General features: G+C 54.2%; 51 protein-coding genes and 3 pseudogenes (2 of these 54 only partly in view). 37 read left to right on the top strand and 17 right to left on the bottom strand.

Going from position 1 to position 57292, the window contains the following annotated elements:
• The 19 genes and pseudogenes from rfbB to tnpC (ACX3YF_RS29830) form a co-directional block, all read left to right on the top strand.
• Nucleotides 1–991, top strand: the 3' portion of a protein-coding gene (gene rfbB / locus ACX3YF_RS29920) for a dTDP-glucose 4,6-dehydratase (protein WP_458974773.1). 86 nt of this gene lie to the left of the window's left edge; only the last 991 of its 1077 coding nucleotides appear in the window; its start codon lies off the left edge, out of view; it ends in the stop codon at nt 989–991.
• Nucleotides 988–1881 (top strand): dTDP-4-dehydrorhamnose reductase, encoded by an 894-nt coding sequence (gene rfbD, locus ACX3YF_RS29915; protein ID WP_458974772.1) that lies wholly within the window; start codon nt 988–990, stop codon nt 1879–1881. The genes rfbB and rfbD overlap by 4 nt, the downstream gene beginning before the upstream one ends.
• The gene (rfbA, locus tag ACX3YF_RS29910; RefSeq protein ID WP_458974771.1) at nt 1878–2768 is read left to right on the top strand and encodes a glucose-1-phosphate thymidylyltransferase RfbA; all 891 of its coding nucleotides are present in this window, start codon (nt 1878–1880) and stop codon (nt 2766–2768) included. The genes rfbD and rfbA overlap by 4 nt, the downstream gene beginning before the upstream one ends.
• 56 nt (nt 2769–2824) lie before the next feature.
• Nucleotides 2825–3748, top strand: a complete 924-nt coding sequence (locus ACX3YF_RS29905) for a glycosyltransferase (RefSeq protein ID WP_458974770.1) — start codon at nt 2825–2827, stop codon at nt 3746–3748.
• A complete protein-coding gene (locus ACX3YF_RS29900) occupies nt 3745–4707 on the top strand; it encodes a UDP-glucose 4-epimerase family protein (RefSeq protein WP_458974769.1) in 963 nt (320 codons plus the stop codon). The genes ACX3YF_RS29905 and ACX3YF_RS29900 overlap by 4 nt, the downstream gene beginning before the upstream one ends.
• Nucleotides 4704–5726: an MraY family glycosyltransferase gene (locus tag ACX3YF_RS29895; RefSeq protein WP_458974768.1), complete on the top strand. Its 1023-nt coding sequence runs from the start codon at nt 4704–4706 to the stop codon at nt 5724–5726. The genes ACX3YF_RS29900 and ACX3YF_RS29895 overlap by 4 nt, the downstream gene beginning before the upstream one ends.
• Before the next feature lie 317 nt (nt 5727–6043).
• Entirely contained in the window at nt 6044–7102 is a 1059-nt protein-coding gene (locus ACX3YF_RS29890; RefSeq protein WP_458974767.1) for an acyltransferase family protein, read from the top strand.
• 105 nt (nt 7103–7207) lie between these two features.
• Nucleotides 7208–7405 (top strand): hypothetical protein, encoded by a 198-nt coding sequence (locus ACX3YF_RS29885; RefSeq protein WP_458974766.1) that lies wholly within the window; start codon nt 7208–7210, stop codon nt 7403–7405.
• Nucleotides 7405–8223, top strand: a complete 819-nt coding sequence (locus ACX3YF_RS29880) for an ABC transporter permease (RefSeq protein WP_458974765.1) — start codon at nt 7405–7407, stop codon at nt 8221–8223. The genes ACX3YF_RS29885 and ACX3YF_RS29880 overlap by 1 nt, the downstream gene beginning before the upstream one ends.
• Entirely contained in the window at nt 8213–9565 is a 1353-nt protein-coding gene (locus ACX3YF_RS29875) for an ABC transporter ATP-binding protein (RefSeq protein WP_458974764.1), read from the top strand. Before ACX3YF_RS29880 ends, ACX3YF_RS29875 begins: the two co-directional genes overlap by 11 nt.
• On the top strand, nt 9558–12992 hold the full coding sequence (locus ACX3YF_RS29870; protein WP_458974763.1) for a glycosyltransferase: 3435 nt from the start codon (nt 9558–9560) through the stop codon (nt 12990–12992). Before ACX3YF_RS29875 ends, ACX3YF_RS29870 begins: the two co-directional genes overlap by 8 nt.
• 373 nt (nt 12993–13365) lie before the next feature.
• A complete protein-coding gene (tnpB, locus tag ACX3YF_RS29865) occupies nt 13366–13725 on the top strand; it encodes an IS66 family insertion sequence element accessory protein TnpB (protein ID WP_019412232.1) in 360 nt (119 codons plus the stop codon).
• An 18-nt stretch (nt 13726–13743) separates the two neighbouring features.
• Nucleotides 13744–15276 (top strand): IS66 family transposase, encoded by a 1533-nt coding sequence (gene tnpC, locus ACX3YF_RS29860; RefSeq protein ID WP_130211648.1) that lies wholly within the window; start codon nt 13744–13746, stop codon nt 15274–15276.
• A 160-nt stretch (nt 15277–15436) separates the two neighbouring features.
• Nucleotides 15437–15565 carry an IS66 family insertion sequence element accessory protein TnpB gene (gene tnpB, locus ACX3YF_RS29855; protein WP_330219841.1) on the top strand — a complete coding sequence of 43 codons (129 nt, stop codon included), beginning with the start codon at nt 15437–15439 and terminating at the stop codon, nt 15563–15565.
• An 81-nt stretch (nt 15566–15646) separates the two neighbouring features.
• Nucleotides 15647–16006, top strand: coding sequence for an IS66 family insertion sequence element accessory protein TnpB (gene tnpB / locus ACX3YF_RS29850; protein WP_019412232.1), 360 nt, complete (start codon nt 15647–15649; stop codon nt 16004–16006).
• An 18-nt stretch (nt 16007–16024) separates the two neighbouring features.
• A pseudogene (tnpC, locus tag ACX3YF_RS29845) lies at nt 16025–16912 on the top strand (IS66 family transposase); the annotation flags it as partial.
• 87 nt (nt 16913–16999) lie between these two features.
• Complete coding sequence (gene tnpB, locus ACX3YF_RS29840) at nt 17000–17359, top strand: IS66 family insertion sequence element accessory protein TnpB (RefSeq protein WP_019412232.1); 360 nt, start codon at nt 17000–17002, stop codon at nt 17357–17359.
• Between the two features lie 18 nt (nt 17360–17377).
• Nucleotides 17378–18910: an IS66 family transposase gene (tnpC, locus tag ACX3YF_RS29835; RefSeq protein WP_130211648.1), complete on the top strand. Its 1533-nt coding sequence runs from the start codon at nt 17378–17380 to the stop codon at nt 18908–18910.
• 46 nt (nt 18911–18956) lie between these two features.
• Nucleotides 18957–19628, top strand: a pseudogene (gene tnpC / locus ACX3YF_RS29830) (IS66 family transposase); the annotation flags it as partial.
• Between the two features lie 214 nt (nt 19629–19842).
• Here the strand turns inward: tnpC (ACX3YF_RS29830) and ACX3YF_RS29825 are convergent.
• The 8 genes and pseudogenes from ACX3YF_RS29825 to ACX3YF_RS29790 form a co-directional block, all read right to left on the bottom strand.
• Entirely contained in the window at nt 19843–20505 is a 663-nt protein-coding gene (locus ACX3YF_RS29825; protein WP_458974762.1) for a class I SAM-dependent methyltransferase, read from the bottom strand.
• Nucleotides 20495–20911: a GtrA family protein gene (locus ACX3YF_RS29820; protein ID WP_458974761.1), complete on the bottom strand. Its 417-nt coding sequence runs from the start codon at nt 20909–20911 to the stop codon at nt 20495–20497. Before ACX3YF_RS29820 ends, ACX3YF_RS29825 begins: the two co-directional genes overlap by 11 nt.
• Nucleotides 20908–22194 carry an NAD(P)/FAD-dependent oxidoreductase gene (locus tag ACX3YF_RS29815; RefSeq protein WP_458974760.1) on the bottom strand — a complete coding sequence of 429 codons (1287 nt, stop codon included), beginning with the start codon at nt 22192–22194 and terminating at the stop codon, nt 20908–20910. The genes ACX3YF_RS29820 and ACX3YF_RS29815 overlap by 4 nt, the downstream gene beginning before the upstream one ends.
• Before the next feature lie 2 nt (nt 22195–22196).
• Complete coding sequence (locus tag ACX3YF_RS29810; protein WP_458974759.1) at nt 22197–23126, bottom strand: NAD-dependent epimerase/dehydratase family protein; 930 nt, start codon at nt 23124–23126, stop codon at nt 22197–22199.
• Nucleotides 23123–24742: a hypothetical protein gene (locus ACX3YF_RS29805; protein ID WP_458974758.1), complete on the bottom strand. Its 1620-nt coding sequence runs from the start codon at nt 24740–24742 to the stop codon at nt 23123–23125. The genes ACX3YF_RS29810 and ACX3YF_RS29805 overlap by 4 nt, the downstream gene beginning before the upstream one ends.
• 51 nt (nt 24743–24793) lie before the next feature.
• Nucleotides 24794–25534, bottom strand: coding sequence for an SDR family oxidoreductase (locus tag ACX3YF_RS29800; protein WP_458974757.1), 741 nt, complete (start codon nt 25532–25534; stop codon nt 24794–24796).
• A complete protein-coding gene (locus tag ACX3YF_RS29795) occupies nt 25531–26847 on the bottom strand; it encodes an FAD-binding oxidoreductase (RefSeq protein WP_458974756.1) in 1317 nt (438 codons plus the stop codon). The genes ACX3YF_RS29800 and ACX3YF_RS29795 overlap by 4 nt, the downstream gene beginning before the upstream one ends.
• Nucleotides 26844–28264 (bottom strand): annotated as a pseudogene (locus ACX3YF_RS29790) (UbiA family prenyltransferase). Before ACX3YF_RS29790 ends, ACX3YF_RS29795 begins: the two are co-directional and overlap by 4 nt.
• 401 nt (nt 28265–28665) lie before the next feature.
• Between ACX3YF_RS29790 and ACX3YF_RS29785 the strand changes: the two are divergent.
• The 4 genes from ACX3YF_RS29785 to fabF all read left to right on the top strand — a co-directional run bounded on the left by ACX3YF_RS29785 (nt 28666) and on the right by fabF (nt 33413).
• Nucleotides 28666–30660: a polysaccharide biosynthesis protein gene (locus tag ACX3YF_RS29785; protein WP_458974755.1), complete on the top strand. Its 1995-nt coding sequence runs from the start codon at nt 28666–28668 to the stop codon at nt 30658–30660.
• Nucleotides 30661–30771: 111 nt separating this feature from the next.
• Nucleotides 30772–31107 (top strand): ComEA family DNA-binding protein, encoded by a 336-nt coding sequence (locus ACX3YF_RS29780; protein ID WP_198132698.1) that lies wholly within the window; start codon nt 30772–30774, stop codon nt 31105–31107.
• A gap of 204 nt (nt 31108–31311) precedes the next feature.
• Nucleotides 31312–32106: an SDR family NAD(P)-dependent oxidoreductase gene (locus ACX3YF_RS29775; protein WP_204149799.1), complete on the top strand. Its 795-nt coding sequence runs from the start codon at nt 31312–31314 to the stop codon at nt 32104–32106.
• Nucleotides 32107–32138: 32 nt separating this feature from the next.
• Complete coding sequence (gene fabF / locus ACX3YF_RS29770; RefSeq protein ID WP_458974754.1) at nt 32139–33413, top strand: beta-ketoacyl-ACP synthase II; 1275 nt, start codon at nt 32139–32141, stop codon at nt 33411–33413.
• On the opposite strand, the gene ACX3YF_RS29765 is transcribed toward fabF, so the two are convergent.
• The gene (locus tag ACX3YF_RS29765) at nt 33410–33967 is read right to left on the bottom strand and encodes a TetR/AcrR family transcriptional regulator (protein ID WP_458974753.1); all 558 of its coding nucleotides are present in this window, start codon (nt 33965–33967) and stop codon (nt 33410–33412) included. The genes fabF and ACX3YF_RS29765 overlap by 4 nt on opposite strands.
• A gap of 173 nt (nt 33968–34140) precedes the next feature.
• Between ACX3YF_RS29765 and ACX3YF_RS29760 the strand changes: the two genes are divergently transcribed.
• Both ACX3YF_RS29760 and ACX3YF_RS29755 read left to right on the top strand, forming a co-directional pair.
• Nucleotides 34141–34794: a GntR family transcriptional regulator gene (locus ACX3YF_RS29760; RefSeq protein WP_458974752.1), complete on the top strand. Its 654-nt coding sequence runs from the start codon at nt 34141–34143 to the stop codon at nt 34792–34794.
• A gap of 15 nt (nt 34795–34809) precedes the next feature.
• Nucleotides 34810–35661 carry an urea carboxylase-associated family protein gene (locus ACX3YF_RS29755; RefSeq protein ID WP_204149803.1) on the top strand — a complete coding sequence of 284 codons (852 nt, stop codon included), beginning with the start codon at nt 34810–34812 and terminating at the stop codon, nt 35659–35661.
• Nucleotides 35662–35779: 118 nt separating this feature from the next.
• On the opposite strand, the gene ACX3YF_RS29750 is transcribed toward ACX3YF_RS29755, so the two are convergent.
• The 3 genes from ACX3YF_RS29750 to rfbC all read right to left on the bottom strand — a co-directional run bounded on the left by ACX3YF_RS29750 (nt 35780) and on the right by rfbC (nt 38337).
• The gene (locus ACX3YF_RS29750) at nt 35780–35947 is read right to left on the bottom strand and encodes a DUF2897 family protein (RefSeq protein WP_198132692.1); all 168 of its coding nucleotides are present in this window, start codon (nt 35945–35947) and stop codon (nt 35780–35782) included.
• Between the two features lie 125 nt (nt 35948–36072).
• Nucleotides 36073–37437 carry an ethanolamine permease gene (gene eat, locus ACX3YF_RS29745; protein ID WP_448646107.1) on the bottom strand — a complete coding sequence of 455 codons (1365 nt, stop codon included), beginning with the start codon at nt 37435–37437 and terminating at the stop codon, nt 36073–36075.
• A 354-nt stretch (nt 37438–37791) separates the two neighbouring features.
• Complete coding sequence (gene rfbC / locus ACX3YF_RS29740; RefSeq protein ID WP_458974751.1) at nt 37792–38337, bottom strand: dTDP-4-dehydrorhamnose 3,5-epimerase; 546 nt, start codon at nt 38335–38337, stop codon at nt 37792–37794.
• A 272-nt stretch (nt 38338–38609) separates the two neighbouring features.
• On the opposite strand from rfbC, the gene kdpF reads away from it, so the two are divergent.
• From kdpF to ACX3YF_RS29710, 6 genes are all read left to right on the top strand, one after another.
• Complete coding sequence (gene kdpF, locus ACX3YF_RS29735; protein ID WP_007899818.1) at nt 38610–38699, top strand: K(+)-transporting ATPase subunit F; 90 nt, start codon at nt 38610–38612, stop codon at nt 38697–38699.
• An 8-nt stretch (nt 38700–38707) separates the two neighbouring features.
• Nucleotides 38708–40402, top strand: a complete 1695-nt coding sequence (kdpA, locus tag ACX3YF_RS29730; RefSeq protein ID WP_458974750.1) for a potassium-transporting ATPase subunit KdpA — start codon at nt 38708–38710, stop codon at nt 40400–40402.
• A 10-nt stretch (nt 40403–40412) separates the two neighbouring features.
• The gene (gene kdpB, locus ACX3YF_RS29725) at nt 40413–42470 is read left to right on the top strand and encodes a potassium-transporting ATPase subunit KdpB (RefSeq protein WP_204149806.1); all 2058 of its coding nucleotides are present in this window, start codon (nt 40413–40415) and stop codon (nt 42468–42470) included.
• Between the two features lie 145 nt (nt 42471–42615).
• A complete protein-coding gene (kdpC, locus tag ACX3YF_RS29720) occupies nt 42616–43161 on the top strand; it encodes a potassium-transporting ATPase subunit KdpC (protein WP_204149807.1) in 546 nt (181 codons plus the stop codon).
• Nucleotides 43162–43299: 138 nt separating this feature from the next.
• Entirely contained in the window at nt 43300–45951 is a 2652-nt protein-coding gene (locus tag ACX3YF_RS29715) for a DUF4118 domain-containing protein (RefSeq protein ID WP_458974749.1), read from the top strand.
• Nucleotides 45952–46000: 49 nt separating this feature from the next.
• Complete coding sequence (locus ACX3YF_RS29710; RefSeq protein ID WP_204149808.1) at nt 46001–46714, top strand: response regulator; 714 nt, start codon at nt 46001–46003, stop codon at nt 46712–46714.
• A 125-nt stretch (nt 46715–46839) separates the two neighbouring features.
• Here the strand turns inward: ACX3YF_RS29710 and ACX3YF_RS29705 are convergent, their stop codons facing one another.
• The gene (locus tag ACX3YF_RS29705) at nt 46840–47880 is read right to left on the bottom strand and encodes a patatin-like phospholipase family protein (protein ID WP_103405306.1); all 1041 of its coding nucleotides are present in this window, start codon (nt 47878–47880) and stop codon (nt 46840–46842) included.
• A 221-nt stretch (nt 47881–48101) separates the two neighbouring features.
• Here ACX3YF_RS29705 and ACX3YF_RS29700 point away from each other — a divergent pair, with 221 nt between their 5' ends.
• From ACX3YF_RS29700 to ACX3YF_RS29690, 3 genes are all read left to right on the top strand, one after another.
• Nucleotides 48102–48380, top strand: a complete 279-nt coding sequence (locus tag ACX3YF_RS29700; protein ID WP_034150181.1) for a hypothetical protein — start codon at nt 48102–48104, stop codon at nt 48378–48380.
• A 46-nt stretch (nt 48381–48426) separates the two neighbouring features.
• Nucleotides 48427–49194 carry a CHAD domain-containing protein gene (locus ACX3YF_RS29695; protein ID WP_204149809.1) on the top strand — a complete coding sequence of 256 codons (768 nt, stop codon included), beginning with the start codon at nt 48427–48429 and terminating at the stop codon, nt 49192–49194.
• Between the two features lie 118 nt (nt 49195–49312).
• Nucleotides 49313–50110, top strand: coding sequence for an acyl-CoA thioesterase (locus ACX3YF_RS29690; protein WP_458974748.1), 798 nt, complete (start codon nt 49313–49315; stop codon nt 50108–50110).
• Here ACX3YF_RS29690 and ACX3YF_RS29685 read toward each other — a convergent pair whose 3' ends face one another.
• The 3 genes from ACX3YF_RS29685 to ACX3YF_RS29675 form a co-directional block, all read right to left on the bottom strand.
• Nucleotides 50111–50476 (bottom strand): terminase, encoded by a 366-nt coding sequence (locus ACX3YF_RS29685; RefSeq protein WP_047527128.1) that lies wholly within the window; start codon nt 50474–50476, stop codon nt 50111–50113.
• A 230-nt stretch (nt 50477–50706) separates the two neighbouring features.
• Entirely contained in the window at nt 50707–52188 is a 1482-nt protein-coding gene (locus tag ACX3YF_RS29680; RefSeq protein ID WP_204149811.1) for a methyl-accepting chemotaxis protein, read from the bottom strand.
• 137 nt (nt 52189–52325) lie between these two features.
• On the bottom strand, nt 52326–53135 hold the full coding sequence (locus ACX3YF_RS29675) for a TatD family hydrolase (protein ID WP_458974747.1): 810 nt from the start codon (nt 53133–53135) through the stop codon (nt 52326–52328).
• 236 nt (nt 53136–53371) lie between these two features.
• Between ACX3YF_RS29675 and ACX3YF_RS29670 the strand changes: the two genes are divergently transcribed.
• The 3 genes from ACX3YF_RS29670 (at nt 53372) to ACX3YF_RS29660 (ending at nt 55888) form a co-directional block, all read left to right on the top strand.
• Nucleotides 53372–54793, top strand: a complete 1422-nt coding sequence (locus ACX3YF_RS29670) for an MltF family protein (RefSeq protein WP_204149813.1) — start codon at nt 53372–53374, stop codon at nt 54791–54793.
• Nucleotides 54794–54896: 103 nt separating this feature from the next.
• Nucleotides 54897–55331 (top strand): DoxX family protein, encoded by a 435-nt coding sequence (locus ACX3YF_RS29665; protein WP_047527135.1) that lies wholly within the window; start codon nt 54897–54899, stop codon nt 55329–55331.
• A 248-nt stretch (nt 55332–55579) separates the two neighbouring features.
• Entirely contained in the window at nt 55580–55888 is a 309-nt protein-coding gene (locus ACX3YF_RS29660) for a class I SAM-dependent methyltransferase (RefSeq protein ID WP_130210862.1), read from the top strand.
• Nucleotides 55889–55899: 11 nt separating this feature from the next.
• On the opposite strand, the gene ACX3YF_RS29655 is transcribed toward ACX3YF_RS29660, so the two are convergent.
• Nucleotides 55900–57292: the 3' portion of a cryptochrome/photolyase family protein gene (locus ACX3YF_RS29655; RefSeq protein ID WP_204149814.1), read on the bottom strand. Its footprint extends 146 nt past the window's final position; the window shows 1393 of its 1539 coding nt (coding positions 147–1539); its start codon lies beyond the right edge, outside the window; its stop codon occupies nt 55900–55902.

The raw sequence follows: 57292 nt of genomic DNA, 5'->3' as shown, positions 1-57292 counted from the left end.
TAACGTTGATAAGCTGACATATGCCGGTAACCTTGAGTCGTTGGCTGAGGTCAGCCAGAACTCACGTTATGCATTCGAACGGGTGGATATCTGCGATCGTGAACAGGTTGATCGCGTGTTACGTGAGCATCAGCCAGACGCGATCATGCATCTGGCCGCAGAGTCTCACGTTGACCGTTCGATTTCGGGGCCATCCGAATTCATTCAAACCAACATTATCGGCACTTATACCCTGTTGGAGGCGGCGCGCCAGTACTGGGGCGAGCTGGATGAAGTGCGTAAGGCCAATTTCCGATTCCATCATATTTCGACTGACGAAGTTTACGGAGACCTCGAAGGTCCGGAAGACCTCTTCACCGAAACCACACCGTATCAGCCAAGCTCGCCATACTCCGCGAGCAAGGCCAGTTCTGATCACCTGGTTCGCGCCTGGAGCCGTACTTACGGCTTACCGACCCTGGTCACCAACTGCTCGAACAACTACGGTCCGTGCCACTTCCCCGAGAAGTTGATCCCGCTGATCATTCTCAATGCACTGGAAGGCAAGCCACTGCCAGTCTACGGCAAAGGCAATCAGGTCCGCGACTGGCTCTACGTCGAAGACCACGCCCGTGCACTGTACAAAGTCGTAACCGAAGGGGTTGTCGGTGAGACTTACAACATCGGTGGTCATAACGAAAAGCAAAACATCGAAGTGGTGCATACCCTGTGCGCACTGCTCGACGAACTGCGTCCCGATTCTGCTCACCGTCCACATGCCGGCCTAATCACCTTCGTTGAGGATCGCCCGGGGCACGACCAGCGTTACGCAATCGACGCCAGCAAAATCCAGCGTGAACTGGGTTGGGCGCCGGAAGAAACGTTTGAAACCGGCATCCGCAAAACGGTCGAGTGGTACCTCAACAACACTGAATGGGTCGCTCACGTAAAGAGCGGAAGCTACCAGCAGTGGATCGATCAGAACTATGCAGATCGTTCGCACAACGCATGAAAATCCTCCTGTTGGGAAAAAACGGCCAGGTAGGCTGGGAGCTGCAACGCTCTCTCGCGCCGCTGGGCGAGTTAATCGCCCTTGATCGCCATGCGGTCGATGGTTTGTGCGGCGATCTATCGGATCTCGACGCCTTGCGCGCGACGATCCGCCAGATCCAACCCGACATCATCGTCAACGCTGCGGCCTACACCGCCGTCGATAAAGCCGAGTCCGAGACCGAGCTGGCCGATCGCGTGAACGGTCAGGCAAGCCAGGTCATGGCCGAAGAGGTCGCGATTCTGGGGGGCTGGCTGATTCATTATTCGACTGACTACGTCTTCAGCGGTCAGGGATCTGATCCTTGGCAAGAGTCAGATGCCGTCGCCCCGGTGAATCACTACGGCGCCAGTAAGCTGGCCGGCGAACAGGCAATTACAGCGTCGGGATGCAAGCATCTGATCTTCCGCACCAGCTGGGTCTATGGCGCTCGAGGCAACAACTTCGCCAAAACCATGCTGCGTTTGGCCAAGGATCGTGAAACATTGAGTGTTATAGCCGACCAGATCGGAGCTCCGACGGGAGCAGACCTGATTGCCGACGTAACCGCGTTGGCCATTCAGCAAGTTCTGCAACGTCCCCAGCTTTCTGGTTTATATCACTTGGCGGCCAGTGGTGAAGTCTCATGGCACGGTTATGCTGGCCACGTTATCGGTTTCGCCCAAACCAATGGCGAGCAGCTCGCCGTAACGACGATCAATCCGATTGAAACGACCGCTTATCCAACACCTGCGCGCCGGCCTCTGAATTCGCGTTTGAACACTCAGAAGCTGCGTGACAATTTTTCTCTACACTTGCCGGATTGGCAAAGTGGCGTAACCCGAATGCTTAGGGAAGTTCTGAATAAATGACCACGACAAATCGTAAAGGCATCATTCTCGCTGGCGGCTCGGGAACTCGTTTGCATCCGTTGACCCTTGGCGTATCAAAACAGATGCTGCCGATATACGACAAACCGATGATCTTTTATCCATTGTCGGTGCTAATGCTCGCGGGTATGCGTGAAATCCTCATTATCTCCACTCCGGACGATCTGCCATGTTTCCGCAAGCTCTTGGGTGATGGCAGCCGGTACGGTATTCAGTTGACCTATGCAGAACAACCTAGCCCAGATGGCTTGGCACAAGCTTTTATTATTGGCGAAGAGTTCATCGGAAAGGATTCCTGCTGTCTGATCCTGGGCGATAACATCTTCTACGGGCAGCACTTTTCAGACAATTTGCATTCGGCTTGCGCTCAAGAAAATGGCGCAACCGTATTTGGCTATCATGTCTCCGATCCTGAGCGATTTGGAGTCGTTGAATTCGACACGACCGGTCGCGCCTTGAGCATTGAAGAAAAACCGTTGAAACCCAAATCCAACTATGCGGTCACCGGTTTATACTTCTATGACAATCAAGTTGTTGAAATTGCCAAAAATATAAAACCGTCCGAGCGTGGCGAGCTGGAAATCACTGACGTCAATCGCGCGTACCTTGAGAAACACACGCTTAATGTTGAAATGCTCGGCCGCGGGTTTGCCTGGCTGGATACGGGTACCCACGAGTCGCTACTGGAAGCAAGTCATTTCGTGCACACTATTGAGCAGCGTCAGGGCTTGAAAGTGGCATGCTTGGAAGAGATCGCTTACAACAATGGCTGGATCAGTACTGGTCAGCTGAAAGCTCAAGCGAATGCTCTAAAGAAGACAGGTTATGGCCAATACCTGCAAAAGCTTCTGGATTCTAGTGCTCGCTGAATAGCTTGACGCACTGCTGGACTCCTCAGCAATTAATTAGTACAAGCAGGAAAAGCATGCCGGTTAAAACCCCAAAAGTTGCAGTTTTACTGGCTGCTTACAACGGAGTAAGGTGGATAGAGGAACAACTTTCCTCAATCCTGGAACAAAAAAATGTTGATGTTAAAATCTATATCAGCATTGATCCGTCTGCTGATGGTACCGAGGAGTGGTGTGCTAAATACGCAGCTATCTATCCTCAAGTTGTCGTTCTTCCTTGGGCTGGTAAATTTGGCGGTGCGTCGCGAAATTTCTTTCGCTTGATTCGAGATGTCAATTTCGATCCATATGACTTCATTGCTCTGGCCGACCAGGATGATGTCTGGCATCAAGATAAGCTTCAACGCGCCACTGATGCTATCAGTCTGCGTAAGGTTGATGCTTACTCCAGTAATGTCACTGCTTTCTGGCCAGACAAAAAAAGTCATCTTTTGCACAAAGCTCAACCTCAGGTTACCTGGGACTTTCTGTTTGAAGCAGCGGGCCCTGGATGCACATACGTCTTGAATAAAAGCTTTGCATTGAAGTTAAAGGATTCGGTTCGTGCCGACTGGCAGAAACTCCAGGAAGTCCGCCTGCACGACTGGTACTGCTATGCGTTGGCTCGCAGCCATGGTTATCGGTGGTTTATAGACCCGATCCCTTCCATGGACTACCGACAGCACGGTAATAACCAAGTTGGTGCCAACAAAGGCTTGCGCCCTTTAATTACTCGGTTCATGAGTATTCGCGATGGTTGGTGGTTCGGTCAGGTTCGAATGATTGCCCTCTTGGTCGGGCAAGCGGGCAATCCGTTTGTAAAGAGCTGGTTACCCATGGAACCTCATCAGCTCATCAGGCTTTCATTTGATGCATGGAAGTGCCGGCGGCGTACGCGCGATAAGATTTTTTTCTTTTTTGTTTGCTGGGCTATCGCATTGTTGGGGGACAAATCTCAATGAAAGCCCCGAAAGTAGTTGTGACAGGGGCTGGCGGGTTCGTAGGCGAGGCTGTTGTTTTTAGATTGCTGCACGATCGAAAGTTTCTACCCGTTGCAGCAGTGCGTGGCCCTACGCGTTTGAGCGGATTGTGCCCCGTTGTATTACTGGATCTGAGTACTCCAGGCAAGATGCCCTTATTCAATGATGTTCAGGTGCTCGTACACGCAGCCGCCCGTGTCCATATCATGGAGAGAACGGAGCCAAATGAACTCGCGATGTTCCGCAAAATTAACGTGGACGGTACCTTGGCGTTGGCTCGCCACGCCGCTGAGTCAGGAGTCCAGCGGTTCATCTACATCAGCTCAATCAAAGTCAATGGAGAAACTACTGAGGGGGGCAAAGCGTTTGCGGCTGACGACGATCCCAAGCCCTTGGACCCTTATGGCGTGTCCAAGTACGAGGCTGAGGAAGGCTTAAAACGGCTTTGCAAGGAGACTGGTATGGAGCTAGTCATCATTCGCCCACCCCTCGTATATGGCCCGGGAGTGAAAGCGAACTTCCTGAGTATGATGAATTTGCTTTCCAAGGGCTTACCCTTACCGTTCGGGTCGATCCGAAATAAGCGAAGTCTTGTTGCAATAGGCAATCTCGTTGATCTCATCGTCACATGTATCGAGCATCCCGCCGCGGCAGATCAAACCTTCATGGTCAGTGATGGCCAGGATCTTTCAACGACCGAATTGCTGAGATATCTGGCACGTGCGATGGATAAAAAGCCATATCTAGTTCCAGTACCACGGCGATTACTGATATACGTAGCCTGTGTGCTTGGTAAACAAGCTATTGCCCAACGCGTTTGCGGATCTTTGCAAGTGGATATAGAAAAAAATCGAGAAATATTGGGATGGAGTCCTCCTGTAGCGGTTGAAAAAGCCATGCTACAGACCGCACGCTTTTATTTGGATAATCAAAAAAAATGATGTTTTGGCTACTGTTGGTCTCAGTTTTTATTGCGTCTTGGGTGATGACGCTAACTTTGCGTAGATATGCGTTGGTCAAGAGCCTTATGGACGTGCCAAATGAACGCAGCTCGCATTCTATCCCCACGCCTCGGGGAGGGGGCTTGGCTATAGTTTTCGCCTTTTTAGCTGGGCTCCCTGTTCTGACTTCTCTGGGTTTGATGAGCGCTGAGTTAATGTATGCGCTAGTCGGCAGCGGTGTGTTGATTGCTGCAATAGGGTTTGCTGATGACCATGGTCATATCGCCGCTAGGTGGCGCCTGTTGGGACATTTTGCTGCTGCTGCGTGGGCTCTTTTCTGGATTGATGGATTGGCACCCATTACGTTTGGTGGCCAGACGATAGACCTTGGTGTCGTGGGATCCGTGCTGGCACTGGTTTACCTTGTCTGGATGCTAAATCTCTACAATTTCATGGATGGTATAGATGGCCTGGCTAGTGCGGAAGCGATATGTGTTTGCCTTGGAAGTTGCGTCGTTTACGGCTACTCCGGGCATACCGAGTTGATGTGGATAGCATTGGCGCTATCAGCTGCTGTTGCAGGTTTTCTGTGTTGGAATTTTCCTCCTGCGCGCATCTTTATGGGGGACGCAGGAAGCGGGTTTCTCGGGCTGATATTGGGAATCTTAAGTCTTGCCGCGACTTGGGAGTCAGCGGAGCTACTTTGGAGCTGGCTTATCCTCCTCGGCGTTTTTATCGTTGATGCGACTTGGACACTACTTCGCCGACTGATGAATGGTGACAAGATCTACCAAGCCCATCGAAGCCATGCTTACCAATACGCGTCTCGCAAATATGGAAGCCACAAGTTGGTTGTGATGGGAACCATCGGCATCAATGTTTTGTGGTTGCTTCCCATCGCGACCGTGGTTGGCAAAGGCAATGTGCCTGCAATCGGAGGGGCGATCGTGGCGTATTTACCACTGCTAATTATCGCCTTTTCGCTCCGTGCCGGAGTGCGCGAGCAACAAACGCGGTGATTGGCCCTTGCGGCCTAGGGTACTGAACAGGCTGCGTGAAGACATGGATTGAGTGATCTTTCGGTGACGATTGATTGGCTAGGTGAAGTCAATTCCGCAGAGGGACTGGAAGGTCGGCACAGGCGATGAGCGGTTAGGTCATCCCGATTAGGTGGGGCGGCCTGTAACGGATAGAAAATGTTATGATCCGCAGTCGCCGTATGTGCAGAGTGGGCATGACCCCTTGGTAAGGCCTCGAAAGCGACTTTTCGCAACTTTTATTGCTGGCACATGCATTCGAACACGTGCTGATTGAATTATCGATGGAGTGGAAATAAATGCAGCATAAAGACAATAATTTGAATTTGTTACGGCTCGTAGCCGCACTGATGGTTCTTTATGCGCACTCCTTTGCTTTTTACGGTAACACTCCGGCTAGTTTTTTAGGGCTCACTTCGTACGGCGGCCTGGGTATTGACATTTTCTTCGTGATCAGCGGCTATTTGATTGTGAAGAGCTGGGACTTCAATCCTAGTGTTACGAATTATTTGATGAAACGTTCACTGCGTATATTTCCGGCGTTAATTGTCGTTACATTGGTAAGTATGTTTCTGCTTGGCCCTATTTTTACAACACTGTCAGTAAAGGACTACTTCACTCACCCACAATTTTCTTCTTATTTCAAGAATATAATTCTTAGCCCTGTATTCTACTTGCCCGGTGTGCTGGAACACGCGCGAGTCCCTAACGCAGTCAATGGATCGCTATGGAGCCTGCCAGTCGAATTTTTTATGTATTTGGTTGTTATGGTGTTAGGACTTATTTTCAAAGGCGGTCGCATGATTTACGCGGCCGTTACCGCAAGCTTCGTTGCAGCGATAGTGTTCTGGTGCTGGAGGGATGCACCATTGATAGTCATACACGGTACTGATATTCGTAATGTATTTTTGACGGGCGTCTATTTCATGATTGGCGCTTGTTACGCAAAATTTGGCCTAGAGCGGTTCTTCAGTCTTTCCGGAGTTGTCGTTCTTTTAGTCGCTACTATTTTGCTTGCACCTTACGCGAGTGTTTCGAAATTTTTGATGTGGGTTACGTTGCCCTACATTGTCTTGGCTTACGGGTTGTCCAGGAGCTGGCTGGGCATCTTCGTCAATAAAGTAGGTGACTGCTCCTATGGTGTTTATATATATGCGTTTCCGGTGCAGCAATTTGTACTTTTGCAGTTTCCGGATATAGCCTACGGTACATATCTGGTGGTAACGATCGTTCTAACAATCATTTTGGGGTACGGTTCCTGGCATTTAATTGAAAAGCAAATGTTGAAATACAAGCCTAAAGATAAAGATCGATTGGTCGTAAACGAAAAAATAAATTCGGAAGTACGTGGGGTTTGATGCGATATAATATCAAATCCACAGACTGAAAGAGTTGAAAACAGCGGTGCGATATTGGGCCAGGGCGAAGTGCCGCAGAGGGATTTATGGTTCAAAGGATGTTTTATGAATGGTTCAGGATGTGATTGCCTCGGTCAAGGTACGTACATGACATTTGCGCACATTTATTCTTATTCTGTGGCAAGTCCTCTTTTGCTTGTTTTCAAGCAGGGGATGAATCGTTTTATTTTAACCCGTCTTGTCGCTGTTTTAAAATTGTCGGTTATTGCCATTTGGCAGCCCGGTACTGAGGTAACTGCTTGATGCAAAATTTTTCAGCCACTCCGAGAGCATTAGTTGAAAGCCTTTGGCGTCATAGGAGTCTAATAAAGTCATTCATTCAACGAGACGTTCTCGGGCGCTATCGTGGATCATTTATGGGGATTCTTTGGTCATTTCTCAACCCCTTATTTATGCTTGTCGTTTATACATTTGTGTTTAGTGTCGTATTCAAGGCTCGTTGGGCTACTGGCAGCGATTCTAAAACCGAGTTTGCATTGATTCTTTTTGCCGGACTGATGGTGTTTAGTTTGTTTGCAGAGTGTATTAATCGAGCGCCGGGTTTGATTCTAAGTAATCCAAACTATGTAAAAAAAGTTATTTTTCCTCTCGAGGTTCTTCCTTGGGTTAATCTCGGCTCAGCGTTATTTCACGGTGCCATTAGCCTAAGCGTTTGGCTATTGGCGTATGTTGTCTTTTTTGGTACGCCCCATTTAACCGCGCTATATTTACCATTTATTTTGCTGCCGCTGGTCTTGTTTATTATGGGGTTGAGTTGGGCGTTGGCATCGTTGGGGGTGTACCTGCGAGATGTCGCTCAGTTCATCGGAATTATTACCAGTACTCTAATGTTCCTATCGCCAATTTTCTATCCGGTCACAGCGATTCCAGAGCGCTATCGAGGCCTCTTGTACCTGAACCCACTGACTCCAGTCATTGAGCAGACACGTAGCGCCCTCTATTGGGGGGCTACTCCTGACTTCGCCATGTTGACTGGCTATACAGTAATTACTGCAATTTTTGCATGGTTGGGATTCGCATGGTTCCAGAAGACGCGAAAGGGGTTTGGTGATGTCCTCTGAAATATCTATAAAAGTCGAGAATTTGAGTAAGTGTTATCAAATTTATGAACAGCCACGTGATCGTCTCAAACAATTTGTGATGCCCCCGTTACAGCGCGTAACACGACGTTCCGCGAAGCAATACTTCCGAGAGTTCTGGGCGCTCAAAAATGTTTCTTTCGAAGTCAAGCGCGGGGAGACAGTAGGCATCATTGGTCGCAACGGAAGCGGGAAATCAACGCTTTTGCAGATGATCTGCGGCACGCTTCAACCCACGAGTGGCAGTGTTACTACAGTAGGACGCATTGCTGCTCTGCTTGAGCTAGGATCTGGTTTCAATCCTGAGTTTAGTGGGCGTGAAAACGTTTATATGAACGCAGGAATTCTCGGCTTAACGAAAAGCGAAATCGATGCTCGGTACGATGCAATTCTCGAATTTGCAGAAATCGGTGAATTTATCGAACAACCTGTTAAATCTTACTCTAGTGGGATGTACGTTCGTTTGGCCTTTGCGGTGATAGCTAATGTCGATGCTGATATTTTGATCATCGATGAAGCGTTGGCAGTAGGTGATATATTTTTCACTCAAAAGTGCATGCGTTTTTTGGCGGAATTCAAGAAGCGCGGAACCATTCTTTTCGTAACTCATGATACTAATAGCGTCATGAGCCTCTGTGATCGAGCGGTGTGGCTGCAAGCCGGAGACCGAAAGGCGTTTGGTGACTCAAAGACAGTGTGTCAGGCCTACCTGGCTGAATACTATGCGGCTTCAGGGGCGAACAGGCCTAGCTCAGACTCAAAAGTTAAAACCGTACAAGTTGAACAGGACTTCCGTGACGTTCGACAGGATTTCATTAATGCTTCTGTAATTAGAAACGACTTGGAAGTGTTCAGGTTCTCCAATACGGAAGACAAGTTTGGACTGAGTACCGCGCACATTCTGGATGTATATCTCTCTAGTGAGTCCGGGGGGGGCATATCGTGGTTTGTCGGCGGTGAGCTGGTTGTTCTCGTCGTGAAAATACATGCAGATGTTTTATTGGATCAACCAATTGTCGGTTTTTTGGTTAAAGACAAGAATGGGCAGCACCTGTTTGGAGATAACACGTATCTCACTTATATTGACGAATCAGTCAGAGTGGACGGCGGTGCCGATTTGACCGCGAGTTTTAAATTCAGAATGCCGATGATGCCTGCTGGCGATTACACGATTGGCGTCGCTGTTGCAAATGGTACCCAGGAAAACCACGTTATACATAGCTGGGTACACGACGCATTAGCCTTCAAATCACACAGTAGTAGTGTTTCGACGGGCTTAGTCGGAATTCCTATGATTGATATCGAGTTGCAGTCCCATGGATAAAAAGTACAACTTTACCTATGAGCCGGTGAGTGTGTATGCCTGCGCGGTTAACTTAGTGCGAAAGTTTTCCCGCGCTGGCGCGATACACGTAGATTTAGGGTGTGGGTATGCCGCCATAGCTCGAGAAATTGAAGCCGGTGGCGCTAGATACATAGGTTTCGATGCGAATAGCCAAAGTGTTGATACGCTTAAGGGGAATGGTATTGAGGCCTATGAGCTTGATTTGACTGATCAAGCGTCGGTTATTTTACAACTGAAAACACTGTGCGATGGCTATCAGGTCGTCACGATATCAATGCTGGATGTGATTGAACACCTGAGTTATGACTGTCAACTGTTGAGCCGGATTAAAGAGTCTTTCAATAGCGAACAGGAAATCGCTCTTATATTGTCGGTACCTAATTCATCGCATATTGATGTTTCCGTCAAATTGCTAGCCGGTGATTTTGACTATCTTGATACTGGGCTGTTGGATAAAACACATACTGTTGTGTATACAGAAAAGAATCTTGCTGAAGTTACCCAGAGAAATGGCTGGAAGCAAGTAGCCGTCGACGATTATTACCTCGAGTTCAGTGAGCAGTTTTTTGAACATCCCTCAATAGTCCTAAATCGAGATAGTGGGATTGGTCGGGATTTTAGGCGCTTAAAAGGCATTTTAGACCCGAATTGTGATGTCTATCAGTTTGTCCGCGCTTATATACCTGACGATAACATTTCGAAAAAACAGCTCGGTTTCAGCGAAATGAAAGGTGTGTCTGTTTCTTTAGTGTTTCCGGAAGATGTTGATACCGTTGAAACATTAAATTTGGTGAGAAGGTTATTGGATCTTGAGAGCCAAAGCAAAATTGAGCTGATTCTTCCGGAGACAGCATTAGGTATTGTGGAAGGTCCATTCAAAGTCAGCAATTACTGCGCAGGTCAGCTGGAATCTTTCGTCGCTGGATCGTTAGGTACTCGCTACTGGTCATATGTTTCGAATCCAGAAGAAGTCTGCACCTTTGCGCTGAGTAAGTTTATCGAGCAGTTTGACTGCTCCCGTGGTACACCACTTGTCGAGTTGACAGGTACGGGGATTCCTGAAGTAACTGAAAATCAATTTGATTTATTTTCGTCCGTTGCCACAAACACTACGTGGCGCGTTATGGTGCCAAGCGGGTATGCCAGTCAGTTCCATGACGGACACTTTGCAAGTGTCGAAGAACGTAATGCTTTTATTCGGCGAGCATCGCTCGCATGTGGTATTAGCCGCTTTAATGTGGTTTTTTCAACGGAACAATTGTGTGCTGTGCCACCGCTTGAATCACTTATCGCTTTGAAGACGATTTTATCTGATCCTACATTGCAATCCTATGTACTTCGCTCTGATATCATGGTTAATGCTGTTCATGTTCAGATGGAAAAGATCGACAAGCTTCAGGCGGACTTGGATGAAGTTTTAAGTAGCAAGTGGTGGAGGATTACACTGCCATTACGTAGTATCGTTCGTCAAGCTACCAGACTAACAAATGTGGCTCGTGCGATTTTACGTCGAGATAAAGTTTTATTAAAGGGGTATGCGCGTGCTTTATATCTAAGAGTCTCATTCCTGAGAACAATTTGGTCGTTCTATACATATAAAAGAATGAAGTTTATACGGGCTATTCAGGATAAAACGTTTTCGAGTGATAACATTCAGTCTTTGAATGACTTGTCCGGTAATCGTTTTTCTGGAAGTGTGCATGCTAACTCGCACAGCACGCTAGTTGCTTTTCCAGAAATTGATATTTCGGTCGTGTCTTATAATAGTTCACGATGGGTCGAAGGTTTTCTAGAGTCGTTAGCTCGGCAACAATATCCGCTTTCGAAAATTCATTTTAAAGTGGTTGATCATGGCTCGGTAGATAATACTGTGTATTTGTTTCAGCAGTATATTAGCGAGCAAGGTAATCGTTTTGCGAGTGCTGAAGTAATTCAACAAGGCAATTACGGTTTCGGTGCCGGGCACGATCGTGCTATTAGAGCTGGCAAATCTGATTTCTGTTTGATCGCAAATTTGGATCTAGAGTTTTTACCCGATTCGATTCTAAAGGCAATTACAGCTGCTGTGAACGACGCTGGTACTTCCGCGGCGAGTTGGGAATTCCGGCAGCTACCTTATGAGCACCCTAAATATTACGATCCAGTTACGCTTGAAACAAGTTGGTCATCGCATGCCTGCGTCCTGCTCAGGAGAGAGGCCTATGTGCAATGTGGAGGTTATGACCATGCCATTTTCATGTATGGTGAAGATGTAGAGCTTTCTTATAGATTGCGTTCTTTCGGTTATACGCTGAAGTATCTACCAAGAGCCACTGTACTTCACCATACTTATGAACAGGCCGGTGAGGTTAAGCCTCTTCAGTTCGCTGGAAGCGTTCTTGGGAATTCTTATATTCGGTTACGCTACGGTTCTGCTAGCGACCGTTTTATGGCGTTCGCGTTGTATTCGATTCTTTTTGTTTATCGGTCTCAATTTCGTGGTTCAAAAAGGATGCTGCTTAAGAATATCCCGAAATTGTTAAAAAATGCCCCGCACTTTTTAAAGGGGAAAGGCCCTGCTTCTGCAAAATTTCCATTTCGCGGTTTTGACTATGAGCTCATAAGAGAAGGAGCTTTTTGGAGGGCAGAGCCTTTCTCTCCTTCGAGAGTAATGCCCCAAGTGACAGTAATCATGCGGACTTATCAAGGGCGTGGAATGTTTTTGAAGCAGGCCATGCAAAGTGTTTTCAATCAGACTTATCCTAATATTGAGCTTCTAGTCGCAGAAGACGGCGGCAACGCTCAGCAGCATCTGGTTGAATCGGCAACAATGTTGGCTCCATCTACGGTTTCTGTAAGATTTCTAGCGAATGAAAAAATTGGCCGCTCTGGCGTAGGTAACGCTGCTATGGCCATCGCCAATGGGCAGTATTATATGTTTTTGGATGACGACGATTTGTTGTTTTCCGACCATATTGAAACGCTAATGCAATGCCTGGTTTCTGAGCCTTCGTTGGATGCTGCGTACAGCTTGGCTTTTGAAGTTGCAACCGAAGTTAATGAGGATAAAAGTTTTTATGTGGAAAAAGTGTTCTATACGCCTCCGATTTTTCGTCAGGCTTGGGATTATAGTGTCTTGCAACACCATAATTTCATTCCGATTCAGTCTATCATCTTCAAGAAAGAACTTTATCAGCGCTGGGGCGGGTTTGATCTCAATCTAGACCAACTTGAAGATTGGAACCTGTGGCTGCGCTATGGGTATGAAGCAAACTTCCGCTATGTTGATAAAACAACTTCAATATTTAGAACACCTGCAACATCTAATGTTCGTGCCGATCGGCACGCACTATTGCACAGGGCTTACAATTTAGCTGCTCAGAGTGCAAACGCGCGGATTGCCAAAGTGGTGAAGTGCGATAAGTAAGGAGTTCTTGTTTTTTCAGATGCAATGATTGCATCGATAGTATGTATATTTAGCAGAGACTGGATCGATCGTGACAAGAGCGATCGATTCAATTTCTCCGCATTGAGTCTTCTGGTCTATTGATTAGATACCAAAACCTAATAAACGTCTTATACTAAAAAATAATTTTTTGTCGGCATAAATTTTTAAATAATAATTATAAGAAAATTACAAGTGGGTTAATCGTAACTGATCCATAAACCCCACTTATCCAAACAAACAGCACGTGAGGTGGGGGGGTAATTAAATGTAAGCGCTCCATAAACCCCACATTCAAAGCCGTCACCTGATCCCCGATGCTGTGCTCCCGATTCCTTTACGGAGCCAGCACCTCATGATGCGTCCCGACGCAAAAGTCGAAAAAGTCTATCTCTATCCCAAGCCTGTCGACTTCCGAAAATCCATCGATGGCCTCGCCGCTCTGGTCGAACTGGACATCAAAGTCGCGGTGTTTGATCCGGTGCTTTTCGTCTTTCTCAACAAGCCTCGCAACCGAGTGAAGATTTTGTATTGGGAGCGCAACGGCTTTTGCCTTTGGCTAAAGCGCCTGGAATCCGAGCGCTTCAAAACATCGCCGGATTGTTCGGATGAAGCCATCGTGCTGACGGTTCAAGAACTCAACTGGTTATTGGACGGTTTTGATTTGTGGCGCAACCGTCCGCATCAAGTTTTGACGCCTCGATTCGTCGCCTGATTCGGTATAATCCAGGGCATGATTTCCATGCCCAAAGACCTTCCTGACGACCCTGTTTTGCTCAAGCAGCTGCTTGAGCAAATGCTGAGTGAGCGGGAGTCGGATAAGGGCAAGATCGTTCATCTCGAAGAAGAAAACGCACTGCTGCGTCAGCGCCTTTTCGGGCGCAAGTCAGAGCAGACAGCCGATCCTTCGACCCCGCAAATGGCCTTGTTCAACGAAGCTGAAAGCGTCGCCGAGACGGTCGACGAAGCGGTTGAAGAAGAGGCCGTCGCGCCGTCCAGGCGACGGGGCAAACGCAAGCCTCTGCCCGCCGATCTTCCGCGTATCGAAGTCATTCACGAACTGCCCGAGCACGAGCTGACCTGCGCCTGCGGTTGCCGCAAGCACGCCATTGGCGAGGAAATCAGCGAGCAGCTCGATATCGTGCCGATGCAAATCCGCGTGATCAAACATGTGCGCAAGGTCTACGGTTGCCGCGATTGCGAAACCGCACCGGTTACCGCCGACAAGCCGGCGCAACTGATCGAAAAGAGCATGGCCAGCCCCAGTGTGTTGGCGATGTTGCTGACGACCAAATACGTCGATGGCCTGCCACTGCACCGCTTCGAAAAAGTCCTCGGTCGCCACGGCGTCGATATTCCACGCCAAACCTTGGCGCGCTGGGTGATCCAGTGCGGCGAACACCTGCAACCCTTGCTGAATTTAATGCGGGATCGACTGCTGGAAAGTCGCGTCATCCATTGCGACGAAACGCGTGTCCAGGTAATGAAAGAGCCAGATCGAGAGCCAACCAGCCAATCCTGGATGTGGGTGCAAACCGGCGGGCCGCCGGATCAGCCCGTTATCTTGTTTGACTACTCGACCAGCCGGGCGCAGGAAGTTCCGTCGCGCCTGCTTGAAGGTTATCGCGGCTACCTGATGACCGATGATTACGCTGGTTATAACGCCTTGGGCGCGCAATCCGGTGTCGAACGTTTAGGCTGTTGGGCACATGCGCGGCGCAAGTTTGTCGAGGCGCAAAAGGTGCAGCCTAAAGGCAAAACCGGGCGCGCCGATATCGCGCTGAATCTGATCAACAAGCTGTACGGTATCGAGCGAGATTTAAAAGAAGCCGGCGATGAACATCGCCACGAAAGCCGACAGCAAAACAGCCTGCCGGTGTTGGCGCAGTTGCACACATGGCTGGAGAAAACCCAGCCACAAGTGACGGCGCAGAATGCACTGGGCAAAGCCATCAGCTACCTGGCCAGCAACTGGATCAAGTTGGTGCGCTACACCGAAGCCGGTTACTTGCCGATCGACAACAATGCGGCAGAGCGTGCGATCAGGCCCTTCGTTGTCGGGCGCAAGAACTGGCTGTTCAGCGACACGCCCAAAGGCGCGACAGCCAGCGCTCAACTTTACAGTTTGGTCGAGACGGCTAAAGCCAACGGCCAAGAGCCCTATGCGTGGCTGCGCCATGCACTTGAGCGCCTGCCACAAGCCTCGAGGGTAGAAGACTTTGAGGCCTTGCTGCCTTGGAACTGCTCGCTCGCATCGCCTTGCTAAGCGCGCCGCCTATTTTTGAATAGGTGGGGTTCATGGAGCGCTTACAATTAAATCATGCTGGCGCGGAGGTCATTTGTAAGCGCTCCATAAACCCCACATTCAAAGCCGTCACCTGATCCCCGATGCTGTGCTCCCGATTCCTTTACGGAGCCAGCACCTCATGATGCGTCCCGACGCAAAAGTCGAAAAAGTCTATCTCTATCCCAAGCCTGTCGACTTTCGAAAATCCATCGATGGCCTCGCCGCTCTGGTCGAACTGGACATCAAAGTCGCGGTGTTTGATCCGTAAGCGCTCCATAAACCCCACATTCAAAGCCGTCACCTGATCCCCGATGCTGTGCTCCCGATTCCTTTACGGAGCCAGCACCTCATGATGCGTCCCGACGCAAAAGTCGAAAAAGTCTATCTCTATCCCAAGCCTGTCGACTTCCGAAAATCCATCGATGGCCTCGCCGCTCTGGTCGAACTGGACATCAAAGTCGCGGTGTTTGATCCGGTGCTTTTCGTCTTTCTCAACAAGCCTCGCAACCGAGTGAAGATTTTGTATTGGGAGCGCAACGGCTTTTGCCTTTGGCTAAAGCGCCTGGAATCCGAGCGCTTCAAAACATCGCCGGATTGTTCGGATGAAGCCATCGTGCTGACGGTTCAAGAACTCAACTGGTTATTGGACGGTTTTGATTTGTGGCGCAACCGTCCGCATCAAGTTTTGACGCCTCGATTCGTCGCCTGATTCGGTATAATCCAGGGCATGATTTCCATGCCCAAAGACCTTCCTGACGACCCTGTTTTGCTCAAGCAGCTGCTTGAGCAAATGCTGAGTGAGCGGGAGTCGGATAAGGGCAAGATCGTTCATCTCGAAGAAGAAAACGCACTGCTGCGTCAGCGCCTTTTCGGGCGCAAGTCAGAGCAGACAGCCGATCCTTCGACCCCGCAAATGGCCTTGTTCAACGAAGCTGAAAGCGTCGCCGAGACGGTCGACGAAGCGGTTGAAGAAGAGGCCGTCGCGCCGTCCAGGCGACGGGGCAAACGCAAGCCTCTGCCCGCCGATCTTCCGCGTATCGAAGTCATTCACGAACTGCCCGAGCACGAGCTGACCTGCGCCTGCGGTTGCCGCAAGCACGCCATTGGCGAGGAAATCAGCGAGCAGCTCGATATCGTGCCGATGCAAATCCGCGTGATCAAACATGTGCGCAAGGTCTACGGTTGCCGCGATTGCGAAACCGCACCGGTTACCGCCGACAAGCCGGCGCAACTGATCGAAAAGAGCATGGCCAGCCCCAGTGTGTTGGCGATGTTGCTGACGACCAAATACGTCGATGGCCTGCCACTGCACCGCTTCGAAAAAGTCCTCGGTCGCCACGGCGTCGATATTCCACGCCAAACCTTGGCGCGCTGGGTGATCCAGTGCGGCGAACACCTGCAACCCTTGCTGAATTTAATGCGGGATCGACTGCTGGAAAGTCGCGTCATCCATTGCGACGAAACGCGTGTCCAGGTAATGAAAGAGCCAGATCGAGAGCCAACCAGCCAATCCTGGATGTGGGTGCAAACCGGCGGGCCGCCGGATCAGCCCGTTATCTTGTTTGACTACTCGACCAGCCGGGCGCAGGAAGTTCCGTCGCGCCTGCTTGAAGGTTAGTAAGCGCTCCATAAACCCCACATTCAAAGCCGTCACCTGATCCCCGATGCTGTGCTCCCGATTCCTTTACGGAGCCAGCACCTCATGATGCGTCCCGACGCAAAAGTCGAAAAAGTCTATCTCTATCCCAAGCCTGTCGACTTCCGAAAATCCATCGATGGCCTCGCCGCTCTGGTCGAACTGGACATCAAAGTCGCGGTGTTTGATCCGGTGCTTTTCGTCTTTCTCAACAAGCCTCGCAACCGAGTGAAGATTTTGTATTGGGAGCGCAACGGCTTTTGCCTTTGGCTAAAGCGCCTGGAATCCGAGCGCTTCAAAACATCGCCGGATTGTTCGGATGAAGCCATCGTGCTGACGGTTCAAGAACTCAACTGGTTATTGGACGGTTTTGATTTGTGGCGCAACCGTCCGCATCAAGTTTTGACGCCTCGATTCGTCGCCTGATTCGGTATAATCCAGGGCATGATTTCCATGCCCAAAGACCTTCCTGACGACCCTGTTTTGCTCAAGCAGCTGCTTGAGCAAATGCTGAGTGAGCGGGAGTCGGATAAGGGCAAGATCGTTCATCTCGAAGAAGAAAACGCACTGCTGCGTCAGCGCCTTTTCGGGCGCAAGTCAGAGCAGACAGCCGATCCTTCGACCCCGCAAATGGCCTTGTTCAACGAAGCTGAAAGCGTCGCCGAGACGGTCGACGAAGCGGTTGAAGAAGAGGCCGTCGCGCCGTCCAGGCGACGGGGCAAACGCAAGCCTCTGCCCGCCGATCTTCCGCGTATCGAAGTCATTCACGAACTGCCCGAGCACGAGCTGACCTGCGCCTGCGGTTGCCGCAAGCACGCCATTGGCGAGGAAATCAGCGAGCAGCTCGATATCGTGCCGATGCAAATCCGCGTGATCAAACATGTGCGCAAGGTCTACGGTTGCCGCGATTGCGAAACCGCACCGGTTACCGCCGACAAGCCGGCGCAACTGATCGAAAAGAGCATGGCCAGCCCCAGTGTGTTGGCGATGTTGCTGACGACCAAATACGTCGATGGCCTGCCACTGCACCGCTTCGAAAAAGTCCTCGGTCGCCACGGCGTCGATATTCCACGCCAAACCTTGGCGCGCTGGGTGATCCAGTGCGGCGAACACCTGCAACCCTTGCTGAATTTAATGCGGGATCGACTGCTGGAAAGTCGCGTCATCCATTGCGACGAAACGCGTGTCCAGGTAATGAAAGAGCCAGATCGAGAGCCAACCAGCCAATCCTGGATGTGGGTGCAAACCGGCGGGCCGCCGGATCAGCCCGTTATCTTGTTTGACTACTCGACCAGCCGGGCGCAGGAAGTTCCGTCGCGCCTGCTTGAAGGTTATCGCGGCTACCTGATGACCGATGATTACGCTGGTTATAACGCCTTGGGCGCGCAATCCGGTGTCGAACGTTTAGGCTGTTGGGCACATGCGCGGCGCAAGTTTGTCGAGGCGCAAAAGGTGCAGCCTAAAGGCAAAACCGGGCGCGCCGATATCGCGCTGAATCTGATCAACAAGCTGTACGGTATCGAGCGAGATTTAAAAGAAGCCGGCGATGAACATCGCCACGAAAGCCGACAGCAAAACAGCCTGCCGGTGTTGGCGCAGTTGCACACATGGCTGGAGAAAACCCAGCCACAAGTGACGGCGCAGAATGCACTGGGCAAAGCCATCAGCTACCTGGCCAGCAACTGGATCAAGTTGGTGCGCTACACCGAAGCCGGTTACTTGCCGATCGACAACAATGCGGCAGAGCGTGCGATCAGGCCCTTCGTTGTCGGGCGCAAGAACTGGCTGTTCAGCGACACGCCCAAAGGCGCGACAGCCAGCGCTCAACTTTACAGTTTGGTCGAGACGGCTAAAGCCAACGGCCAAGAGCCCTATGCGTGGCTGCGCCATGCACTTGAGCGCCTGCCACAAGCCTCGAGGGTAGAAGACTTTGAGGCCTTGCTGCCTTGGAACTGCTCGCTCGCATCGCCTTGCTAAGCGCGCCGCCTATTTTTGAATAGGTGGGGTTCATGGAGCGCTTACGGAAGTTCCGTCGCGCCTGCTTGAAGGTTATCGCGGCTACCTGATGACCGATGATTACGCTGGTTATAACGCCTTGGGCGCGCAATCCGGTGTCGAACGTTTAGGCTGTTGGGCACATGCGCGGCGCAAGTTTGTCGAGGCGCAAAAGGTGCAGCCTAAAGGCAAAACCGGGCGCGCCGATATCGCGCTGAATCTGATCAACAAGCTGTACGGTATCGAGCGAGATTTAAAAGAAGCCGGCGATGAACATCGCCACGAAAGCCGACAGCAAAACAGCCTGCCGGTGTTGGCGCAGTTGCACACATGGCTGGAGAAAACCCAGCCACAAGTGACGGCGCAGAATGCACTGGGCAAAGCCATCAGCTACCTGGCCAGCAACTGGATCAAGTTGGTGCGCTACACCGAAGCCGGTTACTTGCCGATCGACAACAATGCGGCAGAGCGTGCGATCAGGCCCTTCGTTGTCGGGCGCAAGAACTGGCTGTTCAGCGACACGCCCAAAGGCGCGACAGCCAGCGCTCAACTTTACAGTTTGGTCGAGACGGCTAAAGCCAACGGCCAAGAGCCCTATGCGTGGCTGCGCCATGCACTTGAGCGCCTGCCACAAGCCTCGAGGGTAGAAGACTTTGAGGCCTTGCTGCCTTGGAACTGCTCGCTCGCATCGCCTTGCTAAGCGCGCCGCCTATTTTTGAATAGGTGGGGTTCATGGAGCGCTTACGACTTGTTCGGAGATTCCCTAGGTTTTTAAGTACCTCAGAATCTATCTGGGTAAGGAGGTCTCGTTGATAGTTGTCTCTGTTCTCTTGTTCGATCTTATTAAGGGCCCATCAGTGGGGGAGCTACTAAAAGATGATTTCAATCTTGAAGCCATCTTTTAGTAGGGGGGGTTAAATTTTTTCTGCGACGATATAAAATTGTTTGCCCAGTAATTTCCATGCAAATGGAAAAGACAAGTAGATTTTAACCAATAATGGATGTGTCGGGAGAGCCCCCTGAGTTGTAAATGGCAAAAATTTATCGATACATGTAGTGATTTTAAAGCCTTTTAGTTGTAGTGCCTCACTGAGTGAGAGGTGAGTGAGACCCAAATGGTGGTCATAGAAGTCCCAGTATTGACCTGGTAAATAACGCAAATTTGGTCCAAGTATGATGTACTTGCCGCCAGGCTTGAGAGCGAGCTTCACTTCATCCAGGAACTCATCCAGCGTACGTTTGTCAGGCAGGTGCTCAAGGAAATTTGACGTAAAAACTACATCTGCTGTGTTCTTTATTAACGAGCTCAGTTCAGTGGCCTTGCACAAATTGAACTCGATTTCAGGGCTTAAAAAAGATTTCGCGTCTGGGTTTAAATCGACCGCAATTTTTCTTTTCGCCTTGATATTATTTAAGAACTCTCCGTATCCGCAAGCTACGTCGACAACTGTATCAGTGCTCTTAACGTACTTTTGAATAAAACTTCCGCAAATGACTTTCCATATTGCATTTTTTCTTGGGAGTTCTTCTTCGGTAAAGCGGATTCGATAAAGTTCTGATAGGTTTTCATTGCTCATTTGGTACATCCCGGAAGGCAATTAGTTTGTAGAATAGGAAAGTAACAATCATGGGCAGCGCTACCGCAATTGCATGAGAAATTTCCTCTGTATGGAAAGCAAATCCAAGGGTGCGCAACCCATCATCTATTGTTATTGCCGCATACCAAACGACCGGAAAGAATAGTAGATTGATCAAAACAAAGCCTCTCGCTTGTTCAGCCAATGTTTTTTCCGATTTTTTAAAGACGAATATTCTATTCAGCAAAAACGCAGTGACCATGCCCACAATGTAAGCAAGCACGATGGCAAGCGAGAAAGGCAGCCAAAGGCTTATGATTATTCGCGCGAGCCAATGTAAAAATGCAGCAAGCCCACCGACCGCCAAGAAGCCGATGAACTGTTTTGTAAAAATATACTTTATCATTCAGACGCCTCTCGGGCCATATTCCTACCGAAACCGATACTTTCGGAAATCCCTCGATCTTCAGGATAATAATATGAGGTATCTGCGACCCATAGGCCTTCGATAGGTAGCGATACGGGTGGCAACTTACTCAAGTAATCCGGGTCGCATATAGGTTGTGCGTACCTGTATCGGCTGGCTCGCAGATCGAGGAAGTCTTCGTCCGACAAGTCACGATTGATTCTTTTTAAATAACGACGAACCTTATCAAAAAATACGTCATCAGAATCGGAAAATTTCGGATGTTCACCAGGGAGATAGAATGGGATATAGATAATATGGTTGTCTAGCGGGCGTAAATTACTGTATTCGACAAGACCTGGAATATCCATTTCTGGATCATTAGTGTTAAGCCAAAAGTTTTCCGTCAGTGCTTTTTTTAGTTTTACAATTACGCACACAACAGCAATATTTTTTAAAGAGCTGAATTTGCTCAAAATTTCGCTTGGAAGGTCTGGGATCAATTTTGGCACGTACGGCAACGGAACCGTGCTGATAACCTTGTCAAATTTTAAAAGCTCCCCGGCGACTTTCAAGCCTTTCACGACACCGTTTTCGATTACTACTTGTTCGACTGCAGAGCTAAGCCTTACTTCGCCGCCGTTAGCTAATATGTCATTTTTCATTGCGTCGAGAAGTGTTTGGGAGCCACCTTCCAGATAACCAAGCTTTTCCTTGAACAAGTTATAGCGGGAGCGCCCGATACGACGAATTCGGCTCCAGATCCAAGCAGCAGATAAGTTACTACTGTACTCATAAAATTTGTAGTCGAACAAACGGCGCCAAAGTACCTCCCAGGCCTCGGCTCCTACCCACCGACGGATCCATCCTGTGGCTTCAACTGAGTCGAGAGGCTTCCAGTCGTTACGTTTGGTGCAAAGAAACGCAAAAACTCCATAGCGGATTTTAGCGAGCATGCTCAGCCCACGAAATTTGATGAGCGCTACAGGATTGCCCCATGGCTGTAGATTATTTTGGTACCAATAGCCCATTTTTGTTTCAACCCATCGCATCCTCTGCGCTAAGTTTAGTTCATCTAGTACTTTTAGGAACTCGCGGTCCGACGTGCAGTGAAAGTGGTAATAACGTTCGATGCTCATTCCTGAGAAATCGAATGAAGCTGTCATCCCGCCAATACGATCATCCGCTTCAAGCAAAACAGGGATGTGACCATCTCGAGCAAGTTGATATGCAACTGCTAATCCCATGGGCCCTGCACCTAGTACGGCAATACGCTGTCCCATTATCAAAATTCCAGCACTATCTTACTGTAAGTTGAGTGATTAAATGTTTCATAAATCGCATTAGCGAAAGGGGTGTATGTTACACCGAAGATAGACGGCCAGTCGATTACCTCAAATTCATCCTTTGTGCTCAATGCAATCAGTTGCTGTGTTGTGAAGGGAGGGTTTTTATCCACCAAGCCCCACAGCCAAAGCAAAAAATAAAAAGCAGAGTACGGAATTTTTATTATTCTTGTGGTGGAGTGGGTAACACGTTTTATTTCACGGATTATATCAATGTAATCTATTTTTTCATGACCAGATATGTTGAACACTCCATGCAGTTCTGGCTTTTTTATGCAGCTCATAATAATGTTGCAAAAGTCGCCCGCGTAGAGTGGCTGGCGCATGTATCTGCCATTACCTGGTATAGGATACACAGGAGTTTTACGCATGAAACGAGCTAGCCAGCCCAAATGTTTTCGATCAAACCACCCGTACATAAGCGTAGGGCGTAAAATTGGGCATGGTATATTGCTACTTATTACAAGTTCCTCCTGCTCTCGCTTTGACCTTGTGTAAAAATCATCTGCGTTTGATTCAAGTACTGATGAGCTAATATGCACTAGCCGCAAGCTGGGGTTGGTTTTTATTAATTCAATTATTCTTTTTGTTGATTGTACGTTGTTTCGCAAAAAATCTTCGTAATTATTACCGCCTATTTGAGCTTGCAGCATCACCACAATTCCCGAACTTTGGAAATGCTTTTCCCACGTTCCGGCGTCTGCTAGATCAGCATACTCAATAGTAAGATCAGGATGAACCGATTTTAGAATCCTAAGGTTCGCCCGATGCTTATCGAGAACAACGATTTCTTTGTAACCCTGTTCTTTTAAGCGAGCGACTAAATTTTGACCTATCAGTCCGGCCCCACCGGGAAGTATCACTTTCATGTTGCATCTCCTGCTAGGTTAAGGCTTTTCAGCGTGAAGGCTTTTTTTTTCCAGCTTATGCAGCTTGAAATTCCCACGCTTAGGAAAATGCATAATATGGGTAGTAGCGCTAACATTTCTTTGAACCTGACGCCGAGTAACATTGCTGAAGAACATACCAGTAATGCGGTCGATATAATTAGTATTGCTGAAGAGAAAATGACTCTAGTGTTTTGTGTTTGAATAATCGCAATGCAAGAGACCAAGGCCAACAGTGACAGCAGCCAAGATCTAGGGGTCAAGTAGTTGAGTGTGGAAAAAAACTTCATGCCAATGTAGCCGGCTCTTTCCGCTGGGTTCCAATATAGTAAGTGCTGCGCAATACGCCCTTGAGGCGGAGATAGCTTGATATCACCATTTGCGTTAATGTCAGGTCCTACCTCGAGATCCAGGCTCTTTGAGATGAATGGAGTTGTCTGGATTTGTTTTCCAGTCAATAGTTCTTTCCAGCCTGAATATAATTTTTTTGTATAGGTTAACGGTTCTGATATTAGCGATTCTTTGAATACGGCGATCCCAAGAGCGTCGGCAGGTGCGAGGCCTATATAGTAATAAGCAGGAATTGCTGAAATCGACATCATATATCCCTCAGGCAAGCTATTTTTAGAGGTAAAGTCGATTAGCTCATTACGCGACGCTTTCATGAAGTATTCATATTTTTCAAGATACTGGGCCTTAACTTCCACCGGAGCGCCCCAGTCTGCGCTTTGGTAAGCGGCAGCTCTAAAGTAATCTTGGGGCAGTATTGTGCTTAGGGCCCTCCATCTTAATGTGTTAATTCCAAGATCTTGAGGATTTTTCTGTATATATTTTTTCGGGGTTGATGCAGTCAAGACCCATGCGTGGTCATAGCTTAGCTGCCTAGTTCCTGTGCTGGGGAAGTGATAAATATTAATGAACACAGATACTAGTACATAGCTGGTCATGCCTGCTGCTGAGAGCGCAGTCACCTTCCATAGCCAATGCCTTTTTTCGAAAATAAGAATAATAACGAGGATTGGAGCTACAACCAGTGAGTTGTATTTTACAAGGTAAGCAGCGGTGATCACTGCGGCCGAAATTGTATAAATGACGATTTTCGACCGGTTTTCGATCTTGTATGCCCACAAAACCATCAATAAGTATAACGCCAGCAAATCACCCTGCAGCCAGTCAGGCCCGATGGAGTTTACCCCTCCCAAGAAGAAGACATTACCTCCCCATCCCAGGCACATCAGTATCGCAGGTAGTTTGCCAAAAACTCTATTGCACATGAATGTGCAAGCACAAATAGTTAGGATGTGAAAGCTGAAGTGAAGTAGCTGTAATTGATTGAGCCAGTTTGCATTATAGATATTTTCTCCATTTGGTATCCCAAATGCGTTTAGTGCAATTCGCGCACCAAAAGTATAGCCGCTAGCATGAATGAGGTTTGAAACATTTGAAAAAATCATGCCTGCATAGTTGGGGTAGTCGAACGCTGCAATGTTGATGGGATAGGTGCTAAAAAAATAAAAATTCAAAAGCGCTACCACCACCAACGCGGCGGGTATTGCAAGTAATCTGCTGATATTTGAAAAAATCTTTGTCGTTGCCAAAATATGGCTCCCACTAACGAAATACTAAAATGAAATTTTAATTGTATTGTTTTAGAGGTTGGCTCTTTTGAATATGAATGACGGCAGCGACTTGATGATTAACATTATAAATAGCCAGAAGCGCGGTGTGTACAGCGTATTGGTTTTTTTCTCTATTGCATGAACTATTTGATGCGCAACTTTTTCAGGTTTTGCTATCAAAATGTTCGGTAGAGCGAGTCCTGTTGTCATTGGACTTTCGACGAAACCAGGTTTGACTGTTGTGACCGATACTCCAATTTTGAATAGTCTGGCGCGCAAACCTTCGCAGTAGGTCGAAACCGCCGCCTTGGCGGTTCCGTACAGATAATTTGAAGGGCGACCACGGTCTCCGGCAACCGAGGAAATCACTGCAAGCGCGCCGCATTTTTGAATTTCAAAATGGTTAGCGAGTAGCGTCAGCAAGGCTATCGTTGAAATGGCGTTGTTGGACAATTCTTTCAGTGCAATGCTTACGTCTTCCTCGCATTTTTTCTGGTCGGGTAAGGTGCCGTGAGCAATTAGAGCTATGTCAATTTGTTTTAATATAGACAAGCATTCTTCCAGCATGGCTGGGTGTTTTTCAATATCGTTAATGTCAAGAGTGTAATTCGTAACAGATTTGCAGCCCCTTGCTCTAAGGTCCGCACTCACTTGAGAGAGTTTTTCTAGATTTCTTCCAACCAAAAAGAACTCAGCTTCATCTTTCGCCCATTCGCGTGCACATGCCGCAGCAATGGAAGAGGTCGCCCCGATAATTAAAATTCGCTTCATAATGTTACTCTGCTCCAAAATCGAGATTTGAGGGCGGGGTCGCGGAGCGCCTCCAGTTTCTCCCACAAGGGGTAGAACCGTCGAAAATGTTCTGCGCTCATGTGTGCATCTTTAGCAGGATATAGGCGGCCATTTGATTCCGCGACTATTTCATCGAGTCTGCGAAGCAGCCTTGAGTCTAAATTTGTTGTTTGGGGAAAGTCCAATGCTAATGAAGTCCCACTCAAGGGGAAGGAAATCAATCCCGGAGAATTTATATCGCCGCAACGTTTTAGGACCGCTAAAAAAGAACCCGTCCCTGCGTTCGCAATTTCTTTTAATAGCTCGCGCGTCGTTGCTTCTGCGTTGTCGTCTGGAATCACGCATTGGAACTGTTGAAAGCCTTTTGAGCCATAAACCCTATTCCAGTTTAGAATTCTGTCTAGGGGATAAAAAAATGGTTCGTAGTTTACTCTTGAATTGGTCTTTTTTGTAGGTTGCAAGTGCCAATAGCAACTGTTGAATATATTAAGTGTACTACGGTTAAACGGAGATGCTGGAGGTGTCATTGGGATGTTGAGTTTTGATTGTTTTGCTACGCCAAGTTGACCATATTTGGCGTGATCACCAACAATGAATACTCCTCTTCCGATGTTATCGCCCTTAGCTAAGCAATCAATCCACGCAACACTATATTCATGCTGGCAATCAAGTTCATTTGATAACTGAAAGAACTCTCTCAAATTGTTAAAGCGCAGTTTTGTGCTTTCTATTGCGTTTGAGCATATCGGAACTAGATTCAGTGTGCACGATGTTATTATTCCAGTTAGGCCTAGACCTCCGATCGTTGCTGAAAATAAATCACTATTCTCTTGAACGGAACACGTTAATTGACCCTCTTGGCTACGAAGCAACTCAAAGCTGTGAATGTTATTACCGAATGTTCCGCGCCTGTGGTGGTTTTTTCCATGGACATCATTAGCTATAGCTCCACCCACAGTGACGAATTGTGTCCCTGGCGTAACAGGTAAAAACCAGCCTTTTGGAATCGAGATTGCAAGAATCTGGGCAAGTGTAATGCCTGCTTCTACAACGATACGACCGTTTTTCCAGTTGGCTTGAATGAACCGATCCATTGAGCCTGTCATTACCACTTGATCGCTAACCGCTAAACAGCTATCCCCATAACTGCGACCGCTTCCATATGCGAGTGTTTCGCCGAATTGTTCAGAAATCGATTTAAAGGCAAGAGGTAGTTCGGAGCGCCAAGCGCAAAGGTGCCCAGTTTGCGGGTAATAAGGGTAACGACCCCATGAGTACAGATGCGGACTCATGCTGCGGCCCAGAATACAATACAAAACATAGCGCCGATCATTAGGCTTACTTTGTCCCGAATCGCAAATACGACGGGGTCTTCATGAATATGTCCGCGATGAGTCAACATCCAGACGCGGGTTACCCAATATAATAGTAGAGGGCAGGCAAGCCAGATGATTTGAGGGTGTGAGTATAACTTGATCGTGGTTTGATCATGGATATACAGAGACAATACCATTACAGCAAGGTATCCGGATGAGGCTCCTAGCGAAGAAATCATCTCAAGGTCACGTGGGTAATATCCGCGACCTCGCGTCTTGGTCGTTCGGCCATTTTCTCTGGCTTCGCGTAGTTCGGCATATCTTTTAACTAAGGCTAAACTAAGAAACATGAACATTGAAAATGCGAGCATCCAAAATGTCAGTTCCAGGGATAGGGCGGCAGCGCCGGCAATAATTCGCAGAGTATACAAAGTCGCAAGCGCTATCACGTCTATAGCCATTTGACGTTTTAAGTACAATGAATATGCTAATGTTAGTGTGTAATAAACTGATAGTGTGACTATGAAGTGCCAGGAAAGAAGTAGCGCTGCGCCAGTGAAGGATACTCCTAAGAGAAGGGGGAACGCGATTAATCCGGCCTTTATCGAGAGTCGACCAGAGGCAAACGCCCGATTTTTTTTTGAATGATGGTGGCGATCATCTGCAAGATCCAGTAGGTCGTTAAGAATATATACGCTAGAAGCACACAAGCCAAACAGGATAAAAGCAATAATGCCCTTCCAGATCAGCAACGGGTTCATTAATTGGTGAGATGCGAGAAGAGGGACAAAAATTAGAGCGTTTTTCATCCATTGATGGATTCTTATTGCGGACAGCCAACTTTTTGACGTAGAGTCTTTGGAATATATGGTTTGCTTTACATTTCCAAGCGCCTGAGCTTTTCGTTGAACGCCGCGCTCAGGGTCCACAACATAAGCGTGACGAGCCGCTGACCAAACACAAATGTCATCGTGAGAGTTTCCGATATAGTCGAATCCTGACTCACCAAAGTGTTCAATGAGTACATTTTTTTCTTTAGTGCTGTCAAGTTTTGCTTTGAATTTGTTGCTAGAACCAAGTCGAATAGCTGCAAGTGGTCTGCTACTTTTTCTGCAAGTGTGTAATAACTTGCTGTTGCCAATACAATTTTTCGATTCTCCTTGCGTGCGTTTTTTATTATTTCAAGCACCGTGGCGTTGTAAGGCAAAACACTTACGTCAATGTGTGTGCTGTTTGCCAAATGTGATTTTAGCTCAATTTTTCCTTGCGCGAGCCAGCCAGCCATTTTGTGAATCTGAAAAGGGTGGCCACGTACATATGCCATTCCTGTTTCTATCAATAGGTCTGAACGCAACAACGTTCCGTCGAGGTCAACCACGAGTGGGAGGGTCACAAGATCTGTCCTTGAATGCGGGACTGAGAAATCAGCTTTTTAGGTCGATGAAGTTCGTAGATGACGAAGCCGTGGCAGCCTTAAGGCATCCGATCGTCCACGTATAAATTTGCTGGCACATTATCATACGAAAGTGTTTCAGTCATGATTCCGCTACGCTGCGAGGCTCGCAGGTGTTGGACCGACCATCGTGCTTTATGTCCCCTGCGCGGCGGGCAAAAGGCGCATGGTTCGGCACTTGCGTTTGGTCGGTTACCTGTCGATCTGTCGGAACGTGTCTGTCGCTCCAAGTCCAACCGTCATTAAGATTATTCTGCTTTATAGTGTTTAATCTTAGCGATAGAATTCTGCGAAATTTCTTAGTCCGTTGAATGGAGCTCTCATAGGTGCTGGATAGGAATATGGACAGGATCAGGGCTTTTTTGTTGGCGCTTCCCCGTCGACAGAAGAGGCTGCTGCAAGTAGTCACAGACGTTGTCTTGGTCTGGGTAGCGCTGTGGCTGGCCTTTGTGGTGCGGTTGGGTGTTGATGAGATGGTCAACCCCTTCAGGGTGCATCTGTGGTTGTTCCTCTTCGCGCCTGTCGTTGCGATCCCGCTTTTTGTCCGCTTCGGGATGTACAGGGCGGTTATGCGTTATTTCGGCAACGATGCGTTGATTGCAATCATAAAGGCAGTAAGTCTTTCATCGTTGATCCTTGCGGTCGTAGTGTATTGGTACAGCAATCACCAAACGGTCGTTCCTCGCTCAATTGTCTTTAACTACTGGTGGCTAAGCCTCGTTATCATTGGTGGACTACGTCTTTTCATGCGCCAGTATTTTATGGGGGATTGGTTCACTGCCGCGCAGCACGTGCCTTTTACCAGTCGCGATGATGGCTTGACCAAGGTAGCTGTCTATGGCGCAGGCGTAGCTGGCAATCAATTGGTTGCGGCGCTCCGTATGGGACGCTCCATGCGTCCGGTGGCATTCATCGATGATGACCCCAGCATTGCCGATCGTTCGATTGCCGGCCTCCAAGTCTACAAACCCAAACATATCCAACAAATGATCGACGAAACCGGCGCGCAGGAAATCCTCCTGGCCCTGCCATCATCGACCCGCGCACGCCGTAGGGAAATCCTCACGCTGTTGGAGCATTTCCCCCTGCACATCCGTAGTGTTCCAAACTTCACCGACCTGGCCAGCGGCCGGGTGAAGGTCGAAGACATTCAGGAAGTGGATATCGCGGACTTGCTGGGACGCGATTCGGTGCCGGCGCAGCCGGACTTGCTGGAGCGCTGCATCAAAGGCAAGACCGTGATGGTGACGGGCGCCGGTGGGTCGATCGGTGCGGAGCTCTGTCGCCAGATTTTTGCGCTCGGACCAACCACGCTTATTTTGTTCGATCACAGTGAGTTCAATCTCTACAGTATTTTATCGGAGCTGGAAGCTCGCGGTTGTCGGGAGTCTGTCGGCGTTCGATTGTTGCCGATCCTTGGCTCCATCCGCCACCAACACAAACTCCTGGATGTCATGAAGACCTGGAGCGTGGACACGGTCTACCACGCAGCGGCTTACAAGCATGTGCCCATGGTTGAGCACAATATCGCTGAAGGTGTGCTAAACAATGTCATCGGCACGCTTAACACTGCTCAGGCGGCTTTGCAGGCGGGAGTTTCGAACTTTGTATTGATCTCCACCGATAAGGCGGTTCGTCCCACGAACGTGATGGGCAGCACCAAGCGTCTTGCCGAATTGACGCTGCAGGCCTTGAGCCGCGAGATCGCCCCTGTGCTGTTCGGTGACAAAGCCAATGTGTCCCGAGTCAACAAGACCCGCTTCACGATGGTCCGTTTCGGCAACGTACTGGGTTCGTCCGGTTCAGTCATTCCGCTGTTTCACCGTCAGATAAAATCAGGCGGACCGTTAACGGTCACTCATCCGAAAATCACCCGTTATTTCATGACCATTCCCGAAGCCGCACAACTGGTAATCCAGGCGGGTTCCATGGGGCAGGGCGGTGATGTGTTCGTGCTCGACATGGGCGAACCGGTGAAGATCGTCGAACTGGCGGAAAAAATGATTCATCTCTCCGGTTTGAGTGTGCGTTCCGAAAAGAACCTTCAGGGCGACATCTCGATCGAATTTACGGGCCTGCGTCCCGGCGAGAAGCTTTATGAAGAACTGCTGATTGGCGACAACGTATCGGCAACGCCGCATCCGATGATCATGAGCGCTAGCGAGGATCATTTGCCATGGGATGTGCTCAAGGGGCGGTTGACCGAGTTGCTGGTTGCCGTGGAGCAGGATGATTACTCCCGTGTGCGCCAACTCCTGCGTGAAACTGTCAGCGGTTACAGCCCCGACGGGGAAATAGTCGACTGGATCTACCAAGAGCGTCGCCTCGAACCCTGATTGTTTCACATCCGGTAACGGACACATTTTTGACAGGCTCCAGACATCACCTAAGTTTGGGAGGCAGCTTCGGAAAGCTGTTTTCTCAATTGATGTCATGGAGCGTCATTTATGCGTACTGGCTACTTCAACTCCCTGGTTTTTGCCCTTCTGACCACTGCCTCTATCGCTGCTACTGCGGCTCCCGCTGCGAAGCCGGAAAGCAACAATGCCTCCATGGTGATGGAGGTTTCTCCAGCAGCACAATCGGGCAGAATCAATCTCAATGCTGCCGATGCTTCCACATTGCAAAAAGAACTCTCCGGAATTGGCGAGGCGAAGGCTCAGGCGATCGTTGCGTATCGTGATATCAATGGGCCGTTTGCTTCGGTGGACGAGTTGCTCGAAGTGAAAGGAATCGGCAAGGCAATTCTGGATCGTAATCGCGATAAGCTGGAAGTGAACTAAGCTAAACATTCAACGCCAAGGGGGCCGGTCATTGACCGGCCTTTTTGCGCTCTGGCGTTCGCAAAGCTGTGCCTTCCGTCCGCCGCCTAAAAATTATGACTATCATATGGCGTTTAAATTATGCATATAATAAATTGCTTTCCCGTCGAGGCGCTTTGACGTTCATGCGCTGACCTTTTCTCAAGCATTTCCAGGAGCACAGTCATGACTTCCACCCAATCCCAAGGTACGGCCCTCGTCACCGGTGCTTCCTCCGGTATCGGGGCGGTTTACGCACAGCGTCTGGCGGCGCGTGGTTTTGATTTGTTGTTGGTTGCTCGCGATCTGCAGCGGCTGGAAGAAGCGGCGAGCCAGTTGCGCGCCGAGCATGGGGTTCAGGTCGAAGTGTTGAAGGCCGATCTAACGCAAAAGGAGGATGTGCTGAAACTCGAGCAGCGTCTGCGCAGCGACTCGAGTATCAGTCTGGTGCTGAATAACGCCGGTGTTGCGGCGGACGGTTTGCTGGCCAATGCCGATACCGATCAGTTGGAGCGATTAATCCAGCTGAATGTCACTACCGTCACGCGCTTGGCATCGGCAGCGGCCGCCAGTTTTGCCAAGGCGGGTCGGGGCACGATCATCAACATTGCCTCGGTCGTGGCTTTGTTTCCCGAGCGTTTCAACGCGACCTACAGCGCCAGCAAGGCCTACGTGTTGAGCCTGACCCAGTCATTGAATGCCGAACTCGACGGCACCGGGGTTAAGGTCCAGGCTGTGTTGCCGGGTGTTACACGCACCGAGATCTGGGAGCGTTCCGGTATCGATGCGACCCAGATTCCCGCTGATATGGTCATGGAAGCAGGAGAGATGGTCGATGCGGCGCTGTCGGGTCTGGATCAAGGTGAGTTGATCACCATTCCTTCCTTGCCGAATCTCTCTGAGTGGGAGTCTTATGTAGCGGCGCGTCATGCGATGGCGCCGAATCTGTCCAGAAGCCAGGCCGCCGCGCGTTATAAATGAAGCGCCAGTAATCGGCATGAGGTATTTGCGTAATGAGTAATCGTCGAGTGGTTGTAACGGGCATGGGCCTGGTGTCCCCGCTGGGTAGCGGGATCGAAGCTGTCTGGTCGCGTCTGTTGGCGGGACGCTCCGGATTGCGGAAATTGCCGGATGAGGTGGTTGCCGATTTGCCTGCCAAGGTCGGCGGTGCGGTGCCAACGCTGGCGGAGGATGCCGAGGCCGGTTTTGATCCGGATCGGGCAACGCCGCCCAAAGAGCAGAAAAAAATGGATCGCTTCATTTTGTTCGCCATGGAAGCGGCGCGGCAGGCGATTGAAGAGGCCGGTTGGCAAGCGCAAACCGCTACTGCCCAGGAGCGCACGGCCACCATCATCGGTTCCGGCATCGGTGGTTTTGGTGCGATAGCCGATGCGGTGCGCACCACTGACACTCGTGGCCCGCGACGTTTGTCACCGTTCACTATCCCGTCGTTTCTGGTCAATCTGGCAGCGGGACATGTATCAATTCAACACGGTTTCAAAGGGCCGTTGGGGGCGCCGGTGACAGCCTGTGCTGCCGGGGTCCAAGCGATCGGCGACGCGGCGCGCCTGATTCGTTGCGGTGAGGCGGACATCGCTGTGTGTGGTGGAGCAGAGGCGGCGATCGATCGGGTCAGTCTCGCCGGTTTTGCAGCTGCTCGTGCCTTGTCCAGCGGTTACAACGACACCCCGGAGCGTGCCTCACGGCCGTTCGACAGTGGGCGCGATGGTTTTGTCATGGGCGAGGGCGCCGGCCTGCTGGTGATCGAGTCTCTGGAACACGCCTTGGCCCGGGGCGCTCAACCCTTGGCGGAGTTGGTCGGTTACGGCACCAGTGCAGACGCCTATCACCTGACTGCAGGGCCTGAGGATGGCAACGGCGCGCGCCGGGCCATGTCGCTGGCATTGGCGCAGGCCGGTATTGCGCCAGAGCAGGTCCAGCACTTGAATGCCCATGCGACCTCGACGCCGGTTGGCGATTTGGGGGAATTGGCGGCGATCAAGGCGTTGTTTGGCACGGATAACAAAATTGCCGTGACATCGACCAAGTCGGCGATCGGGCATTTGCTCGGCGCAGCAGGCGGGGTCGAGGCGATTTTCACGCTGCTGGCGATCCGTGATCAGATCGTACCGGCGACTCTCAATTTCGAAAATCCTGACCCCGCTGCCGACGGGGTGGACATCGTCCATGGTCAGGCTCGACCGATGGCCATCGAATATGCGCTGTCCAACGGTTTCGGGTTTGGTGGGGTCAATGCCAGCGTGTTGTTCAAGCGCTGGGAAGGCTAGCCTTGTGATTGTTTAAGTGACGCGCGGGTTACGTCGAGAATCTGCCGGGCCAGCTCGGGATTCTCGACGCAGCGCGAAAGCAGCAACGCCCCGACCAGCGTGGACATGATGACGATGCTGCGTTCTTCAGCATCGTCGCCCTCAAGGGTGTTCTGGATTTGTCGAAGTCGTGCATTGAGCACCGCATCTGAAGTCGGACTCGGCTGCCCGCGCATGCCGAGCTCCGATGACATCGTGGGCAATGGGCAGCCTTCATTGGGGCAATTCTGGTGCCATTGCGACAGGTAGGCATCGATGAAGGCGTCCAGCGGTCGATCCTGAGCGAACAGCTCTGCACAAGCGATATCAACCTCGTCCCCTGCCGCCTGCAACGCCTTTTCCACCAATTCATCCTTGGACTTGAAGTGCGAGTAGAAGCCACCGTGGGTCAAGCCCAGCGCTTTCATCAAAGGTTGCAGGCCGGTTGCGCCGATGCCGTCACGGCGAAAGCGCGCTGAAGCTTCCTTGATGATGCGTTGGTGGGTCTGGGATTTATGGTCCTGCGAATAACGCATCTGATATCTCCACATCAATGCGCCATATTAACCAATGAAAATTGCATGGTGACTGTACTTCTATTTCTAAAAAGCATGCAGATGCGTCGAACCCGATCGTGATGCATTGCAACTGGCACGAATAGTGATTACCTGTTGGCTGACGATTGTTGAACAATCCCGAGGCAATGAGTATGAACAGCGGACTGTCACTGGCTGACCACATCACATTGGAGTTGCGCGCCGACATCATCGGTGGACGCTTGCTGCCTGGCATGGCGCTGGTGGAAAACGACCTGGTGTCTGCCTATAACGCCTCGCGTAACACCATCCGCGAAGCCTTGCATCGTCTTGGTCAGGATGGCTTGACCCGCTATGTGCGCAACAAAGGCGTCATGGTGCGCAAGTTGGGCAGTGATGATGTGCGGGACCTGTTCAAGGTCCGGCGCACGCTGGAACTGCAAGCCATCGGTACCAGTCGCCCCCTGCGTGACTATCAGTCCGACCGGATGCTCGAAGCCCTGGAAGCCACAGAGTTGGCGCGGGAGCGCGAGGACTGGCGCGCCGTCGGTACCCACAGTCTGCAATTTCATCAACACATTGTCGGGTTGCTGCGCAGCCCGCTGTTCGATGAGTTCTTTACCAATGTCGTCGCGCAATTGCGCCTGGTGTTTTGCACCGCGCCCGATGAGTCACGTTTTCAGGCGCCATGGCTGGCCCGCGACCGACAGATCCATGAACTTCTGGTCGAAGGCGACAAGCGCGCGGCCGAGGAGGCCATGGGCCTGTACCTCGACGATTCCCAACACCTGCTGTTGCAAATGCTTGCTCCTTCTTCCCATCACTGATCGAGGATTCGTGCCATGTACAAAGACTATCCGGCGGCCTATCAAGTCAGCAAAGGCTCCGCCTTGCAGGTGGATAAAGCCTTTTATGAGCGGGTGCGTGATGCGAAGGACGGACGCACGCTGATCGAGTCCTTCGAAGTACCGATTCGCACCGGCCGCGCCTGGAAAGTCCCGGCCGGCCATGTGTTTCGCGTGACGACGCCCATCGGGCCGCAAGTGGGTGATTTCAACGTCTGGAATGCCAACGACCCGCGCGAGCGCTTGTGGGCGTCGCGCACCCGGCAATTACAGGGCGCACACGTCAGCACCCATGACCGGCTCTGGTCGAACCTGCCGTTTTTGCGGCCGCTGGTGACTATCACCGATGACAGCCTGGCTGGCTACGGCATCGACGAACACGGAGGTCGTTTGCACGACTTGCTTGGCACCCGTTGTGATCCCTATGTGAACAAAATGCTCACCGGCGAAGATTTTCACCACCACTGCCACTCCAACCTGACCCGTGCAGTGCTGCCCCATGGCCTGACCGAGTTCGACGTGCACGATGTGTTGAATATTTTCCAGTGCACGGGGCTGAACCACGACGACATGTACTTCATGAAAGCCTGTCCGGCCAAGAAGGGCGATTACCTGGAATTTTTCGCCGAGATCGACTTGCTGTGTGCACTGTCGACCTGTCCGGGGGGAGACCTGTCGTTGGCCATGTGGGGGCCTGACGCGCAGGATCCGCTCAGCGTTTGCCGTCCGTTGGGCGTGGAGATTTATCGGTTGGAGGAATCATTGCTGGAGGGGTGGAGCCAGCCTGAGCGTGCAGCGTACAAAGGCATGCACGGCTTGCACATCGCGAAGGCTGAGTGGGAAAAGTAGAAACGTCTTGGAGAGCTGCTGTGGCGAGGGAGCTTGCTCCCGCCGGGGCGCGAAGCGGCCCCTCGCCACATTGATTTGCGCACACAAAACAAAACCGTCAGTCACAGCGTTTTTTTGTTCAGCGGTCCTGCGCATCCTTGGCGTCCGCTTCCGCATTACGTTCGGCTACGCGTCGACGTTGCTCATCGGTCAGATCGACCTTGTTGGCGGTGTCACGCAGCATCATCAAACCGCCAACGATGGAGCCGATGGCTATTACCAGAATCAACCAGGCATACCAGGGCATAGGACTCTCCTTGAAGGCAGGCCGGTTGGCGAGGTTCGACAACCGCGCGTGCATACCACTTTGAGCGAATGACTTTCGCAGTGGTTCCATTCTATGCCTGATAGGTCAGCTGCACTGTGATTGTTTTAAAGCCCGGTCAACATCGCATCCGCCGGCGCATCGGCACGTAATTGCGCGGTGAGCATGAAGTACACGAACCCAACCGCCATGAATGCGAGGAAGATCAGCCCGATCAACATGTTGAACCACGCCATCGCCACCAGGCAAACCACGGCGAGCACCAATGCAATGAACGGCACCAGTGGGTAGCACGGGGCGCGGAAGGTGCGCTCCAGGTTCGGCTCGGTTTTGCGTAGTTTGAACAGGCTGAGCATGCTCATGATGTACATCACGATGGCGCCGAACACGGCCATGGTGATCATCGCCGCCGTCAGGGTCATGCCGCCAAGGTTGATCAGGCCATCGCTATAGATCGCTGCAATGCCGATCACGCCGCCGGCAATGATCGCCCGGTGCGGTGTCTGGAAACGCGACAGTTTGGCCAGGGAAGCTGGCAGGTAACCGGCGCGGGCCAGTGCGAAAAATTGCCGCGAGTAACCGAGGATAATCCCGTGGAAACTCGCCACCAGCCCGAACAGGCCGATCCACACCAGCATGTGCAGCCAGCCCGAGCTTTCGCCGACCACGGTTTTCATTGCCTGTGGCAGCGGGTCGTTGATGTTCGACAGGGTGCGCCAGTCGCCGACGCCACCGGCGAAGAACATCACCCCCATCGCCAGTAACACCAGGGTCAGGATTCCGCTGATGTAGGCCTTGGGAATCGTGCGTTTCGGGTCCTTGGCCTCTTCGGCGGCCATGGCTGCGCCTTCGATGGCCAGGAAGAACCAGATGGCGAAAGGAATCGCCGCGAACATCCCGGCAATCGCCGGTGCGCCGAACACATCGGAACCGGCCCAGCCATTGAGGGCGAAGTTGCTGAAGCTGAACGCCGGCGCGACCACACCCATGAACACCAGCAGTTCCGCAACCGCCAGCACACAGACCACCAGTTCGAAGGTCGCCGCGAGTTTCACTCCGAGGATGTTCAGGCCCATGAAGACGATGTACGCGCCGACCGCAGCGTGTTTCGGGTCGAGGGCGGGAAATTGCACGTTGAGGTAGGCGCCAATGGCCAGGGCGATGGCCGGCGGGGCGAAGACGAACTCGATCAGCGTCGCCAGCCCGGCGATCAACCCGCCTTTCTCGCCAAAGGCTCGGCGACTGTAGGCAAACGGACCACCGGCATGGGGAATTGCCGTGGTCAGCTCGGTGAAGCTGAAAATGAAGCAGGTGTACATGGTGGCGACCATGAATGAGGTCACCAGAAAGCCCAGCGTCCCGGCCACGCCCCAGCCATAGCTCCAGCCGAAGTATTCACCGGAAATGACCAGCCCGACCGCAATGCCCCACAAGTGCAGGGTGCCCAACGTGGGTTTGAGTTGTGTGTTCATGCGTTTGCTCCCTGAACGGATTGGACAGCTCGGGGGAGGGCGTGTGCAGTGGGCGTGCCATTTTTTGAATGTGCGTCGTAAAGCGCTATATCCCGTCGTATCGGGATATCGGGCCTCCGGATGGGCACATTTTGGTGCGCTAGTTGAGGGCATTACTTTTTGGTGTGCCGTCTTCGCGGGCAAGTCGCTCCTCGATTTGGCGGAAATTGTAGCCAACGAGGCGTCGCAGTAACGGCTTTTGGTAGTGGGCAAGTGGTGCAGGAAACCTGTTCAGATCACTGCTGAAACCCAAAGCTAGCAGTGATCTGACCGGGACGAGGCTTGAGAGGAGGCAAGGCTATCGAGTGTCTGGGGTCAGGAAAAGACGTCAGCATCTTTGAAAAGCGCCGCCGCCTGATCCTTCGCGGACAATTGTGGTGCCTCATCGAGTTGCCAGTCGATGGCCAGGTCCGAGTCATCCCAGCGGATGCTGCGCTCGGCAGATGGTGTGTAATAGTCGGTGGTCTTGTAGAGGAATTCAGCGAATTCACTCAGTACCACAAAACCGTGGGCGAAACCTTCCGGGACCCAGAGCTGGCGATGGTTCTCGGCGGACAGGCGCACCGCAACCCATTTGCCGAAATGCGGCGAGCTGCGACGAATGTCCACAGCGACGTCCAGTACTTCACCGACCGTCACGCGAACCAATTTGCCTTGGGTGTTTTCCAATTGGTAATGCAGGCCACGCAATACGCCTTTTTGAGAGCGTGAATGATTGTCCTGAACGAATTTTGTGTCGAGCCCCGTCGCTTCTTCAAAAGCCTTGGCATTGAAGCTCTCGTAAAAGAAGCCTCGCTCATCACCAAATACCTTCGGTTCGATAATCAGAACACCAGGTAGGTCGGTGGTGATTACATTCATGTTGTTTCTCCAGCAATAGTCGTAATGGTCGACATTCTTGCTCAAAGTACGCTCTGGCGCGAGGGGCGGTAATGAGCAGATAGTGGAAAACTTGAGTTCAGCGAGCCATTCTGCGCGTGGCTTGCCCGTCCAGATACCGCCGTAATGCCCGCATAAACCCACTCTTTACGCTTTCTTTATGCCCCGCCACACCCCTCGATCTCGTTCCTTTACAGCCTCCCTGTCGACAATGACTCCACACGCGGCAATGCGCCGTAACACGGAGAATTTCCATGAGCGTTCTGGACGGGGTGTCACTGCTGCTGGCAGTGGGGCTGTTCATTTATCTGTTGGTTGCGCTGTTGCGCGCGGACCGGAACTAGGAGCGGCTATGCACAGTTATGACTATTGGCTGATCCTCGCGTTTTTCGCGCTGGTATTGGTCCCGGCGCCGTTTCTCGGGCGCTTCTACTACAAGGTCATGGAAGGTCAGCGTACCTGGTTGACGCCGATCCTCGGCCCGGTCGAGCGTGGCTGTTATCGGTTGGCCGGGGTCGATTCGCAGGCCGAACAGAGTTGGCAGAAGTACGCATTGGCCTTGCTCGCGTTCAACCTCGCAGGGTTCTTGCTGCTGTTCTCGATCCTGGTGTTCCAGGACCATCTGCCGCTCAACCCGCAAAACCTGCCGGGTCAGGAGTGGACGCTGGCGTTCAACACCGCCATCAGCTTCATGACCAACACCAACTGGCAGGCCTACAGCGGCGAAGCGTCGTTGAGCTATCTGAGCCAGATGGTCGGCCTCACCGTGCAGAACTTCGTCAGCGCCGCCACTGGTCTGGCTGTGCTGGTTGCGCTGTGCCGTGGCATTGGCCGCAAGTCGACCAAAAGCCTCGGTAACTTTTGGGTCGACATGACCCGCGCCACCCTCTATGGCTTGTTGCCGATGTGCCTGCTGCTGGCGCTGTACCTGGTCTGGCAGGGTGTGCCGCAAACCTTCGCGCAGTATGTGAATGCCGTGACGATGCAAGGCGTCGATCAGGTGATTCCGCTCGGTCCTGCTGCCAGCCAGATTGCGATCAAGCAATTGGGCACCAACGGTGGTGGCTTCTTCGGCGTCAACTCGGCGCATCCGTTCGAGAACCCGACGGCGTGGAGCAACCTGTTCGAAGTCGGCTCGATCATTCTGATCCCGGTAGCGCTGGTGTTTACCTTCGGCCACTACGTGAAAGACCTGCGCCAGAGCCGCGCGATCATCGCCTGCATGTTGGCGCTGTTCCTGATCGGCGGCGCCACCTCGCTGTGGGCTGAATACCAGCCGAATCCGGCACTGACCAACGTCGCTGTCGAACAGACCGCACCGCTGGAAGGCAAGGAAGCGCGCTTCGGCACCACCGCCACTGTGCTGTGGTCGGTGACTACCACTGCGGCCTCCAACGGCTCGGTCAACGGCATGCACGACAGCCTTAACCCGCTGAGTGGCATGGTCGCGCTGGTCAACATGATGGTCGGCGAAGTGATCTTCGGCGGCGTCGGCGCCGGGCTCTACGGCATGTTGCTCAACGTGCTGATCGCCGTGTTCCTGGCCGGCCTGATGATCGGCCGTACCCCGGAATACCTCGGCAAGAAACTGCAGGCCAGGGAAGTGCAGCTGTTGGTGGTGACGTTGATGGTCATGCCGATCGGCGTGCTGGTACTCGGTGCGATTGCCGCCAGCCTGCCAGGCCCGGTAGCAGCAGTGAGCAACCCGGGTGCCCACGGTTTCAGTCAGTTGCTTTATGCCTACACCTCGGCCAGTGCCAACAATGGTTCGGCATTCGGCGGCTTCGGCGCCAACACCCCGTTCCACAACCTGATGCTGGGCCTGGGCATGTTGATTGGTCGCTTCGGCTACATCCTCCCGGTACTGGCCCTGGCCGGCAGCCTGGCGATGAAGAAAAGCGCACCGATCGGCCAGAACAGCTTCCCGACCCATGGCCCGCTGTTCGTGACCCTGCTGACCGTGACCATTTTGCTGGTGGGTGGTTTGACCTTCCTGCCGACCCTGGCGCTGGGTCCAATCGCTGAACACTTGAGCATGGGTTTCTGAGGACTATTTGATGAATATGCCCGTAACCAAAACCGTCGCCGCGAAAGCGCCGGAGCAACCGAAAACCGCGATATCGGCCCTCTGGCGCCCGGCGCTGGTGCAAGCCTTCGTCAAGCTCGACCCGCGCCAGTTGCAGCGTGCGCCAGTGATGCTGGTGGTCGAACTGACTGCGATCCTGACCACCGTGCTGTGCTTCATTCCAGACACGGCGGTGCCGACCTTCGTCGCCGCGCAAATCGCCGTGTGGCTGTGGTTCACCGTACTGTTCGCCAACTTTGCCGAAGCCCTGGCCGAAGGTCGTGGCAAGGCCCGCGCCGACAGCCTCAAGGCCGGCAGTGAAGGCCTCAGCGCTCGCCGCAAAACCAGCAACGGCACCTTTCAAGTGGTGCCGGCCACCAGCCTGCGCAAGGGCGATGTGGTGCGCGTCGAAGCGGGGGAGATGATCCCCGGTGACGGCGAGGTGATCGAAGGCATCGCTGCGGTCAACGAAGCGGCGATTACCGGCGAATCCGCACCCGTGATCCGCGAATCCGGCGGCGACCGCTCGGCCGTCACCGGCAACACACGGCTGGTGTCCGACTGGCTGCTGGTGAAGATCACCGCCAACCCCGGTGAGTCGACCCTGGACCGCATGATCGCGCTGGTCGAAGGCGCCAAACGCCAGAAAACCCCGAACGAAGTGGCCCTCGACATTCTGCTGATCGGCCTGACCCTGATCTTCCTGCTGGTGGTCGTCACCCTGCAGCCGTTCGCCCACTTCGCCAACGGCAGCCTGCCGCTGGTGTTCCTGGTGGCGTTATTGGTCACGTTGATTCCGACCACCATCGGCGGTCTGTTGTCGGCCATTGGTATTGCCGGGATGGATCGCCTGGTGCGTCTGAACGTGATCGCCAAGTCCGGTCGCGCCGTGGAAGCGGCGGGGGACGTGCACGTCCTGTTGCTGGACAAGACCGGCACCATCACCTTCGGTAACCGTCGTTGCACGGCGGTTTACGCGGCCCCGGGCGTCAGCTCGAAAGAGCTGGCCGAAGGTGCGTTGTTCGCCTCGCTGGCCGATGACACCGCCGAAGGCAAATCCATCGTCGAATACCTGCGTGCCCTGCATCCACAACCCGAACCGAGGGCTGAGTTGCTCACCGGCGTGCCGTTCAGCGCCGAAACACGCCTGTCGGGTGTCGACTATCAAGGTCGCGTGTACCGCAAGGGGGCGGTGGATTCGCTGCTCGCGTTCGTTGGTCAGAAACGCGCCGAGCTGGCCCCGGCCCTGTCGCGGGAAATCGACAAGATCGCCCAGAGCGGCGGTACGCCGTTGCTGGTGTGTGCCGACGGCAAACTGCTCGGCGTGATTCACCTCAAGGACGTGGTCAAGCCCGGCATCCGCGAGCGTTTCGCCGAGCTGCGCAAACTGGGGATTCGCACGGTCATGGTGACCGGCGACAACCCGCTGACCGCTGCGGCGATTGCCGCCGAAGCGGGCGTGGATGACGTGCTGGCCGAAGCCACGCCGGAGAAAAAACTGGCGCGCATTCGTCACGAGCAGAACGACGGTCGCCTGGTTGCCATGTGCGGCGACGGCGCCAACGACGCCCCGGCCCTGGCCCAGGCGGATGTCGGCATGGCGATGAACGACGGCACGCAGGCCGCCCGTGAAGCGGCGAACATGGTCGACCTCGACAGCGATCCGACCAAGCTGCTGGACGTGGTGCAGATCGGTAAGGAATTGCTGGTGACCCGCGGCGCGCTGACGACCTTCTCGATCGCCAACGACGTGGCCAAGTATTTCGCGATTTTGCCGGCGCTGTTTGCCGCGATCTACCCGCAACTGGGCGTGTTGAACGTGATGCACCTGAGCAGCCCGCAGAGCGCGATTCTCTCGGCGATCGTGTTCAACGCCTTGATCATCGTGGTGCTGATTCCGCTGGCGTTGCGCGGTGTACGCGTCCAGGCGGCCAGTGCAGCGGCATTGCTGCGACGCAATCTGCTGATCTACGGGCTGGGCGGGATTCTGGTGCCGTTCGTGGGCATCAAGGCGATCGACATGCTGTTGACGGCGTTGCACCTGGTTTGATCTGACACCCCCCACTGTAGGAGCGAGCCCGCTCGCGATGGTGGTCAACGATAACGCGCCCTTTCTGACAAAGCGCGGCGCCTTCAGATCCATCGCGAGCAAGCTCGCTCCTACAGGTTTTCCTGCGAATTCGAGGATTTTTGAAATGTCCACAATGATACGTCCGGCCTTGAGCCTGTTGGTTTTGATGACCCTGATCACCGGCGTGGCTTACCCCTTGGTGGTCACTGGCGTGGCCCAGGTTGCGTTCCCGGATCAAGCCAATGGCAGCCTGGTGCGCGATGCCCAGGGCAAGGTTCGGGGCTCTGCGCTGATCGCCCAGGATTTCGTGGGTGACGCCTGGTTCCACCCACGGCCATCGGCCGGTGCATTTGCCACCGTGTCGAGCAGTGCCAGCAACCTGTCGCCGAGCAACCCGGCGCTGGCCACTCGGGTGATCGACGATGCCAATAAACTGCTCGTACCCGGTCAGGGCCCGGTGCCGTTGGCGCTGATTACCACCTCCGGCAGTGGTCTCGATCCACACTTGCCACCGGCGGCGATTGCCTATCAACTGGCGCGTGTCGCGGCGGCGCGCAACGTACCGGTGTCTACGCTTGAGCAATTGATGAATGCGCACATCGAGCAACCGTTGGTAGGGCCGCCGGTGGTGAATGTGCTGGCGTTGAATCTGGCCCTCGAAAAGCTGTAAGTGAATGGCGCCGCCAATCGCGGGCAAGCCCGCTCCCAAAGGGTTTTTCAGTTTTTGGAGAACCTTGTGGGAGCGGGCTTGCCCGCGATGGCAATAGAACAATCGCCCCATCAATATCTGAATAAGTGAGCTTCAAGCATGAGCGACTCCGGCCGCGCCGACGCGCTGTTAGCAGACCTGCCCCGGGATGGCCGTGGCCGACTCAAGGTTTTCCTCGGTGCGGCACCCGGTGTCGGCAAGACCTACGCCATGTTGCAAGCAGCGCACACCCAACTGCGCCAAGGCGTGAAAGTCATTGCCGGTGTGGTGGAAACCCACGGTCGCGCCGAAACCGAAGCGTTGCTCGGCGGCTTGCCACAGCAACCCTTGGTGCGCTCGGAATACCGTGGCGTGATGCTCGAAGAGATGGACCTCGACGGCCTGCTCGCGGCCAAACCGAAACTGGTGCTGGTGGACGAACTGGCCCACAGCAACGCCCCCGGCAGTCGCCACGCCAAACGCTGGCAGGACATTCAGGAATTGCTCGCCGCCGGCATCGACGTGTTCACCACCGTCAACGTCCAGCACCTGGAAAGCCTCAACGATCAGGTCCGTGGCATTACCGGCGTGCAGGTGCGCGAGACGTTGCCGGACTGGGTGCTGCAAGAAGCCTACGAACTGCTGCTGATCGACCTGCCGCCACGGGAACTGCTCGAGCGTCTGCGCGACGGCAAGGTCTACGTGCCGGAGCAGGCGCGGGCGGCTATCGATGCATTTTTCACCCAGACCAACCTCACCGCCCTGCGCGAACTGGCGATGCAAACCGCGGCGGCCCAGATCGATAACGATCTGGCCCAGGGTTATCGCCAGATGGGTCAAGCCGCGCCGGCCGTACGGGGACGCCTGTTGGTAGGGGTCGACGGCGATGCCCAGGCCGAGCGCCTGGTGCGACACGCCAGCCGTGTCGCCCAGCGCCGGCACCTGCCCTGGAGCCTGGTGCATGTGGACAACGGCAGTGTGCGTGACGAGCAATCGCGCCTGCGTCTGCAAAGTGCCCAGCAACTGGCTGAACGCCTGGGGGGCGAGGTGGTGCAACTGCGCGCTGGCGAGGTGGCGAAGACGCTGATCAAGCACGCTGCCGAGCGCCGCGCCAGCCTGGTATTGGTCGGGCAGTCCCGGCCGCGACTGCGTCGGCGGTTGTTTGGTGGCGGGCTGGCGGCACGCTTGTTGCGCGATGCACACGGGTTGGAAATCAACATCCTTGCCAGTGACGAAGAAAATTATCTGCCCCGCCAACGACCGGCGCACTCGCTGGTCTGGTTCGATTATGCGCTGGCGGTGGTGGCGACGATTCTGGCCAGTGCCCTGGCCTGGGGAGTGGCCAGTATTTTGCCGTTGCCGAACATCTCGCTGGTGTTCCTCGCCGCGGTGTTGCTGGTGGCGGTGCGCAGTAGTCTCGGGCCGGCGCTGGCCTGCGCCGCGTTGTCGTTTCTGACCTATGACTTCCTGTTCATTCCGCCGAATTTTTCCTTCAGCATCCAGCGCGAAGAGGACGTGCTCACCTTGCTGTTCTTCCTGCTGATGGCGGCCCTCACCGGCAACCTCGCGGCGCGCCAGCGCCGGCAATTGGAAGCCTTGCGCGATACCCAGGAAGAAACCACCGAACTGCTCGACCTGTCACGCAAGCTCACCGCCGCCACTGACCGTCAGGCCGTGATCAGCGCCGCCGCCCAGCACCTCAATGGCTGGAGTGACCTGCAACTGTGCCTGCTCAATCGCGACGGTCAAAGCGGCTGGAAAGTCGAAACCGGTGGTCCGCTGGAGTTTACCGAGGCCGAACGCGCCGCCGCCGATTGGGCCTGGCAACACGATCAACCGGCCGGTGCCGGCACCGGCACGCTGCCGTTTGGGCGCTGGTGGTGGTGGCCATTGTCGGTGGAGGATGGACCGCTGGCGCTGCTCGGCGTGTGCGCCAAGGAAGGCCAGACCTTGAGCGGCCAGCGTCGTCGTTTGTTGACCGCGTTGAGTCAACCGTTGGCCCAGGCTCTGGCTCGCGCGCAATTGGCCGATGATCTGGAAGCCGCACGGCTGCACGGCGAGACCGAACAACTGCGCAGCGCCTTGTTGGCCTCGGTGTCCCACGATTTACGCACGCCCCTGACTTCCATGCGCGGCAGCATCGACAGTTTGTTGGCCCTCGGTGAAGCGATCCCGCTGGAGGATCGCCGCGAATTGCTCGAAGGCACCCGCGATGAGGCCGAGCGCCTGGACCGTTATATTCAAAATCTGCTGGACATGACCCGCCTCGGTCACGGTGCCTTGAAGCTGGCGCGGGACTGGGTGTCGCCGGCCGACATCGTTGGCAGTTCGCTCAATCGCCTGCGTGCGGTGCTGGCGCCGTTGCAGGTCAGTGTCGAGATGCCGGCCGAGTTGCCGCTGCTGTATGTCCACGCCGCACTGATCGAACAGGCACTGATCAACGTGCTGGAAAACGCCGCACGTTTCTCGCCGTTGCATGGCCGTCTGCAATTGCGCGCCGGTGTCGTTGACCAAGAGCTGTTTTTCTCGGTAAGCGATGAAGGACCGGGCATTCCCGAGGCTGAGCGAGCGAAGATTTTCGACATGTTCTACACCGCCGCGCGCGGTGATCGCGGCGGGCAGGGCACAGGGCTGGGGCTGGCGATCTGTCAGGGCATGGTCGGCGCCCATGGCGGTCGTATCAGCGTCGCCGACGGCATCGAAGGACGTGGCACCTGCATCACCTTGCACTTGCCGTTGCAGGAACAGCCTGCCTTTGAAAGTGAACGTTGAAAGTGAAGCCTGATACCCTTTGGATCTCTCTATGCCGCGACCGGAAACCATGAGCCAGACTGCGACCATTTTGGTCATCGACGATGAACCGCAGATCCGCAAATTCCTGCGTATCAGCCTCGCTTCCCAGGGCTACAAAGTTCTGGAGGCCGGCACTGGCACCGAAGGCCTGGCCCAGGCAGCCTTGAACAAACCGGACCTGTTGGTGCTCGACCTTGGGCTGCCGGATATGGATGGCCAACAAGTGCTGCGCGAATTCCGCGAGTGGTCGACGGTGCCGGTGCTGGTGCTCTCGGTTCGCGCCGGCGAAGGGCAGAAAGTCGAAGCCCTGGATGGTGGCGCCAACGACTACGTGACCAAGCCGTTCGGCATTCAAGAGTTTCTGGCGCGAATACGTGCGTTGTTACGACAAGCGCCGGCGGGTGAGGCTCAGCAAGCGGCGCTGACCTTCGGCCCGTTGACCGTGGACCTGGCCTATCGCCGGGTATTGCTCGAGGGCGCCGAAGTCGCGCTGACCCGTAAGGAGTACGCGGTGCTGGCGCAACTGGCGCGGCATCCGGGGCGGGTCATCACCCAGCAGCAATTGCTCAAGGACATTTGGGGACCGACCCACACCGAGGACAGTCACTATTTGCGGATCGTGGTGGGGCATTTGCGGCAGAAGCTGGCGGACGACCCGACCCAGCCGCGGTTTATCGTGACCGAGGCGGGCGTGGGGTATCGGTTGTTGAGTGAGGGTGGTCTTCAGGCAGGTTCTGGCTGATCGGGCCCCATCGCGGGCAAGCCCGGCTCCCACAGGCTTGAGCTGAACACAACATTTGTGAAGGCCACTGAACTTGTGGGAGCTGGCTTGCCAGCGATGAGGCCATTGCGTCGACTCGAGAAATCTCAGGACTCGCGCTCGCTCTCATACCGATCCAGCGTATCCCGCGCAATCTCCCGTCCCAGCGCGATCAGCTCCGGCGCCTTGTAGAACTCGAAAAACCGGCACACCCGCTTCGGCACGTTGATCAGGATGTCCGGCGGATACCCGGCAATCTTGTACTGCGCCAGGGACGTCTGCATCACCTCGAAACTCTGGTTGATCAAATCCAGCAACGACGCCGGCCCGACGTTGTCGATGATGAATGAACCGGTGGCTGACTTCGGTGCTCCGTCGCGTTCCGGCGCGGCAGCCGGTTGCTGGGCTTCGGGTTCGGCGGATTCGACCCAGGGGTTGATCTCGGCGGCTTCGGCCATCAACGCTTCTCTTTCCAGCAGCAACAATTGTTCGGCCTGCTTGCGCCGGAACGGCAGCTTCGAACCGAGGGAACTGATCAGGCTGTCGAAGCGGCTCCTGAACGCGGCGGGCCGCTGGATCACCGGCAGTTGGTAATGGCGCTGGTTGGTGGAGTTGAGGTTGACCGCGATGATCAAATCGCAATGGCTCGACACCACCGGCACGATCGGCAGCGGGTTGAGAATGCCGCCGTCCACCAGCATGCGATTGCCTTGCATCACCGGGGTAAACAGGCTGGGAATCGCCGCCGAAGCCCGCATGGCCTGGTGCAGGCAACCTTCCTGGAACCAGATTTCCTGCTGGTTGGTCAGGTCGGTGGCCACCGCCGTGTAGGGGATGCGCAGCTCTTCGATATTGATCTCGCCGACAATCTTGCGGATCCGTCCGAAGACCTTTTCTCCACGAATCGCCCCCAGACGAAAACTGACGTCCACCAGACGCAATACGTCGAGGTAATCCAGGCTCTCGATCCAGTCGCGATACTCCTTGAGTTTGCCGGCGGCATAAATGCCACCCACCACCGCGCCCATGGAGCAACCGGCGACGCAGGCGATGTCGTAGCCACGCCGCTCGATCTCTTCAATAACGCCAATATGGGCATAGCCGCGGGCTCCACCTGAGCCCAGTACCAGTGCGACACGCTTCTTCATGAATCGCCCTCGTTTTGAATGGTTCAACAATGCACCCATCGAGGGGCGTGCTTCAATCGTTAAGGTCGCTCGATGGGTCAACGCGTCGTTATTTCGATACTCCATGGCGGCAGATGGTTATTCTTTCGAACGCTATAGTTTGCGGTGGCGATGGACGGCACTTTTCATGCCCCAGGCCGTCCTACCTGGACAATTGTTTACCTATCTTTGAGGTGTGAGTGATGAAAGCCTGGATTTGTGTGCCTTTGATTGCCCTGGCACTGGCCGGTTGCGCCGGAAAAACCGCGTACCGCGATAGTTGTGGCAGCAACCTTGACGCGGCGTGGCATGAACTGGACCTGGCCAAAGCCGAGGGTTTCGCCGGGACGGTCAGTTACTCCAAGGCCTTGTCGCTGTTGACCGCGGCCAAGACCCAGCAGCAATTCGAAGGGTTCGAAGGTTGCACCAAAAAGGCCGAGAAGGCCCGGTTCTATATTCGTGAGTCACGGGCAGGGCGTTGAGGCATGATGTAAGGTCATTGGGGAAGTTCGATTCAAGGAGCTAGCAATGTCTGACTTGATTGATCGGTTGGTGGCGCAGGTTTTAGGGCTGGAGGTTCGTCTGCTGGCCTGTCAGGCTCGCCTGAGTGCCCGCACCGATCCGGAAGCGCTGCACGATCTGCGTACCACGGTGCGCCGCATGCGCAGCCTGTTACGTCCCTTGCGTGGCTTGCCCGGTGTCGAACAGCTGGAAGCGGCAGCGTCTGCGGTCGGCAGCCTGACCACCCCCTTGCGTGATCGCGAAGTGCTGGCGGCGTATTTGCTCCAGCACGGTCAACCCGAAGCGGCTCAGCGACGCATGGCGCAGATGGACGAAGCCTATCCGGCGGTGGCGGCAAGCCCCGAGCTCAACCAGCTGCTGATAATTCTCGATGCCTTTCCGCGCTTCCTGCGGGCCGCCCAGCGTCAGGATCTGCTCAAGGGCCTGCGCAAGCGCATCGTCAGGCGCCTGGCCAAGCAGTGGAAGAAACTCGACGAGGCGCTGCACGATCCTGCCCACGACCGCCATCGTTTGCGCCTGCTGATCAAGCGGGTGCGCTATGGCATCGAAGCTTACCCCGAGCTGGACCGTTTGCCGAAGGCGGCGTTGCCCAGGCTGAGATCGGCCCAGGCGGCATTGGGCGATTGGCACGATTGCTGGCAATGGCTGGTCAGGGCCGAGCAGGAGGCGGATTTGCATCCTTGTGTCGCGGTCTGGAAAACCACCATGGTCAAGGCAGAGCTCCGTGCCGATCGTGTCCTGGACAAGTTCAGCAAGGCCTGCTTCAAGTCCTGACTGTTCCTCGGCCATCCTGCACGGCTTATCTGTCGTGCACTTTGGCGGTAATCATCACTGTGGCCGACGCGCCGGCTGGTTAAGATTCCCTGATCCTTTTCCTGCCCTTGAGGTTTGCATGCGTTTTTCCGATTTGCTTGACGCCGTCCGCCGCCAGCCCCTGGCGTTGTCGATTCCGGCTGAGTGGGCACAGGGGCGAGCCAGCTTCGGGGGTCTGGTGGCTGCGTTGCAATACGAAGCCATGCGCGCCAGGGTGCCAGCGGATCGGCAGGTGCGTTCGCTGGCGATCACCTTCGTAGGCCCGGTCGAACCGGAAGTACCGGTCAGTTTCGAAGTCGATGTGCTGCGCGAAGGCAAAGCCGTCAGCCAGGTGCTGGGCCGGGCGATGCAGAAGGGGCAGGTGGTGACCTTGATCCAGGGCAGTTTCGGCGCCTCGCGCCCTTCGGAAGTGGCGGTGACGGCGCAACCGGCCCCGGAAATGAAACACTGGGATGACTGCCAGGAGCTGCCCTACGTCAAGGGCGTGACCCCGGAATTCATGCGGCATCTGGCGATGCGCTGGAGTGTCGGCGGGCTGCCGTTCACGGGCAACACATCCCGTGAGATGGGCGGCTGGGTGCGCTTGCGTGGCGATGTGAAGGAAGAGGCGGTCACGGAGTCGCACATCCTGGCACTGGTCGACGCCTGGCCGCCGGCGCTGATGCCGTTTCTGAAGAAGCCGGCGATGGGCAGCACCCTGACCTGGACCATCGAGTTCGTGCAGCCATTGCTCGAACTGAGCACCCTGGACTGGTGCAAATACCTCGTCGAAACCGAACACGCCGCCGACGGTTACGGCCATGCCGCCGCGAAGCTGTGGGATGCGCGGGGGCGGTTGATTGCCATGAGCCGGCAGACCGTGACGGTGTTCGCCTGATCAATGACGGCGGTGGCGCTCCCGCCAGGCGCGCCACCAGCCGCCGCTGAAGAAAAACCGTGGGAATGTCAGGAACTGCTCGACCAGCAGGCGCGAGACGGCATCCTTGCGATCACTGAACGGCTCGGACGCTTGCGCCTCCAGGCTGTGGCCGTGACGTTGCAAGGCCAGCGCGGCCAACAGGCCGATCACGCCGATGGCGATGTTCACGAAACTCAAGCCGAACACCCCGGTAACAATCAACAGGAACCCCAGGATGAACAGCGGCACGGCAATCAGGTGTAACACCAGATTGGTCGGATGCTGATGATTGTTCGGGTAGGCGCGCCATTGCCAGGCGGGAAGGTTGGGGTGACGTTTACCCATGATGTTTATCCTCGATCCATGTTGAACACATGAATAAAGAATAGGTCTGGCTGATGCGAGCGGCGAATCAAGGTTGGCTATGGAGGTGATAGAGGTCATGGTCAATATTGATGCCGAGCGGGCCAGCCTCTTCGAGAGCAAGTTCGTTCCCACAATGGCGTTTTGTCAGACACAAAATATGTGGCCGCTGATTATTCCCTGTGGGAACGAGCCTGCTCGCGATGAGTCCCTTAAAGCTTGAGTTGTCCTATGGCCCTGCTCAACTCCCCGGCCAACGCCGCCAGGTCATTGCTGGTTGTTGCCGAATTGACGGTCTGCCGCACCGTGTTCTCGGTGACATCGCGAATGCTCACCACCGCCCGATTCATCTCCTCCGCCACCTGACTCTGCTGCTCGGCCGCCACCGCGATCTGCGTATTGCTTTCACGCATTTGCGCCACCGCGCCGGTGATTTCCGCCAGCGCCGCGCCCGCTTCCTGCGCCTGTTGCACGCAGTCGTCGGCCTTGAACGAGCTCTCCTGCATGAAGTCCACGGCATCCCGGGTACCGGCCTGCAGCGCGGACACCATCACGGTGATTTCGTCGGTGGAGGTCTGCACGCGTTTGGCCAGGTTGCGTACCTCATCGGCGACCACGGCAAATCCTCGACCCATTTCACCGGCACGGGCCGCCTCAATCGCAGCGTTCAACGCCAGCAGGTTGGTCTGCTCGGCAATGCTGTGAATCACATTGACCACACCATTGATTTTTTGACTGTCCTCGGCCAGGCGCTGAATCATTTCGGCGGTCTGCTGCACCCCGGTCGACAACCCGGCAATCGACTTCTGCACGCGCATCACTACTTCATGCCCGCTGCCGGCCAGGGTGTCGGCCGATTGCGAGAGGTCACGGGTGGCGCCCGCGTGCTGGGCGATGTGGTAGACGGTGGCGGTCATTTCATTGATTGCCGTGGCGGCCTGATCGGTTTCGCTTTGCTGACCGAGCATGCCCTGGCGCACGTCATTCATGCTCGACGCCAGCTGCGCGGCGCCGTCATCCAGTTGCCGGGCGGTATTGGCGACGGTGTTGACCACCCGTTGATAGCCGGCCTGCATGGCGTTGAAGGCATTGGCCATTTGCCCGACTTCGTCGCTGCACGCCAGTGGGACGCGGGCCGAGAGGTCGCCGGTTTTTTCGACGTGGAGCATCACGTCTTTCAAGGTGTTGAGCTGGCTGAGCAGGAAGCGGATCAGCAGTTGCGAAGCACCGAGCATCGCCAGCATCAGGATGAACACGGCGACCGCGTAGTTGGCAAAACGCTCGCTGAACACTTGGCTGAGGCTCGGGCCATGGGCAATCACCGCGACTTGTTGGCCGTCGGCGCGGGTGAATACCTCGGCGCCTATGAGCAGGTTGTCACCGAACAAGGGCATGCTGTCGATCTCGACCCAGCCCTTGGCATCGGTCAGTTCCAGCACAGGCTGCTCGTTGAGCAGCGGGGCACGACCGTGATCGGAGATCAGGACATTGTCCGCTTTCGGGAGTGGCTGCCCCATGGGCCAGGCACTGAGCAATCGTGCCTGGGCCTGGGCCGATGCCTGGGCGGTCTGAATCCGGGCTTGCTGTTCGAGCTGCACGGCGTACAGCACCAGCAGCAGCGTGGTGACGAAGGCGACGGCATTCACCGCCCAGAATTTGTATTTCAGCGAGATATTGCTAAGCCAGGCACCCATGGAGGTTTTCTCTGATAGCGGAAACAGCATTGGCAAGGTGCCAGTATTGTGCCGCTATGCAGCCTGACGAATGTTGACATGCGTCAATGGGCCACCCTTTACCCTGTGGGCAAACTTGTTCCCACAGGAGGTGTGTTTTATTCCGGGATGGAAGGCAGACCATAGAACGCCCGCGCACAGGCGGTCGTGTGGGCGGCCACATCTTCCAGGCTCTCTGCGCGATGCAACGCCACTTCGCGCAGCACTTCGGTCAGGTAGGCCGGTTCATTGCGACCGTTCTTCGGCTTGGGTCGCAGGCTGCGTGGCAGCAGATAGGGGGCATCGCTTTCCAGCATCAGGCGCCCGCGCTTGATCTCTTTCACCAGCGGATGCAAATGAGTGCCTCGGCGTTCGTCGCAGATCCAGCCAGTGATACCGATGTGCAAGTCCAGGTCGAGGTAACTGAACAGCGCCTTGCGTTCGCCGGTGAAGCAATGCACCACGGCGGCGGGTAGTTGATCGCGGAAGTCGCGCAGGATGTCCAGCAAACGCTGGCTGGCGTCGCGCTCGTGAAGGAACACGGGCAATTGCAATTCGACTGCCAGCGCCAGATGCTCCTCGAGGACTTTTTCCTGCTGCGGGCGCGGAGAGAAGTCGCGATTGAAGTCCAGTCCGCATTCGCCCACGGCAACCACGTTCGGTTCCTTGAGCAAGCTGCGCAGACGCCGGGCGCTGTCTGCATTCCAGTCGCTGGCCGAATGGGGGTGAATACCGGCGGTGGCGAACAGCCGTTGAGCGCTTTCATCCAGTTGTTGGCACAACTCCAGCGCCTGTTCGCTACCCTCGACGCTGGTGCCGGTGAGCACCAATTGGCAGACGCCGGCGGCGTAGGCGCGGTCGAGTACAGCCCGGTGTTTGTCGGCGAAACTGGGGTTGGTCAGGTTGACGCCGATATCGATGAGTTGCATGGTGCTACCTCGGACCAAAGGCCGGAAAGCATATCAGAGCTGTCGATTTATAAGAAAAGCCAAGAACTACAACGAGTTAAAGCTGTCTTTTGATGCTGCGAGCCAGGAGGGAGTGGTTAGTGTGCTATCACTGTGCCAGTCTTTCGCCCGTTGCCAGCGCTTCAGGCGCTCTGTTTTTTTCGTTTGATTTCATGAAAAAACTCATGGGATCAACCCGAATTCTTTCCGGAGAGTGGATGAAGCGTTCCTCGGTTTTGCTACTGCTGTGTTGTTCGCTGCTACTGCCGATGCCGGCGGTTGCGCGTCTGCCCGGGCCGCTGCAAGCCGCTCCGGCGGGCAAGGCGCGTGATCTGACGGAAATCCGCAGCAGTCGCGTCCTGCGGGTGCTGGTCAACCAGAGCCGCAACAGCTCCGGCGAAGTCCAGGGCCAGGCCATCGGCGTCGAGTACCATCGCTTGCGCGCCTTCGAGCAATACCTCAATGGGTATGCCCGTGACGGTCAGGGCATCACCCTGAAGATCATTCCCAAAGCCAAGGATCAATTGCTCGGCGCGTTGCAGCGTGGGGAAGGGGATCTGGTGGCTCCAGGGGAACTGCTCGATATGCAAGCGGGTCAAGCCGTCAGCACCAGTGAACCGATTGCCAGCGGCATTCCGCTGGTATTGGTCGGCAGAAAGGGCGAGCGCAGCTACACCCGTCTCGAACAACTCTCGGGTAAAACCCTGGCCTTGCCCACCGGCAGCGCCGCCGGGGACGCCATCAGCCAGATCAATCAGAAACTCGCCTTGCACAAACTGCCGCCAGTGAAGATCGAATGGGTCGATCCGACCCTGGCGGTCGAGGATGTGCTGGAAATGATTCAGGGCGGGATTTTTCACCTGACCATCGTCGAACAACCGATCGCCGAACGTTGGGGCAAAATTCTGCCGAAGTTGCGTTTCGATCGTCAGGTGCACATCAGCAATCCGGGGGAGGAGTTCTGGTTCGTGCGCCGCGATGCGTCGATGTTGCGGGCCAGCATCGATCGCTTCCTGACCACTTACAAGAAGCCGTCGGACCAGGATGTCGCTTTCCTGCGGATTTATCGGCGCCTGTATCAAGTGCACGATCCATTGGCCAAGGCTCACCGGCAGCGCCTGGAACAGCTGCGACCGGTGCTGCAGAAACACGCGGATGCCCAAGGCATCGACTGGCTGAACCTGGCGGCACTGGCGTTCAAGGAGTCCGCCTTGCAGCCCTCGTCTCGAGGTGGTGGCGGGCCGACGGGCCTGATGCAGATCACCCCGTCCGCGGCTCAGCGGGTAGGGGTCAACAATATTCAGGATCTGGATGCGAACGTGCAGGCCAGCGCCAAGTACCTGGCGATGATTCGCCGCAAGTTCTTCTCCAGCCCGAAACTCAACGAACGTGAGCGCATGGCGTTCGTGCTCGCGGCCTACAACATAGGGCCGGAGCGGGTCCAGGGGATGCGCGCCGAGGCACGGCGTCGAGGGTTGAATCCGAATCAATGGTTTTTTCAGGTTGAACGCATCGCCATGGAGCAGGTGGGGATGGGACCTGTCAGCTATGTTAATAGTGTGAACAAGTATTACTTGGCGTTCGATCGGGAGCGGGAGTCGTTGGAGCCCCAGGGGCAGAAGGTTGCCCTACGAAAGTGATCGAATAAACTGATTGTTATGGCGGATTTTTTGCGCTTTTAACATGAAATTTACTGATTAATATAGCGGCCAACCCACCCATACTCTCTAAGGATGACGCAGCATGAGCACACTGATTAACAAGGTTCTGTCTACCCGCGCTGGCTACGGCCTGACCGTTCTGCGAATTTTTGTCGGCATCATCTTCGCTGCCCATGGCTCGCAGAAACTCTTCGGCGCGTTTGGCGGCTATGGCCTGGCCGGCACTGCACAGTACATGGAAAGCATCGGCCTGGCGCCGGGCTATCTGATGGCGACACTGGCGGGTGGCACTGAGTTTTTCGCCGGCCTGGCCTTGATCATCGGGTTGCTGGTTCGTCCGGCGGCACTGGGCCTGACTTTTCTGTCGCTGGTCGCCATCTTCTCGGTGCACATCCACAACGGTCTGTTTATGGCGAACAACGGTTATGAGTTCGCCCTGGCGTTGTTGGGTGGCAGCATCGCCGTGATGATCGAAGGTGCCGGCAAGCTGTCAGCCGACCGCGCCATCGCCGGCTGACCGCTCTGGCTCAACGAATGAGGCCCGCTTCGAGCGGGCCTTTTTGTTGCGCGTCATTCTTGACACTGTCCGGTCAGCTTCAATAGGATGTTGCCCATGCGCCGATTTAAACAGCTACTTGCGGGGCGCCAGGTGACTCATTGAGTTGCTGATAGAAGCTTGAAACAGGCTTCGAAATACCGCTAAAGCGCTGGTTCGGTGTTGCCTCTCACCTGCCATGCAGACTTTTGAGGCAGAGACACGACACGATGAATGCACTAAGCCCCGTTGTACGCCCCGCGCCGATCACGGCACATCTCACCCAGCGCAATCCAAAAATCCTGCTTGGCGGTAAACACCAGCCAACGCTCTTGCGTTATCTCGATGGCTGGCCACGCCGTACCGGTGGGCCCGCAGCGTTTCTGATCCAGTTCGTCGAAGACGGAGAGTCCCTGGCCCGGTTTGCCAGCGACAGTTTCGATCTGGCGGTGATTCAATCGCCCAGCGCCGCCGAGGCGGTCGAAGTGATCAGGCAGCTGACCCGTGTGGCTCGCCAAGGACTTATCACCCGTCGCTGAAACTCAGAGTGTTAAAACGATTCCCCGGCGTCCAGTCTGGCGAGCAGGGCCTGGCCCCGTTGCCAGAGCGCCTGCTGCTTGGCGTCAGGCATGCGTTCGAGGTTTTTGTAAACCATGGCCATGCGTTGATTACCGCGCAGCAGGTCGCGATGACGCATCAGAAAATGCCAGTAGAGCGAGTTGAAGGGGCAGGCATCCTCGCTTGTGCTTTCACTCACCTTGTACACGCAGTCACGGCAGTAGTCAGACATGCGTTTTATGTACTGTCCGCTGGCGCAGTAAGGTTTCGAGCCCAGATATCCGCCATCGGCGTGCATCACCATGCCCAGTGTATTGGGGAGCTCGACCCAATCGAAGGCATCCATGTAGATCGCCAGGTACCAGTCGCAAACCTGGCTCGGGGCCACGCCGGCGATCAGCGCAAAGTTGCCCGTAACCATCAGCCTCTGGATGTGATGGGCATAGGCCAGTTCCAGGCTTTGGCCGATTGCCTGGCGCATGCAGTTCATTTGTGTGTCGCCGGTCCAGTAGAACGCCGGCAACGGCCTGCTGTTGCCGAACAGGTTGCCATCGGCGTAGTCCGGCATTTTCAGCCAGTAAACGCCACGCACGTATTCACGCCAGCCGATCAGTTGCCGGATAAACCCTTCGGCCGCATTCAGCGCAATGCTGCCTGACCAATAGGCGGCCTCCACATCACTGCACAGTTGGCGCAGGTCCAACAGGCCGATATTGAGCGCGGCGCTGATGCGGGCATGGAACAGAAAGGGTTCGTCGCTGGCCATGGCATCCTGATAGTCGCCGAAGGCGGCCAGGCCATAGTCTAGAAAGTAGTCCCACAGCACCTGTGCCTCGGCGTGGGTCACGGGATAGTCGAAGCTATCCAGGGAACCGTAGTGGTGAGAGAAATGCTTGCCCACCAGTGCCATCACGTCTCGGGTGATCGAGTCTGCGCCAAAGCGTGCCGGGTACGGCGGTTTCACGCCTTTGGGCAAGGCCTTGCGGTTTTCTGCATCAAAGTTCCAGGCGCCGCCCACCGGCGTGCCATCGCCATTGATCAACAGGCCACTCTTGCGCCGCATTACCCGGTAGAAAAATTCCATGCGCAGCTGCTTTTTGCCGTTCGCCCACGCCGAGAATTCGTCACGGGAACAGAGAAAGCGTGTATCGGCATGCCACTGAATCGGTAGCCCGCCATCCTTGAGCGACTGCTCCAGACGCCAGTCACCGCACTCGGTCAGGTGCAGTTCGCGCGGCTGCAACAGTGACTGCCAGCGCCGTAGCTCGCCGGGCACTGATCCGGTGTTGTGCGGATCATCGAGGGCAACGTATTGCACATGGATGCCACGCTGGCGCAACGCCTCGGCAAAATGGCGCATGGCACTGAAGACGAGCGTGATTTTT

This window comes from Pseudomonas fluorescens group sp. PF-69 (assembly GCF_054481235.1).
This window is presented reverse-complemented; position numbering and strand designations above follow the sequence as displayed.

Excerpts from the sequence above, each read along its gene's own strand:
- ACX3YF_RS29750 (WP_198132692.1), bottom strand. The coding sequence starts at position 35,947 with ATGCCCTGGTATGCCTGGTTGATTCTGGTAATAGCCATCGGCTCCATC.
- ACX3YF_RS29800 (WP_458974757.1), bottom strand. The coding sequence starts at position 25,534 with ATGAAGCGAATTTTAATTATCGGGGCGACCTCTTCCATTGCTGCGGCA.
- ACX3YF_RS29690 (WP_458974748.1), top strand. The coding sequence starts at position 49,313 with ATGCGTTTTTCCGATTTGCTTGACGCCGTCCGCCGCCAGCCCCTGGCG.
- ACX3YF_RS29905 (WP_458974770.1), top strand. The coding sequence starts at position 2,825 with ATGCCGGTTAAAACCCCAAAAGTTGCAGTTTTACTGGCTGCTTACAAC.
- tnpC (WP_130211648.1), top strand. The coding sequence starts at position 13,744 with ATGATTTCCATGCCCAAAGACCTTCCTGACGACCCTGTTTTGCTCAAG.
- ACX3YF_RS29700 (WP_034150181.1), top strand. The coding sequence starts at position 48,102 with ATGAAAGCCTGGATTTGTGTGCCTTTGATTGCCCTGGCACTGGCCGGT.
- ACX3YF_RS29710 (WP_204149808.1), top strand. The coding sequence starts at position 46,001 with ATGAGCCAGACTGCGACCATTTTGGTCATCGACGATGAACCGCAGATC.
- ACX3YF_RS29895 (WP_458974768.1), top strand. The coding sequence starts at position 4,704 with ATGATGTTTTGGCTACTGTTGGTCTCAGTTTTTATTGCGTCTTGGGTG.
- tnpB (WP_019412232.1), top strand. The coding sequence starts at position 15,647 with ATGATGCGTCCCGACGCAAAAGTCGAAAAAGTCTATCTCTATCCCAAG.
- ACX3YF_RS29890 (WP_458974767.1), top strand. The coding sequence starts at position 6,044 with ATGCAGCATAAAGACAATAATTTGAATTTGTTACGGCTCGTAGCCGCA.
- ACX3YF_RS29795 (WP_458974756.1), bottom strand. The coding sequence starts at position 26,847 with ATGAGTCCGCATCTGTACTCATGGGGTCGTTACCCTTATTACCCGCAA.
- ACX3YF_RS29820 (WP_458974761.1), bottom strand. The coding sequence starts at position 20,911 with ATGATAAAGTATATTTTTACAAAACAGTTCATCGGCTTCTTGGCGGTC.
- ACX3YF_RS29705 (WP_103405306.1), bottom strand. The coding sequence starts at position 47,880 with ATGAAGAAGCGTGTCGCACTGGTACTGGGCTCAGGTGGAGCCCGCGGC.
- rfbA (WP_458974771.1), top strand. The coding sequence starts at position 1,878 with ATGACCACGACAAATCGTAAAGGCATCATTCTCGCTGGCGGCTCGGGA.
- ACX3YF_RS29665 (WP_047527135.1), top strand. The coding sequence starts at position 54,897 with ATGAGCACACTGATTAACAAGGTTCTGTCTACCCGCGCTGGCTACGGC.
- ACX3YF_RS29885 (WP_458974766.1), top strand. The coding sequence starts at position 7,208 with ATGAATGGTTCAGGATGTGATTGCCTCGGTCAAGGTACGTACATGACA.
- tnpB (WP_330219841.1), top strand. The coding sequence starts at position 15,437 with ATGATGCGTCCCGACGCAAAAGTCGAAAAAGTCTATCTCTATCCCAAG.
- ACX3YF_RS29675 (WP_458974747.1), bottom strand. The coding sequence starts at position 53,135 with ATGCAACTCATCGATATCGGCGTCAACCTGACCAACCCCAGTTTCGCC.
- ACX3YF_RS29695 (WP_204149809.1), top strand. The coding sequence starts at position 48,427 with ATGTCTGACTTGATTGATCGGTTGGTGGCGCAGGTTTTAGGGCTGGAG.
- ACX3YF_RS29815 (WP_458974760.1), bottom strand. The coding sequence starts at position 22,194 with ATGGGACAGCGTATTGCCGTACTAGGTGCAGGGCCCATGGGATTAGCA.
- tnpC (WP_130211648.1), top strand. The coding sequence starts at position 17,378 with ATGATTTCCATGCCCAAAGACCTTCCTGACGACCCTGTTTTGCTCAAG.
- rfbC (WP_458974751.1), bottom strand. The coding sequence starts at position 38,337 with ATGAATGTAATCACCACCGACCTACCTGGTGTTCTGATTATCGAACCG.
- ACX3YF_RS29780 (WP_198132698.1), top strand. The coding sequence starts at position 30,772 with ATGCGTACTGGCTACTTCAACTCCCTGGTTTTTGCCCTTCTGACCACT.
- ACX3YF_RS29680 (WP_204149811.1), bottom strand. The coding sequence starts at position 52,188 with ATGGGTGCCTGGCTTAGCAATATCTCGCTGAAATACAAATTCTGGGCG.
- ACX3YF_RS29685 (WP_047527128.1), bottom strand. The coding sequence starts at position 50,476 with ATGGGTAAACGTCACCCCAACCTTCCCGCCTGGCAATGGCGCGCCTAC.
- ACX3YF_RS29900 (WP_458974769.1), top strand. The coding sequence starts at position 3,745 with ATGAAAGCCCCGAAAGTAGTTGTGACAGGGGCTGGCGGGTTCGTAGGC.
- ACX3YF_RS29825 (WP_458974762.1), bottom strand. The coding sequence starts at position 20,505 with ATGAGCAATGAAAACCTATCAGAACTTTATCGAATCCGCTTTACCGAA.
- tnpB (WP_019412232.1), top strand. The coding sequence starts at position 17,000 with ATGATGCGTCCCGACGCAAAAGTCGAAAAAGTCTATCTCTATCCCAAG.
- tnpB (WP_019412232.1), top strand. The coding sequence starts at position 13,366 with ATGATGCGTCCCGACGCAAAAGTCGAAAAAGTCTATCTCTATCCCAAG.
- ACX3YF_RS29880 (WP_458974765.1), top strand. The coding sequence starts at position 7,405 with ATGCAAAATTTTTCAGCCACTCCGAGAGCATTAGTTGAAAGCCTTTGG.
- kdpC (WP_204149807.1), top strand. The coding sequence starts at position 42,616 with ATGTCCACAATGATACGTCCGGCCTTGAGCCTGTTGGTTTTGATGACC.
- kdpF (WP_007899818.1), top strand. The coding sequence starts at position 38,610 with ATGAGCGTTCTGGACGGGGTGTCACTGCTGCTGGCAGTGGGGCTGTTC.
- ACX3YF_RS29660 (WP_130210862.1), top strand. The coding sequence starts at position 55,580 with ATGAATGCACTAAGCCCCGTTGTACGCCCCGCGCCGATCACGGCACAT.
- rfbD (WP_458974772.1), top strand. The coding sequence starts at position 988 with ATGAAAATCCTCCTGTTGGGAAAAAACGGCCAGGTAGGCTGGGAGCTG.
- ACX3YF_RS29760 (WP_458974752.1), top strand. The coding sequence starts at position 34,141 with ATGAACAGCGGACTGTCACTGGCTGACCACATCACATTGGAGTTGCGC.
- eat (WP_448646107.1), bottom strand. The coding sequence starts at position 37,437 with ATGAACACACAACTCAAACCCACGTTGGGCACCCTGCACTTGTGGGGC.
- fabF (WP_458974754.1), top strand. The coding sequence starts at position 32,139 with ATGAGTAATCGTCGAGTGGTTGTAACGGGCATGGGCCTGGTGTCCCCG.
- ACX3YF_RS29715 (WP_458974749.1), top strand. The coding sequence starts at position 43,300 with ATGAGCGACTCCGGCCGCGCCGACGCGCTGTTAGCAGACCTGCCCCGG.
- ACX3YF_RS29870 (WP_458974763.1), top strand. The coding sequence starts at position 9,558 with ATGGATAAAAAGTACAACTTTACCTATGAGCCGGTGAGTGTGTATGCC.
- ACX3YF_RS29765 (WP_458974753.1), bottom strand. The coding sequence starts at position 33,967 with ATGCGTTATTCGCAGGACCATAAATCCCAGACCCACCAACGCATCATC.
- ACX3YF_RS29755 (WP_204149803.1), top strand. The coding sequence starts at position 34,810 with ATGTACAAAGACTATCCGGCGGCCTATCAAGTCAGCAAAGGCTCCGCC.
- ACX3YF_RS29670 (WP_204149813.1), top strand. The coding sequence starts at position 53,372 with ATGAAGCGTTCCTCGGTTTTGCTACTGCTGTGTTGTTCGCTGCTACTG.
- ACX3YF_RS29775 (WP_204149799.1), top strand. The coding sequence starts at position 31,312 with ATGACTTCCACCCAATCCCAAGGTACGGCCCTCGTCACCGGTGCTTCC.
- ACX3YF_RS29785 (WP_458974755.1), top strand. The coding sequence starts at position 28,666 with ATGGACAGGATCAGGGCTTTTTTGTTGGCGCTTCCCCGTCGACAGAAG.
- ACX3YF_RS29875 (WP_458974764.1), top strand. The coding sequence starts at position 8,213 with ATGTCCTCTGAAATATCTATAAAAGTCGAGAATTTGAGTAAGTGTTAT.
- kdpB (WP_204149806.1), top strand. The coding sequence starts at position 40,413 with ATGAATATGCCCGTAACCAAAACCGTCGCCGCGAAAGCGCCGGAGCAA.
- kdpA (WP_458974750.1), top strand. The coding sequence starts at position 38,708 with ATGCACAGTTATGACTATTGGCTGATCCTCGCGTTTTTCGCGCTGGTA.
- ACX3YF_RS29810 (WP_458974759.1), bottom strand. The coding sequence starts at position 23,126 with ATGAAAGTGATACTTCCCGGTGGGGCCGGACTGATAGGTCAAAATTTA.